This is a genomic window from Paraburkholderia agricolaris (assembly GCF_009455635.1).
In the GTDB taxonomy this organism is placed as follows: domain Bacteria; phylum Pseudomonadota; class Gammaproteobacteria; order Burkholderiales; family Burkholderiaceae; genus Paraburkholderia; species Paraburkholderia agricolaris.
Genome location: NZ_QPER01000001.1, coordinates 1,602,879 through 1,660,549 on the forward strand (window position 1 = coordinate 1,602,879; position 57,671 = coordinate 1,660,549).

At 60.0% G+C, this 57,671-nt stretch carries 49 protein-coding genes (1 of these 49 only partly in view); 33 read left to right on the forward strand and 16 right to left on the reverse strand.

Features of this window, described 5'->3' with window-relative positions; genetic code table 11:
• From rlmN to GH665_RS07395, 16 genes are all read left to right on the forward strand, one after another.
• Positions 1-969, forward strand: the 3' portion of a protein-coding gene (gene rlmN / locus GH665_RS07320) for a dual-specificity RNA methyltransferase RlmN (RefSeq protein ID WP_120343776.1). Its footprint begins 183 nt before the window's first position; 969 of the gene's 1,152 nt are visible here — the last part of the coding sequence; the start codon falls outside the window, past its left edge; its stop codon occupies positions 967-969.
• 218 nt (positions 970-1,187) lie between these two features.
• The gene (locus GH665_RS07325; RefSeq protein ID WP_153135298.1) at positions 1,188-2,330 is read left to right on the forward strand and encodes a helix-turn-helix domain-containing protein; all 1,143 of its coding nucleotides are present in this window, start codon (positions 1,188-1,190) and stop codon (positions 2,328-2,330) included.
• Positions 2,331-2,418: 88 nt separating this feature from the next.
• Positions 2,419-3,750 carry a flavodoxin-dependent (E)-4-hydroxy-3-methylbut-2-enyl-diphosphate synthase gene (gene ispG / locus GH665_RS07330; RefSeq protein ID WP_153135299.1) on the forward strand — a complete coding sequence of 444 codons (1,332 nt, stop codon included), beginning with the start codon at positions 2,419-2,421 and terminating at the stop codon, positions 3,748-3,750.
• 20 nt (positions 3,751-3,770) lie between these two features.
• Positions 3,771-5,111, forward strand: coding sequence for a histidine--tRNA ligase (hisS, locus tag GH665_RS07335; protein ID WP_153135300.1), 1,341 nt, complete (start codon positions 3,771-3,773; stop codon positions 5,109-5,111).
• Between the two features lie 65 nt (positions 5,112-5,176).
• Positions 5,177-5,806: a YfgM family protein gene (locus GH665_RS07340; protein ID WP_106313431.1), complete on the forward strand. Its 630-nt coding sequence runs from the start codon at positions 5,177-5,179 to the stop codon at positions 5,804-5,806.
• 75 nt (positions 5,807-5,881) lie between these two features.
• Positions 5,882-7,027, forward strand: a complete 1,146-nt coding sequence (gene bamB / locus GH665_RS07345; protein ID WP_153135301.1) for an outer membrane protein assembly factor BamB — start codon at positions 5,882-5,884, stop codon at positions 7,025-7,027.
• A gap of 414 nt (positions 7,028-7,441) precedes the next feature.
• A complete protein-coding gene (der, locus tag GH665_RS07350; protein WP_153135302.1) occupies positions 7,442-8,779 on the forward strand; it encodes a ribosome biogenesis GTPase Der in 1,338 nt (445 codons plus the stop codon).
• Positions 8,780-8,934: 155 nt separating this feature from the next.
• Positions 8,935-9,171: an RNA chaperone Hfq gene (gene hfq, locus GH665_RS07355; protein ID WP_006051315.1), complete on the forward strand. Its 237-nt coding sequence runs from the start codon at positions 8,935-8,937 to the stop codon at positions 9,169-9,171.
• Positions 9,172-9,228: 57 nt separating this feature from the next.
• The gene (gene hflX, locus GH665_RS07360) at positions 9,229-10,416 is read left to right on the forward strand and encodes a GTPase HflX (protein WP_028199535.1); all 1,188 of its coding nucleotides are present in this window, start codon (positions 9,229-9,231) and stop codon (positions 10,414-10,416) included.
• A gap of 49 nt (positions 10,417-10,465) precedes the next feature.
• A complete protein-coding gene (gene hflK / locus GH665_RS07365; protein ID WP_153135303.1) occupies positions 10,466-11,851 on the forward strand; it encodes an FtsH protease activity modulator HflK in 1,386 nt (461 codons plus the stop codon).
• Positions 11,852-11,863: 12 nt separating this feature from the next.
• Positions 11,864-12,766 carry a protease modulator HflC gene (gene hflC / locus GH665_RS07370; RefSeq protein WP_153135304.1) on the forward strand — a complete coding sequence of 301 codons (903 nt, stop codon included), beginning with the start codon at positions 11,864-11,866 and terminating at the stop codon, positions 12,764-12,766.
• A gap of 44 nt (positions 12,767-12,810) precedes the next feature.
• On the forward strand, positions 12,811-13,002 hold the full coding sequence (locus GH665_RS07375; RefSeq protein WP_028199538.1) for a DUF2065 domain-containing protein: 192 nt from the start codon (positions 12,811-12,813) through the stop codon (positions 13,000-13,002).
• 219 nt (positions 13,003-13,221) lie between these two features.
• Positions 13,222-14,373 (forward strand): ATP phosphoribosyltransferase regulatory subunit, encoded by a 1,152-nt coding sequence (locus GH665_RS07380; protein WP_028199539.1) that lies wholly within the window; start codon positions 13,222-13,224, stop codon positions 14,371-14,373.
• 213 nt (positions 14,374-14,586) lie between these two features.
• Positions 14,587-15,933 (forward strand): adenylosuccinate synthase, encoded by a 1,347-nt coding sequence (locus GH665_RS07385; RefSeq protein ID WP_028199540.1) that lies wholly within the window; start codon positions 14,587-14,589, stop codon positions 15,931-15,933.
• 3 nt (positions 15,934-15,936) lie between these two features.
• Positions 15,937-16,521 carry a phosphoribosyltransferase gene (locus GH665_RS07390; protein WP_028199541.1) on the forward strand — a complete coding sequence of 195 codons (585 nt, stop codon included), beginning with the start codon at positions 15,937-15,939 and terminating at the stop codon, positions 16,519-16,521.
• A 301-nt stretch (positions 16,522-16,822) separates the two neighbouring features.
• Positions 16,823-18,709 (forward strand): potassium transporter Kup, encoded by a 1,887-nt coding sequence (locus GH665_RS07395; protein ID WP_153135305.1) that lies wholly within the window; start codon positions 16,823-16,825, stop codon positions 18,707-18,709.
• Positions 18,710-18,862: 153 nt separating this feature from the next.
• Here GH665_RS07395 and GH665_RS07400 read toward each other — a convergent pair whose 3' ends face one another.
• Positions 18,863-21,205, reverse strand: a complete 2,343-nt coding sequence (locus GH665_RS07400) for a Tex family protein (protein ID WP_153135306.1) — start codon at positions 21,203-21,205, stop codon at positions 18,863-18,865.
• Positions 21,206-21,598: 393 nt separating this feature from the next.
• Between GH665_RS07400 and GH665_RS07405 the strand changes: the two genes are divergently transcribed.
• The 3 genes from GH665_RS07405 to yoaA all read left to right on the forward strand — a co-directional run bounded on the left by GH665_RS07405 (position 21,599) and on the right by yoaA (position 25,183).
• Positions 21,599-22,534, forward strand: coding sequence for a hypothetical protein (locus GH665_RS07405; RefSeq protein ID WP_153135307.1), 936 nt, complete (start codon positions 21,599-21,601; stop codon positions 22,532-22,534).
• Positions 22,535-22,645: 111 nt separating this feature from the next.
• Positions 22,646-22,864 carry a DUF465 domain-containing protein gene (locus tag GH665_RS07410; protein WP_028199545.1) on the forward strand — a complete coding sequence of 73 codons (219 nt, stop codon included), beginning with the start codon at positions 22,646-22,648 and terminating at the stop codon, positions 22,862-22,864.
• 63 nt (positions 22,865-22,927) lie between these two features.
• Positions 22,928-25,183, forward strand: a complete 2,256-nt coding sequence (gene yoaA, locus GH665_RS07415; RefSeq protein ID WP_153135308.1) for a DNA repair helicase YoaA — start codon at positions 22,928-22,930, stop codon at positions 25,181-25,183.
• Positions 25,184-25,330: 147 nt separating this feature from the next.
• Here the strand turns inward: yoaA and GH665_RS07420 are convergent, their stop codons facing one another.
• Positions 25,331-25,597, reverse strand: coding sequence for a hypothetical protein (locus GH665_RS07420; protein WP_153135309.1), 267 nt, complete (start codon positions 25,595-25,597; stop codon positions 25,331-25,333).
• Between the two features lie 231 nt (positions 25,598-25,828).
• Positions 25,829-27,079 (reverse strand): cupin domain-containing protein, encoded by a 1,251-nt coding sequence (locus tag GH665_RS07425; protein WP_153135310.1) that lies wholly within the window; start codon positions 27,077-27,079, stop codon positions 25,829-25,831.
• Between the two features lie 32 nt (positions 27,080-27,111).
• On the opposite strand from GH665_RS07425, the gene GH665_RS07430 reads away from it, so the two are divergent.
• Positions 27,112-27,654 (forward strand): FKBP-type peptidyl-prolyl cis-trans isomerase, encoded by a 543-nt coding sequence (locus tag GH665_RS07430; protein WP_153135311.1) that lies wholly within the window; start codon positions 27,112-27,114, stop codon positions 27,652-27,654.
• Here the strand turns inward: GH665_RS07430 and GH665_RS07435 are convergent.
• Together GH665_RS07435 and mutS are read right to left on the reverse strand one after the other, a co-directional pair.
• Positions 27,634-29,022 (reverse strand): hypothetical protein, encoded by a 1,389-nt coding sequence (locus GH665_RS07435; protein ID WP_153135312.1) that lies wholly within the window; start codon positions 29,020-29,022, stop codon positions 27,634-27,636. The genes GH665_RS07430 and GH665_RS07435 overlap by 21 nt on opposite strands.
• Positions 29,009-31,693 carry a DNA mismatch repair protein MutS gene (gene mutS / locus GH665_RS07440; protein WP_153135313.1) on the reverse strand — a complete coding sequence of 895 codons (2,685 nt, stop codon included), beginning with the start codon at positions 31,691-31,693 and terminating at the stop codon, positions 29,009-29,011. The genes GH665_RS07435 and mutS overlap by 14 nt, the downstream gene beginning before the upstream one ends.
• 149 nt (positions 31,694-31,842) lie before the next feature.
• Between mutS and GH665_RS07445 the strand changes: the two genes are divergently transcribed.
• Positions 31,843-33,237, forward strand: a complete 1,395-nt coding sequence (locus GH665_RS07445; protein ID WP_153135314.1) for a site-specific integrase — start codon at positions 31,843-31,845, stop codon at positions 33,235-33,237.
• Here GH665_RS07445 and GH665_RS07450 read toward each other — a convergent pair.
• The 6 genes from GH665_RS07450 to GH665_RS07475 form a co-directional block, all read right to left on the reverse strand.
• Positions 33,234-33,803, reverse strand: coding sequence for a hypothetical protein (locus tag GH665_RS07450; RefSeq protein WP_153135315.1), 570 nt, complete (start codon positions 33,801-33,803; stop codon positions 33,234-33,236). The genes GH665_RS07445 and GH665_RS07450 overlap by 4 nt on opposite strands.
• A 103-nt stretch (positions 33,804-33,906) precedes the next feature.
• Positions 33,907-34,050 carry a hypothetical protein gene (locus tag GH665_RS07455; RefSeq protein WP_153135316.1) on the reverse strand — a complete coding sequence of 48 codons (144 nt, stop codon included), beginning with the start codon at positions 34,048-34,050 and terminating at the stop codon, positions 33,907-33,909.
• Positions 34,051-34,073: 23 nt separating this feature from the next.
• Complete coding sequence (locus GH665_RS07460; RefSeq protein WP_153135317.1) at positions 34,074-34,412, reverse strand: hypothetical protein; 339 nt, start codon at positions 34,410-34,412, stop codon at positions 34,074-34,076.
• Positions 34,413-34,580: 168 nt separating this feature from the next.
• A complete protein-coding gene (locus GH665_RS07465) occupies positions 34,581-34,982 on the reverse strand; it encodes a DUF6088 family protein (RefSeq protein ID WP_153135318.1) in 402 nt (133 codons plus the stop codon).
• A 659-nt stretch (positions 34,983-35,641) separates the two neighbouring features.
• Positions 35,642-36,187 carry an HAD domain-containing protein gene (locus GH665_RS07470; RefSeq protein ID WP_153135319.1) on the reverse strand — a complete coding sequence of 182 codons (546 nt, stop codon included), beginning with the start codon at positions 36,185-36,187 and terminating at the stop codon, positions 35,642-35,644.
• 4 nt (positions 36,188-36,191) lie between these two features.
• Positions 36,192-36,494 (reverse strand): hypothetical protein, encoded by a 303-nt coding sequence (locus GH665_RS07475; protein WP_153135320.1) that lies wholly within the window; start codon positions 36,492-36,494, stop codon positions 36,192-36,194.
• Positions 36,495-36,939: 445 nt separating this feature from the next.
• Here GH665_RS07475 and GH665_RS07480 point away from each other — a divergent pair, with 445 nt between their 5' ends.
• The 7 genes from GH665_RS07480 (at position 36,940) to GH665_RS07505 (ending at position 44,165) form a co-directional block, all read left to right on the forward strand.
• Positions 36,940-37,299, forward strand: a complete 360-nt coding sequence (locus GH665_RS07480) for a hypothetical protein (protein ID WP_153135321.1) — start codon at positions 36,940-36,942, stop codon at positions 37,297-37,299.
• A 656-nt stretch (positions 37,300-37,955) separates the two neighbouring features.
• Positions 37,956-38,237 (forward strand): helix-turn-helix domain-containing protein, encoded by a 282-nt coding sequence (locus tag GH665_RS07485; RefSeq protein WP_343038680.1) that lies wholly within the window; start codon positions 37,956-37,958, stop codon positions 38,235-38,237.
• Positions 38,234-39,535: a type II toxin-antitoxin system HipA family toxin gene (locus tag GH665_RS07490; RefSeq protein WP_153135323.1), complete on the forward strand. Its 1,302-nt coding sequence runs from the start codon at positions 38,234-38,236 to the stop codon at positions 39,533-39,535. Before GH665_RS07485 ends, GH665_RS07490 begins: the two co-directional genes overlap by 4 nt.
• A 957-nt stretch (positions 39,536-40,492) precedes the next feature.
• Positions 40,493-41,059, forward strand: coding sequence for a hypothetical protein (locus GH665_RS38930; protein ID WP_217361869.1), 567 nt, complete (start codon positions 40,493-40,495; stop codon positions 41,057-41,059).
• The gene (locus GH665_RS07495) at positions 41,056-42,453 is read left to right on the forward strand and encodes an adenine nucleotide alpha hydrolase family protein (protein WP_153135324.1); all 1,398 of its coding nucleotides are present in this window, start codon (positions 41,056-41,058) and stop codon (positions 42,451-42,453) included. Before GH665_RS38930 ends, GH665_RS07495 begins: the two co-directional genes overlap by 4 nt.
• Before the next feature lies 1 nt (position 42,454).
• The gene (locus GH665_RS07500) at positions 42,455-43,618 is read left to right on the forward strand and encodes an ImmA/IrrE family metallo-endopeptidase (protein WP_153135325.1); all 1,164 of its coding nucleotides are present in this window, start codon (positions 42,455-42,457) and stop codon (positions 43,616-43,618) included.
• Complete coding sequence (locus GH665_RS07505; RefSeq protein ID WP_153135326.1) at positions 43,602-44,165, forward strand: PIN domain-containing protein; 564 nt, start codon at positions 43,602-43,604, stop codon at positions 44,163-44,165. Before GH665_RS07500 ends, GH665_RS07505 begins: the two co-directional genes overlap by 17 nt.
• A gap of 197 nt (positions 44,166-44,362) precedes the next feature.
• On the opposite strand, the gene GH665_RS07510 is transcribed toward GH665_RS07505, so the two are convergent.
• The 4 genes from GH665_RS07510 to GH665_RS07525 all read right to left on the reverse strand — a co-directional run bounded on the left by GH665_RS07510 (position 44,363) and on the right by GH665_RS07525 (position 48,697).
• Positions 44,363-45,205: a biotin/lipoyl-containing protein gene (locus GH665_RS07510; RefSeq protein ID WP_153135327.1), complete on the reverse strand. Its 843-nt coding sequence runs from the start codon at positions 45,203-45,205 to the stop codon at positions 44,363-44,365.
• 434 nt (positions 45,206-45,639) lie between these two features.
• Positions 45,640-46,683, reverse strand: coding sequence for a GIY-YIG nuclease family protein (locus tag GH665_RS07515; protein WP_153135328.1), 1,044 nt, complete (start codon positions 46,681-46,683; stop codon positions 45,640-45,642).
• 61 nt (positions 46,684-46,744) lie between these two features.
• Complete coding sequence (locus tag GH665_RS07520; RefSeq protein ID WP_153135329.1) at positions 46,745-47,572, reverse strand: SIR2 family NAD-dependent protein deacylase; 828 nt, start codon at positions 47,570-47,572, stop codon at positions 46,745-46,747.
• Positions 47,573-47,629: 57 nt separating this feature from the next.
• Positions 47,630-48,697: a helix-turn-helix transcriptional regulator gene (locus GH665_RS07525; RefSeq protein ID WP_153135330.1), complete on the reverse strand. Its 1,068-nt coding sequence runs from the start codon at positions 48,695-48,697 to the stop codon at positions 47,630-47,632.
• 120 nt (positions 48,698-48,817) lie between these two features.
• Between GH665_RS07525 and GH665_RS38880 the strand changes: the two genes are divergently transcribed.
• Positions 48,818-49,000, forward strand: coding sequence for a hypothetical protein (locus GH665_RS38880; protein WP_174771705.1), 183 nt, complete (start codon positions 48,818-48,820; stop codon positions 48,998-49,000).
• A 501-nt stretch (positions 49,001-49,501) separates the two neighbouring features.
• Positions 49,502-49,855 carry a hypothetical protein gene (locus GH665_RS39065; RefSeq protein WP_246216158.1) on the forward strand — a complete coding sequence of 118 codons (354 nt, stop codon included), beginning with the start codon at positions 49,502-49,504 and terminating at the stop codon, positions 49,853-49,855.
• A gap of 3 nt (positions 49,856-49,858) precedes the next feature.
• On the opposite strand, the gene GH665_RS38935 is transcribed toward GH665_RS39065, so the two are convergent.
• Positions 49,859-50,149 carry a hypothetical protein gene (locus tag GH665_RS38935; protein WP_217361870.1) on the reverse strand — a complete coding sequence of 97 codons (291 nt, stop codon included), beginning with the start codon at positions 50,147-50,149 and terminating at the stop codon, positions 49,859-49,861.
• A gap of 489 nt (positions 50,150-50,638) precedes the next feature.
• Here GH665_RS38935 and GH665_RS07545 point away from each other — a divergent pair, with 489 nt between their 5' ends.
• The 3 genes from GH665_RS07545 to GH665_RS07555 are packed head-to-tail and all read left to right on the forward strand — an operon-like array spanning position 50,639 to position 57,521.
• On the forward strand, positions 50,639-51,385 hold the full coding sequence (locus GH665_RS07545) for an SIR2 family NAD-dependent protein deacylase (protein WP_153135332.1): 747 nt from the start codon (positions 50,639-50,641) through the stop codon (positions 51,383-51,385).
• A gap of 38 nt (positions 51,386-51,423) precedes the next feature.
• A complete protein-coding gene (locus GH665_RS07550; RefSeq protein ID WP_153135333.1) occupies positions 51,424-54,042 on the forward strand; it encodes a PD-(D/E)XK nuclease family protein in 2,619 nt (872 codons plus the stop codon).
• Positions 54,039-57,521 (forward strand): UvrD-helicase domain-containing protein, encoded by a 3,483-nt coding sequence (locus GH665_RS07555; protein ID WP_153135334.1) that lies wholly within the window; start codon positions 54,039-54,041, stop codon positions 57,519-57,521. The genes GH665_RS07550 and GH665_RS07555 overlap by 4 nt, the downstream gene beginning before the upstream one ends.
• The last annotated feature ends 150 nt before the right edge of the window (positions 57,522-57,671 follow it).

The following is a 57,671-nucleotide window of genomic DNA, read 5'->3' on the forward strand; positions in this document are numbered from 1 at the left end:
GGACGCGCCACGATCACGATGCCCGGCATCGTCAGCGACAATATTTCGACCGACGGCACACGCAAGTGGCTGATCGACGTCGGCAACAGCAACGCGGTTGAAACCGTCTATATCCCCGAAGAAACGCGTGGCACGCTGTGCGTGTCGTCGCAGGCCGGGTGCGCGGTCAACTGCCGTTTTTGTTCGACCGGCAAACAGGGTTTCTCGCGCAACCTCACCACCGGCGAAATCATTGGCCAGCTGCGCATGGCCGAATTCGCGCTGCGTGCGACGCGCGGCACGGATGGTGGCCGAGCCACGGGTGGCGACGGCAAAGGTGAGCGCGTCGTCACGAACGTGGTGATGATGGGCATGGGCGAGCCACTCCTTAATTACGACGCGGTGGTGCCCGCGATGCGTCTGATGCTGGACGACAACGCGTACGGCCTGTCGCGCCGGCGCGTCACGTTATCCACTTCGGGCGTGGTGCCCATGATGGACCGGCTCGGCGCCGATTTGCCGGTGGCGCTCGCGGTATCGTTGCATGCGCCAAGCGACCCGCTGCGCGACATGTTGGTGCCGCTCAACAAAAAGTATCCGCTGCGCGAACTGATGGCCGCCTGTCAGCGCTATCTGAAGGTTGCGCCGCGCGATTTCATTACTTTCGAATATTGCATGCTCGACGGCGTGAACGACAGTGAAGCGCAAGCACGCGAATTGCTGGCCGTTACGCGAGACGTACCATGCAAGTTCAACCTGATTCCGTTCAATCCGTTTCCCGAGTCGGGTCTCATCCGCTCGAAGCCGGAGCAGATCAAGCGGTTTGCACAAGTGTTGATGGACGCGGGCGTTGTCACCACGGTGCGTAAGACACGCGGCGATGATATCGACGCTGCCTGCGGTCAGTTGGCCGGTGCGGTGAAAGACCGCACGCGCCTTGCTGAGCGTACCGGGAGGGCAGCGAAGGTGATCGAGGTTCGTGCCGTGTAATCGCGCGAGACGGCAGGGCGCGGTGTCCGGAAGAAAGTCATCCGGGCGTGCAAAAAACCCCTATATGTCTTCGGCGATTGAAAAGAAAGTTTGCAGAAGCGATCGGAAGCGGCACACAAGGCCGCGCATTTTGTTATAAACGGTCTGCGATTCGGGCGCGAGGCTTTGGCCCGTCCGGGTTGCACAAGTGAAAAAGAATCGACGCGAAAGGATTTGGGATGAGTGAGCCGCAGCACCCGCAGCCGCAGGACACAGACGGAAATGAAGGCCATCCGGCGCCGGTCGCTCGGGCGGTGGTGCAGCCTGTTACGCAGTCGGGTCCGGCGAGTTTCGATTCATTGGCAGCGGTGGGCGCGCGCTTGACCCAATTGCGTGAATCGAAGGGCTGGACGATCGAAGACGTGTCGGCACGCCTGAAGGTATCCGTCACCAAATTGCGTGCGCTCGAATCGGGTGACATCAGCCACTTGCCGGACACGACCTTTGCGCTTGGCGTGGTACGCAGCTACGCGAAGATGCTCGGCGCCGATCCCACGCCGTTCACGCAGGCCCTGCGTCGCGAGAAGGGCGTGCCTGCACCGGATCTGTCGATGCCGGCTTCGTCCGGTAAGGATTTGCCGCGCGGCCGCGTCTCGCTGTCGCTCGGCGGTAGTGGGCAAAAGAGCCGTTCATGGTTATGGGGCATCGCGGCGGTGATCGTTGCTGTGATCGCGCTCGGCATGTGGCATACCAACGGCGGCGATTCGTCGGCTTGGCTCGCCAGGTTGAAGGCGAGCGCCAATGGCGCAGCGGGTGGCGCGACCGGAGCATCGGGCGCGGTGGCACAGGGTCAGGCGGCAGGTTCCGAGACAACCGCAGATGAGGCTGCTTCCACGCCGGACTCGCAGGCAGCCGCAGCCGCAGCCGATAACGCAGCGTCGGGCACGCCGATGCCTGCACCGTTGGCGACGGGTACGGCCGATACGGCACCATCTTCCGCGCCGGCAGTTGCGGCCGCAGCGGTTGCGCCGAAGGCTGCTGGTTCGCAGGTCCAGGCGGTAGCGCCGAGCGCGAATGCGCCGGTGGTCGCCGCGATAGGCGCATCGAACGCGGCAACGGCAGCGCCGGCCGCGGGTGAGGCGATCGTCGCGTTGCGGGTGACGCAAGACAGTTGGTTCAGCGTGCGTGGCAAGGACGGCAAGGAAGTATTTTCCGGCCTCGTGCACGCAGGCGATACGAAGGAAGTGACGGGCGTGGCGCCGTTCAAGATTACGGTGGGCAACAAGGCGGGTCTCGAGTCGCTTACGCTCGACGGCCAGCCAGTCGATCCGTCGAAATATTCGGCAGCCAAGGGCAACGTGGCGCGCTTCGCGTTGCCTTGATATAGATACGGTATGCGTCGCGGCCAACCGGCTCGCGACGCTTTTTCAATTCAGGCGCTACGTTTTTTGTGTGGCGCATGCGGCGTAAATGGGTTTTTCGATGCAATCCGAAGCTCAATCCCAATCCAGTAGCAAGATCGTTTCAAACGAACCGGTGTTCGGCGGCCACGCTGCGCGGCGCAAGTCGCACGCGGTCGATGTCCGTTGGGGCGGTCAGCTCGTCACCATCGGCGGCGATGCGCCCGTGCGCGTCCAGTCGATGACGAACACCGACACCGCTGACGCTATCGGCACCGCAATCCAGATCAAGGAGCTTGCGCAAGCCGGTTCTGAGCTGGTGCGTATCACGGTCAATACGCCGGAAGCGGCGGCGGCCGTGCCGGCGGTTCGCGAGCAACTCGACCGCATGGGTGTGTCGGTGCCGCTGGTCGGCGATTTTCATTACAACGGCCATTTGCTGTTGCGCGATTACCCCGCGTGCGCGGAGTCGCTGTCGAAGTACCGGATCAACCCGGGCAACGTCGGCCACGGCGCGAAGCGCGACACGCAGTTCGCGCAAATGATCGAAGCGGCGGTGAAGTACGACAAACCAGTGCGGATCGGCGTCAACTGGGGCAGCCTCGACCAGGATCTGCTCGCGAAGATGATGGACGAAAACGCCGCGCGTTCCACGCCCTGGGAAGCGCAGAGCGTGATGTACGAAGCGCTGATCCAGTCGGCGATCGGCTCGGCTGAGCGCGCTGTGGAAATCGGCCTGCCGCGCAACAAGATCATTCTGTCGTGCAAGGTTAGTGGCGTGCAGGATCTGATCGCGGTGTATCGTGAACTCGCGCGCCGTTGCGAATTCGCGCTGCATCTTGGCTTGACCGAAGCCGGCATGGGCTCCAAGGGCATCGTGGCGTCGACTGCTGCGTTGTCTGTATTGCTGCAGCAGGGTATCGGCGACACGATCCGCATCTCGTTGACGCCGGAACCGGGCGGCCCGCGCACCGGCGAAGTGGTCGTCGGTCAGGAAATTCTGCAGACCATGGGTCTGCGCTCGTTCACGCCGATGGTGATCGCGTGCCCGGGTTGTGGCCGCACCACCAGCACGCTGTTCCAGGAACTTGCGTCGCAAATCCAGACCTATCTGCGTACGCAGATGCCGGTGTGGCGCGATCAGTATCCTGGCGTCGAGAAGATGCACGTGGCGGTGATGGGCTGTATCGTCAACGGCCCGGGCGAATCGAAGCAGGCGAATATCGGCATCAGCTTGCCGGGGTCGGGCGAAAATCCGGCCGCGCCGGTGTTCATCGACGGCGAGAAGGTCAAGACGCTGCGCGGCGATAACATCGCGCAAGAATTCCAGCAAATCGTGAGTGACTACGTCGAGCGCCGCTATGGCCGCGCCGAAGCCGGCCGCGCCGAAGCACTCAACTAAATACCGTCAATCGAAGACAGATGACTGAACAGAAGAAAAAGCTCGAAAAGTTGTCCGGCGTGAAGGGCATGAACGACATCCTTCCGCAGGAAGCCGGGCTGTGGGAATTTTTTGAAGCAACCGTCAAGTCGATGCTGCGTTCGTACGGATACCAGAATATTCGTACGCCGATCATCGAGCATACGCAATTGTTCAAGCGCGGGATCGGCGAGGTGACCGACATCGTCGAGAAAGAGATGTACAGCTTCACCGACGCGCTGAACGGCGAAAATCTGACGATGCGTCCGGAAAACACGGCGGCTGTCGTGCGCGCGACGATCGAGCACAACATGCTGTACGACGGTCCGAAACGTCTGTGGTACATCGGCCCGATGTTCCGTCACGAGCGCCCGCAGCGCGGCCGCTACCGCCAGTTTCATCAGGTCGGCGTGGAAGCATTAGGCTTCGCGGGCCCCGACACCGACGCTGAAATCATCATGATGTGCCAGCGGTTGTGGGACGACCTTGGGCTTATGGGCATCAAGCTCGAACTCAATTCGCTGGGTCTCGCAGAAGAGCGCGCGGCCCATCGCGTCGAGTTGATCGCGTACCTCGAAAAGCACATGGACGTGCTCGACGAGGAGGCAAAGCGCCGCCTGTACACGAACCCGCTGCGCGTGCTCGACACGAAGAATCCGGCGATGCAGGAAGTCGCGCAGAACGCGCCGAAGCTGATCGATTTTCTCGGCGAAGAATCGCGTGCGCACTTCGAAGGCTTGCAGCGCATTCTGAAGGCGAACAACATTCCGTTCACGATCAATCCGCGTCTCGTGCGCGGTCTCGATTATTACAATCTGACCGTGTTCGAATGGGTGACCGACAAGCTTGGCGCGCAAGGTACAGTGGCAGCCGGTGGCCGTTACGATCCGCTGATCGAACAGCTTGGCGGCAAGCCAACGGGCGCGTGCGGCTGGGCAATGGGGGTCGAGCGTATCCTCGAGCTGCTGAAAGAAGAGCAACTCGTGCCGGAAGACGAAGGTTGCGATGTCTACGTGGTCCATCAGGGCGACGCGGCACGTGAGCAGGCCTTTATCATTGCCGAGCGTTTGCGCGATACGGGCCTCGACGTGATCCTGCATTGCAGCGCAGACGGCCAGACGGCGAGCTTCAAGTCGCAGATGAAGCGCGCCGACGCAAGCGGTGCGGCCTTCGCGGTGGTGCTTGGCGAAGATGAGATCGCCAACGGCACGGTCGGCGTCAAACCGCTCCGTGATACAAGTTCTAACGGCGGTAAAAACGAGCAACATAACGTGCCCGCCGAAGACTTGACCGAATTTCTAATCAATGCGATGGTTGCAACCGCCGAAGACGGCGACGACTGATCGCGATGTCGTCGAGCCTGCTGGCTTGACACGCACACGTATCAAAAAGAGGAAATCGCCGGGCGATGAGTTACCACGACGAACAAGAATCGATTGAAAGCCTGAAGGCATGGTGGACGCAGTGGGGTAATGCAACCACGTGGATCGTGCTGGTGGCGCTGGTTGCCGCAGCCGGCTGGAACGGCTGGAATTTCTGGCAACGGCGTCAGGCGGCGGAAGCCGCAGTGCTGTATGACCAGGTGCAGCAAGCGGTTGCATCGGGCGACAAGGCGAAAATCACGCGCGTCGCCACCGACATGGAAGACAAGTTCAGTAGCACCGCGTATGCGCAAATGACCGCGCTCGGTGCTGCCAAAGCGCTGTACGCCGCGGGTGACGAAGCCGCCGCGAAGGCCCAGTTGCAATGGACCATCGATCACGCCAAAGACGACGAGTTCAAGCAGATCGCCAAGCTGCGTCTGGCTTCGCTGCTGCTCGACGACAAGGCCTACGACCAGGGCCTCGCACTGCTCGCCGAACCGCAGTCCGACGCGTTCAAGGGCATTGTGGCGAATGGCCGCGGTGACCTGCTCGCTGCGCAAGGTAAGCGTGACGACGCACGTGCGGCCTACAAGCTCGCGCTCGACTCGCTGTCGAAAAATGACAGCTCGGCTCGCCAGTTGATTCAGTTCAAGCTGGACGCGCTGGGCGGCTAATCGCCGCATGCAGTGCGCCGCATGACACGACCAACCGGTCTCCTTTAATTAACTTCCTGAATGCTTCGTCCACCGATGAATCTGCTGAAACGTTACGCTGTGCCCGTTGCCTGTGCGATGACCGTCCTCACCATGGCGGCTTGCTCATCCACGAAAGACGAGCGCCGCGTGCCGACGCCGCTCACCGAGTTCAAACCTGTGCTCGACGTGCAGCAGGCGTGGAAGGCCAGCGTGGGCAAGGCGGGTCGTTACCTGTTCTCGCCGGTCGCGGTCGGCAACGCGGTGTACGCGGCCGGCGCGAACGGCTCGGTCGCGAAGATCGACGCGCAGACTGGCCAGGACATCTGGCGCGTCAAACTGCATGACGACCTCTCGGCAGGTGTCGGCAGCGATGGCACGCTCACCGCGGTCGGCGGGCTGAAGGGCGATGTCTACGTGCTCGGCGCTGACGGCAAGCAATTGTGGACCGCCAAGGCGCCCGGCGAAATCATTTCGCCGCCACTGGTTGGCAACGGCCTCGTGGTGGTGCGCACGGTCGACGGTCAAATTGTCGCGTTCAATGCGCAAACCGGCGAACAGAAGTGGAACTACCGTAATCGCGCCGTGCCGCTCAATCTGCGCGTCTCGTCGGGCATGACGTTCGCGGGCGACGCGGCGGTGCTGGCAGGCTTCCCGGGCGGCGCGTTCGCCGCGATCAACCTGCAGACCGGCGACAACTACTGGCAGACGCCGGTGTCGTATCCGAAGGGCGTGACGGAAGTCGAGCGTATTAATGACGTGACGGGTCCGCCTACGCTGGTCGGTTCGGAAACCTGCGCGGTGACGTTCCAGGGTCAGATTGGCTGCTTCGATGCGAACTCGGGCCGCGCGCTGTGGGAAAAGGCGTTCTCGAGCACGAGCGGCCTCGCGCAGGACGATCGCGCAGTGGTGGCGGCCGACGACTGGTCGGTGGTGTCGGCGTTCGACGCTACCAACGGCACGCAGCTGTGGAAGAACGACAAGCTGAAGAACCGTGAGCTCAGCGTCCCGTTCATCCTGGGTCACGCCGCCGTGCTGGGCGACTATCAAGGCTTTGTGCACTTCCTGTCGCGCGACGACGGCACGCTCGTGGCCCGGATGAAGACCGACGGCAGCGCGATTACCGCGGCGCCGGTGCTGGCCGGCGAAACGCTGGTCGTGCAGACGCACGACGGCGACCTGTACGGCTATCGCCCGCGCTAATCGCGCAGGCAATGGGTAGTCAGGCGTGCAGGCCGGCTTCGCCGGCCGCACGCGTTTTTGTGTTGCAAGAGCTTAACTAGAAGAATTCCGCCGGACTGGCTGGTCCGGCAAGTCGGATCAGAAACGGCCCATGTGGGCCTCGGTGGCTGCTTGCGGCGCCACCTTCGACGGCATCGTAGGAAATCGTACCGAACTGGCGTGCGAGCCGTTGAGCAAGAAAGACTGAACCCGGCGGCCCCTTGGCGCCGCCCCATACAGCCAAACTCTCGTCCGCCCGGGTGTGCATATTGGCAGCACATCCGGGGCTGGCCGAATTCGTGATAATTTTCGTCAAACGCTGCCGTGTAGCGGCCGCATGGCGTCGCTACGCGGGCGGTCGATTTCGATCCCGCGTTTCACCGTGAACAACATCTGATGAAACCCGTTATTGCCCTGGTTGGGCGCCCCAATGTGGGGAAATCCACGCTATTCAACCGTCTCACGCGTACGCGTGATGCGCTGGTTGCCGACCTGCCCGGTCTCACCCGCGATCGCCATTATGGCGAGGGTCGCGCCGGCGACCGGCCGTATCTGGTCGTCGATACGGGCGGTTTCGAGCCTGTCGCGAAAGACGGCATCCTGCATGAGATGGCGCGTCAAACCCGTCAGGCGGTCGAAGAATCGGACATTGTCGTGTTCATCGTCGACGGCAGGAACGGTCTCGCACCGCAAGACAAGACGATCGCCGATTACCTGCGCAAGGTCGGCCGGCCAATTTTCCTCGTCGTCAACAAGGCGGAGGGGATGAAGTACAGCGCGGTGGCCGCCGACTTCTACGAACTCGGTCTCGGCGACCCGCGCGCGATTTCGGCCGCGCATGGCGACGGCGTCACCGAAATGATCAATGAGGCACTCGGTGTCGCGTACGCCGGGCAGCCAGAAGAGAGCGACGAGGAAAAGCAGGCGCACGGCGTGAAGATCGCGATCGTCGGCCGGCCGAACGTCGGCAAGTCGACCTTGATCAATGCACTGGTGGGCGAAGAGCGCGTGATCGCGTTCGACATGCCGGGCACCACGCGCGATTCGATCTACGTCGACTTCGAACGTCAAGGCAAGCCGTATACGCTGATCGACACGGCTGGTTTGCGCCGCCGTGGCAAGGTGTTCGAAGCGATCGAGAAGTTCTCGGTGGTGAAAACGCTGCAGGCGATTTCGGATGCGAACGTCGTGATCCTGCTGCTCGATGCACGTCAGGACATCTCGGAGCAGGATGCGCACATTGCCGGCTTCGTGGTGGAGCAGGGCCGCGCGCTGGTAGTGGGCGTGAACAAATGGGACGGCCTCGATCCGCATGTGCGCGACCGCACCAAGGCAGACCTCGAGCGCAAACTAAAATTTCTCGACTTCGCCAAATTCCACTTCATTTCCGCCGCGGAAAAAACCGGCATTGGCCCGCTGATGCGCTCGGTCGACGACGCCTACAAGGCCGCCATGACCAAGCTGCCGACGCCGAAACTGACGCGTGCGTTGATCGATGCGGTGGAATTCCAGCAGCCGCGCCGCCGCGGCCCGGTGCGCCCGAAACTGCGCTATGCGCACCAGGGCGGGCAGAATCCGCCGATCATCGTGATTCACGGAAATGCGCTCGATGCGATCACCGAAACGTACAAACGCTACCTCGAAAACCGCTTCAGGGAAACTTTCAAGCTGACAGGGACTCCATTGCGCATAGAGTTCAGATCGTCGACGAACCCTTACGCGGACAAAGGCTGAAATTCAGGCTGAAACCCGCGTGTGTGCTGGGTTTGGCCGCCAGGGCCGCCTGCTCGCGCAAAAATGAAAATCGGCTATAGTGTAGCGGTTGGCGGCGGATCCCTTTTTCCTTCGTCGCCAATTCAGTCAACCTGCAAAAAAATACGGAGTTTGCTATGAGCAACAAAGGGCAATTGTTACAAGACCCGTTTTTGAACGCACTGCGTAAAGAGCATGTGCCGGTGTCGATCTACCTGGTCAACGGCATCAAGCTTCAAGGGAACATCGAATCGTTCGACCAGTACGTCGTGTTGCTCCGGAATACGGTCACCCAGATGGTCTACAAGCACGCCATTTCGACTGTCGTGCCGGCCCGTCCGGTGAATTTCCACCCGGATTCCGAACAGTCCTAACCCCCGTCGCGGCCGGCGTAGCGTCGCCCGTTGGCGATTACTCCCGGCCGCCTCATTTTGATACCGTCCAATTTGATCAATGCAGCGCTTGTCGGCATCGACTTCGGTAAGATCGATTTCGAAGCCAGTCTCGAAGAACTCAGCCTGCTCGCGCAAAGCGCGGGCGCGAATCCCATAGTCACCCTCACGGGGCGCCGGTCCAGTCCCGACGCCAAGATGTTCGTCGGTAGCGGCAAGGCCGAAGAACTGCGTCTTGCCTGTGAGGCGAACGACATCGAACTCGTCATTTTCAATCACGCTCTGGCGCCTGCGCAGCAGCGCAATCTGGAGCAGGCGCTTAACCGCCGCGTGATCGATCGCACCAGTCTCATCCTCGATATTTTTGCGCAACGCGCCCGCAGCCACGAAGGCAAACTGCAGGTGGAGCTCGCGCAATTGCAGTACCTATCGACGCGGCTAATCCGCGCATGGACCCACCTCGAACGCCAGAAAGGCGGTATCGGTTTGCGCGGCCCAGGCGAAACGCAGCTCGAAACCGACCGGCGTTTGATCGGCGAGCGCATCAAGGCGCTCAAGACACGGTTGGAGAAGCTGCGCCGTCAGCATGGCACGCAGCGCCGCGCGCGCAGTCGTAACCAGACCATGTCGGTGTCGCTCGTCGGCTATACGAATGCGGGCAAATCCACACTTTTCAATGCGCTGACGAAGGCCCAGGCGTACGCGGCCGACCAGCTGTTCGCCACGCTGGATACCACGTCGCGCCGCGTCTATCTGGGCGACGAAGCCGGCCAGGTGGTGGTGTCCGACACGGTCGGTTTCATCCGCGAATTGCCTCACCAACTGGTGGCGGCTTTCCGCGCCACCCTCGAAGAAACCATCCACGCCGACCTGCTGCTGCATGTGGTCGACGCGTCGAGCGCCGTGCGCCTCGATCAGATCGACCAGGTGAACGAGGTGTTGCACGCAATCGGTGCAGACACGATCCGTCAGGTGCTGGTGTTCAACAAGATCGACGCCGTGCCGGAGTTGGCGGCTCGTGGGGACGCGGTCGAGCGGGATGAGTATGGTAATATTTCGCGCGTCTTTTTGAGCGCGCGCACGGGGCAAGGGCTGGATACATTGCGCGCTGCCATCGCTGAAATCGCTACTGCCGAACCTCTCTCCGATACGCTGGTCGATCTGTCGGAAGAAGACCGGTCGGCAGCACCACGCGAGGACCGTAAGGTCTCAGAACTCGGGCACTGACCCGCTCCAATTGCACTGACCCGCTGTCTACTCTGGTGAACGAACACAGGTGAACGATTACAACGAGCGGAGTATCTGGCTGCGCATGCGCGCCATGCTTTCACTGAACGATCCGCGCTGGGGCCGGGGCGACGGCAATGGCGATCGCCAACGACCCAACGAACCCAAGCGTCCGCCGACCAAGGACGGTGAAGGTCCGCCCGATCTCGACGAGATGTGGCGCGATTTCAACCGCCGTTTGAGCCGGGTGTTCGGCCGCAAAGGCGGCGGTGCGGGTGGTGGTGGCCGCCCGGACAACGGTCGCGGCGCGCGCATCGGCGTAGGCATCGTGATCGGCGTGCTGATCGCGATCTATCTCGGCAGCGGCGTGTTCGTCGTGCAGGATGGCCAGGCCGGCGTTGTGATGCAGTTCGGCAAATATCGCTACACGGCCGGGCAGGGCGTGCATTGGCGCCTGCCGTATCCGTTCGAAGCGCATGAGCTCGTCAATATCGGTCAGATCCGCCAGGTGGAGGTCGGCCGTAACAACGTGGTGCGTCTCGCTAACGTGAAGGACGCGTCGATGCTCACGCACGACGCCGATATCGTCGACGTGCGCTTTGCCGTGCAGTATCAGGTGAGCAAGCCGACCGACTATCTTTTCCGCAGCGTCGATCCCGACCAGAGCGTCATGCAGGCCGCGCAGGCGGCGGTGCGCAGCATCGTCGGCGCGCGTAGCACCAACGACATCCTCTATCAGGATCGCGAAGCAATTCGCCAGCAGCTGATGGCGTCGATTCAGCAATCCCTGGATGAATACCAGTCCGGCCTCGCCGTGACCGGCGTCACGATCCAGGGCGTGCAGGTGCCAGACCAGGTGCAAGCCGCTTTCGACGATGCCGCCAAGGTACGTCAGGACAACGAGCGCGCCAAAAACGAAGCGCAGGCCTATGCGGCCCAGTTGCTGCCGCGCGCGCAAGCCGACGTTGCGCGTCAGATCGACGAAGCGAAAACGTACAGCGACAAGACCGTGGCCCAGGCGCAAGGCGACGCCGAACGCTTCAAGCAGGTCTACGCGCAGTACTCGAAAGCGCCCGCTGTGATTCGCGAGCGTATGTACCTGGAAACCATGCAGCAGATCTATTCGAATACGACCAAGGTGTTTGTGGACAGCAAGAGCGGCAACAACGTGCTGTATCTGCCGCTCGACAAATTGGTCGAGCAGACACGCCAGCGTGTCGCCGATGCTGCGGCGGCCGCTTCGGGTGCAGCAACTGCGCCGGGTGCCGTCCCGCAAGGCACGAGCAGCGCCGCACCGTCTGTCGCCGCGCCTTCTGCCGCTGCTTCCACACCCGCCGCGGTCGCGACGCCAGCCAGCCAGGCCGCCGCCAGCAGCGACGCACTCCGTTCACGCGACTCCTTCCGCAGCCGTATGCGTGAAGACGACGTTCAATAAGGAGCGCACATCATGAACAAGATCATTGCGCTCGTCGTTGCCTTAGTCATCGTGCTGTTTGCCGCATCGTCGATGGTATTCGTGGTCGACCAGCGGCATATGGCCGTGCTGTCCTCGCATGGCGACACCGCGCCCGTATTGCTGGGGCCCGGCCTCCATGTGAAGCTGCCGCCGCCGTTGCAAACGCTCACGCTGGTCGACAACCGCATCCAGTCGCTCGACGCGCCGGATGAAGACCGCTACGTCACGTCGGACAAAACCGATCTGCTGGCTAACCCGGTCATCAAATACCGCGTGACCGATCCGCTGAAGCTGCTCGCCGAAACCAGGGGCGATGTGCAAAGTCTGTCGGACCGCCTGGCGCTACTGTCGCGCGGCGCGCTCGGCGACGCGTTCAGCAAGGTCACGCTGACCGATGCGCTGGCGAAGCAGCAAGCCGTTGCCGACGAAGCCCGCGGCGCGATGGACAAAGCCGCGGCATCGCTGGGCGTTTCGGTGCTCGACGTGCAGCTCACGCGTGTCGACTTCCCGGCGGCGATGGCCGACTCAGTCTACAAGCGGATGATCGCCGCACGCGAGCAGGTGGCGGCCGACGAACGTGCGAAGGGTACGGCCGAGGCTGACCAGATCAAGGCGGATGCGGTCGGCCAGCAACAGGCGATTCTCGCGGACGGCTATCGTCAGGCACAGACCATCAAGGGCGAGGGCGATGCCAAGGCAGCGGAAATCGCGGCTGCGGCATACGGTAGCGACCCGCAGTTCTACCAGTTTTATCAAAGCATGCAGGCATACAAGAACACCTTCAAGCCGGGCGACGTGATCGTGGTCGACCCGAGCAGCGAGTTCTTCCGCTTCATGCGTAGCCCGACCGGCGGCGCAGCCCCGGACGCTTCCGCGGCACCGCGCAAACACTGATAACCGGAACGCCGCGGCATCCGCATCGCGGCCCCTTGATTCGCATGGACATAGCCGGCTCGTTACTGCTCGCGATCGCATTGATGCTGATTATCGAAGGGATGTTTCCCTTCGTTTTTCCGAGCGCCTGGCGCGATACGTTCCGTAAAATTGCGGAACGGCCCCCCCAACAGATTCGCATCGGCGGGCTGATCGTGATGGTGCTCGGACTGATCCTGCTGTTCATCGTGACCTGAAGGGGCGTTTGCACGGCGCGCTTCGCAGCGTACTGTTGCACTAGCGAAATGCGCTGCTGGCAGCGGCGCGGCAATAGCGAGCGCTGCGGCTGGCCGAGGGGCTGCCAAGGAAGGGTGGCCCCACGCCCGCTACAGCCGCCAAAATAGAGCCGCCGCCCGCCATTCACACTTACTTACCGGCGCCCCAGTCGCCGTGTTCAACGTCGTAGGACTGTATCGATGTCGACCTGGTTACTTCCCGAGAATATCGCCGACGTGTTGCCGTCGGAAGCCCGCAAGATCGAAGAATTGCGGCGCCGTTTGCTGGATCGTTTCCGCTCGTACGGCTACGAGATGGTGATGCCGCCGCTGCTCGAATACATCGAGTCGCTGCTCACCGGCGGCGGGCACGATCTGAATCTGCGCACGTTCAAGCTCGTCGATCAGATGTCCGGGCGCACGCTCGGTCTGCGCGCGGACATTACGCCGCAGGTCGCGCGTATCGACGCACACTTGCTGAATCGTCAGGGCGTGACGCGCCTTTGCTATGCCGGCAACGTGGCGCATACGCGTCCGCGCGGCCTGCACGCCACGCGCGAGCAGATCCAGATCGGCGCGGAAATCTACGGTCACGCCGGCCTTGAGGCGGATCTGGAAATCCAGCAGTTGATGCTCGACGCGCTGCGTCTGGCCGGCCTCGCGAAAGTGCGGCTCGATTTGTGTCATGCGGGCGTGCTCGCCGCGCTGATCGAAGCGGAGCCTGCGGCGGCCGAGTTGGGTCAATCGCTCTACGACGCGTTGGCGGGCAAGGATGTGCCGCGCCTCGTCGAACTGACCGCGAATCTCACGCCGGTCACGCGCGACGCCTTGCGCTCGCTTCCCACGCTCTACGGCGACGCCTCGGTACTCGACGAAGCCCGAGCCCGCTTGCCGAACGCACCCGCCATCGCCCGCGCGCTCGACGACCTCGCGTTCCTCGCGAGCCAGGTGGAAGGCGCCGAAGTCATGATCGATCTGGCCGATTTGCGCGGCTACGCTTATCACAGCGGCGTGATGTTCTCGGCGTATGTCGATGGTGTGCCGAATGCGGTTGCGCGCGGCGGCCGTTACGATCACGTTGGACAGGCCTACGGTCGCGCTCGCGCGGCAACCGGTTTCTCGCTCGATCTGCGTGAAGTCGCCCGTATTTCACCTGTCGAGGCCCGTAGCAGTGCGATTCTCGCGCCGTGGCAACACGACGACGCGCTGCGCGTGAGCGTCGCGGCGTTGCGCGATGCTGGTGAAGTCGTGATTCAGGCACTGCCTGGCCACGAGCACGATCTGGACGAGTTCGCGTGCGACCGCGTGTTGGTCGAGCGCAACGGCGCGTGGGTGGTCGAACCGCGTCCCTGAGTCCAAACTGAGTCCAGATAGTCAAACCGCTCGCGGGGCGACCCAAGGGCATTTCTGAAGGCGTCCAAAGCGTCGCCGGACCCGGCGCGGCCCCTCGCCGCGCTATTTTCGATATACCCACCATAACGTGCATGCCATTGAGCGGAAACGGAAAAATTCGGAAGGTTCCGCGAACATAGGTAGAATACGTTTTTAACCAGCTTACGAAACAACATGTCTGCCAGCGCAGTGAATGTGAACCCCGGGCGTAACGTCGTCGTCGTGGGAACCCAATGGGGTGATGAAGGCAAGGGCAAGATCGTCGACTGGCTGACGGACCACGCTCAAGGCGTCGTTCGCTTCCAGGGCGGTCACAATGCCGGTCACACGCTTATCATCGGCGGCAAGAAAACCATCTTGCGTCTGATTCCGTCGGGCATCATGCATCCCGGCGTCGCGTGCTACATCGGCAATGGCGTCGTGTTGTCGCCGGAAGCGCTGTTCAAGGAAATTGGCGAGCTCGAAGCCGCCGGGGTCGATGTTCAGAATCGCCTCTTCATTTCCGAAGCCACCACTCTGATCCTGCCGTATCACATTGCGATCGACCAGGGCCGCGAAGCGCGCCGTGGCGCGGGCAAGATCGGCACCACCGGCCGCGGCATCGGGCCGGCCTACGAAGACAAGGTGGCGCGCCGCGGTTTGCGCGTGCAAGACCTGTTCGAGCCGGAAAGCTTCGCCGAACGTCTGCGTGAAAATCTCGATTACCACAACTTCGTGCTGACCAAGTACCTGGGAGTCGCAGCGGTCGACTTCCAGCAAACGCTCGACACGATGCTGAGCTATGCCGACCGTCTGAAGCCGATGGTGACCGACGTGTCGCGTCGTCTGTACGACGAAAACGCAGCCGGCAACAATCTGCTGTTCGAAGGCGCGCAAGGCACGCTGCTCGATATCGACCACGGCACCTATCCGTTCGTCACGTCGAGCAACTGCGTGGCCGGTGCGGCCACCGCGGGTGCGGGCGTCGGTCCGCAAAAGCTGAACTACATTCTCGGCATTACCAAGGCGTATTGCACGCGTGTCGGTTCGGGCCCGTTCCCGAGCGAACTGTACGACGCGGATAACGCCGCGCGTCAGGAAGCGATCGGCCTCGAACTGGCCACCGTCGGCAAGGAATTCGGTTCGGTCACCGGCCGTCCGCGCCGCACGGGCTGGCTCGACGCCGCCGCGCTGCGCCGCTCGATCCAGATCAACGGCGTGTCGGGTCTGTGCATGACCAAGCTCGACGTGCTCGACGGCCTCGACGAAGTGAAGCTGTGCGTTGGCTACACGGTCGACGGCAAGCCGGTCGATCTGCTGCCGCGTGGCGCATCGGAAGTCGCGCGTTGCGTGCCGGTGTACGAAACCTTCCCGGGTTGGAAGGAAAGCACCGTCGGCATCACGCAGTGGGACAAGCTGCCGGCCAGCGCGCGTGCGTATCTGACCCGTGTGCAGGAAGTCGCGGGTATTCCGATCGACATGGTGTCGACCGGTCCGGATCGCGACGAAACGATTCTGCTTCGTCATCCGTTCAAGGTTTAAGCCATGGTTCAAGGTGTACCCATGATTGCGATGAAAGATCCGCGCAACGACGACAAGAACCTGTGGGTCGGCTGGGACGAGTATCACCGGCTGATCGAACTGCTGGCGTTGCAGGTGCACGAGTCGGGCTGGAAGTTCGACAAGATCCTGTGTCTCGCGCGCGGCGGTTTGCGCGTCGGCGATCAGCTTTCGCGTATTTACGATCTGCCGTTGGCGATTCTCGCCACCAGTTCGTATCGCGAAGCAGCCGGCACGGAGCAGGGCGAACTCGACATCGCGCAATACATCACGATGACGCGCGGCGAGTTGCACGGCAACGTGCTGCTGGTCGACGACCTGGTCGATTCCGGCGTGACGCTGGCACGTGTGCAGCAACATCTGAAGGAACGCTATCCGGCGATCACCGCGGTACGCTCGGCGGTGCTCTGGTACAAGGGTTGTTCGAAAGTGAAGCCCGATTACCACGTGCAGTATCTGCCGACCAATCCGTGGATTCACCAGCCGTTCGAGGAATGGGACACGGTTCGTCCGCATAACCTCGGCGCGTGGATCAAGCGCGGTATGCAGCAGGAGTCGTCAGGCACGTGATGCGAGTTACGACGCCATACCTGTTGCGTCGTCTCCCGTGCAGTAACTGCAAAACGGAGCCCGATCGGGCTCCGTTTTTTTTGTGCGCTGCGTGTCCGTCGCATATGTTTTGCAATGGCGCTTCGCAGAACGCGCGCACCTGCCCTGGTGAAACGTCTGACGTAGCAGACGTGCCCAAATCGCAGTGCTACACTTCGCGGACTATCCACGTGGTGTATCCACAACAAGCCGGGCGGCGCCAGGCGGGCAGTTTAAAATAGCGGTCGTTTTTTCCGCTCAGGGAACGGATTTTCTCGCGTTTATGACAGATAACAATCACGTGCACAAACAGCCCCTGCCTTCCCTCGCGATTGCCGCGATTGGAGTGGTGTTCGGCGATATCGGCACGAGCCCGTTGTACTCGCTGAAAGAGGCGTTCAGCCCTTCACATGGCATTCCGCTGACCGATCAATCGATCCTGGGTGTGATCTCGCTGCTGTTCTGGGCGATCATGATCGTGGTCGGCGTCAAGTATGTGTTGTTCGTGATGCGCGCCGACAACAACGGCGAAGGCGGTGTCCTCGCGTTGATGGCGCTGGCGCTGCGCTCCATCGATCAAAAATCGAAGATGGCCGGCTTGCTGATGATGCTGGGTATCTTCGGCGCCTGCATGTTCTATGGCGACGCGGTGATTACGCCCGCCATTTCGGTGATCTCGGCGGTCGAAGGCCTGGAGATCGCTGCGCCCAATCTGTCACATCTGGTGTTGCCGCTCACGATGGTCATCCTCGTGCTGCTGTTCTGGATTCAGCGGCACGGAACGGCCACTGTCGGCCGCCTGTTCGGTCCGATCATGGTGCTGTGGTTCCTGGTGCTCGCCGCGCTGGGCCTATGGCATATCCTGCAGTCGCCGAACGTGATCCGCGCGCTGAACCCGTACTACGCCTATACCTTCATGGCCGCGCACGTGTTGCAGGCTTATGTGGTGCTCGGCTCGGTCGTGCTGGTGCTGACCGGCGCCGAAGCGCTGTACGCCGACATGGGCCATTTTGGCGCCAAGCCAATTCGCATGGCCTGGTATTTCCTCGTGATGCCCTCGCTGGTGCTGAACTATTTCGGGCAGGGCGCGTTGCTGATGCACGACCCGAAGGCGATCGAAAACCCGTTCTTCCTGCTCGCGCCGGATTGGGCGCTGCTGCCGCTCGTGGTGCTGTCGACTGTGGCGACTGTGATCGCGTCGCAGGCGGTGATCTCCGGCGCCTATTCGCTGACGAGTCAGGCGATCCAGCTCGGCTACGTGCCGCGCATGAAGATCCTGCACACGTCGGAACTGGCGATCGGCCAGATCTACGTGCCGGTGGTGAACTGGATGTTGCTGTTCATCATTCTGTGCATCGTGATTGCGTTCAAGAGCTCGGATAACCTCGCCGCCGCTTACGGTATCGCAGTGACGGCCACCATGGTGATCACCACGATCCTCGCCTGCGTCGTGATGGTGAACGTGTGGAAATGGAACAAGTTCCTCGTGGCGATGATCATTGGCGTATTCATGGCGGTCGACTTGGGCTTTTTCGGCGCCAATCTGCTCAAGGTGGCGGAGGGGGGCTGGCTGCCGCTTGGCATCGGCGCGCTTCTGTTCTTCCTGTTGATGACCTGGTTCAAGGGCCGGATGATCGTCAAGGAACGCACGGCGGCCGACGGTATTCCGCTTATGCCGTTCCTGCAAGGCCTGCTCGCGCATCCGCCGCATCGCGTGTCGGGTACGGCGATCTATCTGACGGGCAGCGATTCCCTCGTGCCGGTGAGCTTGCTGCACAACCTGAAGCACAACAAGGTGCTGCATGAGCGCACGATTTTCCTGACCTTTGTGACGCTCGATATCCCGTATGTGAATGACGCGGAACGCGTGACGGTGAAGGACCTCGATGGCGGCTTGTTCCTCGTCAAGGCGGCATACGGTTTCAACGAAACGCCTGACGTGAAGGCTGTGTTGCTCGAAGTCGGCCGCACGCACGACATGACGTTTGAGTTGATGGACACGTCGTTCTTCCTGGCTCGCGAAACGGTCGTGCCGACGCAGTTGCCGGGCATGTCGGTGTGGCGCGAACGTGTGTTCGCATGGATGCATCAGAACGCCGCCAAACCGACAGATTTCTTCAGTATTCCGGCCAATCGGGTGGTGGAGTTGGGAACGAAGATCGAGATCTGATCGGGCCCAGGTTCGCAAGCGCCTCGCATGCCGAGGCGCGCCAGGCGGCAAGCAATAAAAAAAGCCCACGCAATTGCGTGGGCTTTTTCATTACAGCTCAACTGGAGCTCGTGAGCGTCAGCGCGTGATTCCATCACGCACTGACGAACCTGCTTACTTCTGCTTGAGCTTGGCGAACGCGGCCGCCATTGCACCGCCTGCTTCCGGTTCACGCGAGCGCTGTTGTTGCGCACTGCGTCCACCGCCGCCGGAGCGGCCACGATCCTGCTGGGCGCCGCCACCGCTGCGCGGCGCGGCTGCCGCGCCGAACTCGTCGTCCAGACGCATGGTCAGCGCGATACGCTGGCGCTTCACATCGACTTCCAGCACCTTCACCTTGACGATCTGGCCGGCCTTGACTATTTCGTGCGGGTCTTTGATGAACTTCGTCGACATTGCCGACACGTGCACCAGACCGTCCTGATGCACGCCGATGTCGATGAACGCGCCGAAGGCCGCCACGTTCGTCACGACACCTTCAAGCACCATGCCTGGGGTCAGGTCGCTGACCTTCTCGACGCCTTCGCGGAAGGTCGCGGTCTTGAACTCGGGGCGCGGGTCGCGGCCCGGCTTTTCGAGTTCCAGCAGAATGTCGCGCACAGTCGGCAGACCGAAACGTTCGTCGACGAATTCCGCTGGCGACAGACCACGCAGCGCGTCGCGATTGCCGAGCACTTCGCCGACGTGCTTGCTGATTTTCGCGAGCATGCGTTCCACGACCGGATAGGCTTCCGGGTGAACCGACGAGCGATCGAGCGGATTTTCGCCATTGTTGATGCGCAGGAATCCGGCGGCCTGCTCGAAGGTCTTGTCGCCCAGACGCGGCACCTTGCGCAGATGTTCGCGCGACGGGAACGGACCGTTTGCATCGCGATAATCGACGATGTTGCGAGCCAGCGTTGCGTTCAGACCCGACACGCGCGCCAGCAAGGCGACCGATGCCGTGTTGGCATCCACGCCGACCGCGTTCACGCAATCCTCGACCACCGCGTCGAGCGAGCGGGCGAGTTCGCGTTGATTCACGTCGTGCTGATACTGGCCGACGCCGATTGCCTTCGGCTCGATCTTCACCAGTTCCGCGAGCGGGTCCTGCAGACGGCGCGCAATCGACACGGCGCCACGCAGCGACACGTCCATGTCCGGGAATTCCTTCGCCGCGAGTTCGGAGGCCGAGTACACCGACGCGCCGGCTTCCGACACAACGATCTTCTGCAGCTTGAACTCCGGATGACGCGCGATCAGTTCGCTCGCGAGCTTGTCCGTTTCGCGCGATGCCGTGCCGTTGCCGATACTGATCAACTCAGCCTGAGTCTGTGCGCAGATACGCGCCAGTTTCGCGATCGAGCCGTCCCAGTCGCGGCGCGGCTCGTGCGGATAGATCACGTCGGTGGCGAGCACCTTGCCGGTCCGATCGACTACCGCGACTTTCACGCCGGTGCGCATGCCCGGATCGAGGCCGATCACGGCTTTCGGCCCGGCGGGCGCGGCGAGCAGCAAATCCTTCAGATTGCGCGCAAACACACGAATTGCTTCGTGTTCGGCTTCATCGCGCAGATTGGTCAGCAGCTCGTTTTCGATGTGCGGCTGCACCTTCACGCGCCAGCACCAGCGGCACACGTCGGCGAGCCACTTGTCGGCCGGGCGGTTCTGATTGGCGATGCCGAAGTGGCGGGCGATCAACGCTTCGCCCGGATGCGGCACCTGCGCGTCGAGCTCCTCGCCGAGCCCCAGCTTGACCATCAGCACGCCTGCATTGCGGCCGCGGAACAGGGCCAGCGCGCGATGCGACGGCACGGTCCTGATGGTTTCCGCGTAGTCGTAGTAGTCGCGGAATTTCTCTTCTTCCGCGTTTTCCTTGCCTTCGACCACTTTCGACGACACCACGCCCTGGTTGAACAGGTAGTCGCGCAGCTTGCCGAGCAGTTCGGCGGTTTCGCCGAACTGTTCCGAGAGAATGTCGCGCGCGCCGTCGAGCGCGGCCTTGAGGTCGGCAACGCCTTTTTCGGCGTCCACGTAGGCGGCGGCTTCGGTTTGCGGGTCGAGCAGCGGATTGGCCAGCAAGGCGTCGGCCAGCGGCTGCAGGCCGGCTTCGCGGGCGATCTGTGCGCGCGTGCGGCGCTTCGGCTTATACGGGAGATACAGGTCTTCCAGCACCTGCTTGCTGTCGGCGCCTTCGATCGCGGCGCGCAGCTCGTCGGTGAGCTTGCCCTGTTCGTCGATGCTGGCAATGATCGTGGCGCGCCGGTCTTCCAGTTCGCGCAGATACAGCAGGCGTTCCTCGAGATTGCGCAATTGCGTGTCGTCGAGATTGTCGGTCACTTCCTTCCGGTAGCGGGCGATGAACGGAACAGTCGCTCCTTCGTCGAGAAGTTGCACCGCGGCCGCGACCTGGCGCGGCTGGACGGACAGTTCGGCGGCGATGCGCTGTACGATCTTGAGTGCTACGGTTTCCGTCATAAGGTCTTGGTGTTCCTGCTACTCAATCAAAGGTCGCGCGCTAATGCCACACGCGTCATACGCGTCACACGCCGGGCCCACGTCGGGCACGCCGGTGCACGCTGGGCGTGCGCGCTGCGACCAGGTTGCTGGAGCGGGGCATTTTGCCATAAATGCCAAAGGGCTCAACCGCAGGGTGATAGAATTTCGGGCATGTTCCGTTGACCATTTACGACGTTGCCTACCTCCTTGTCCCTCAACCGCCTGGGCTCCCGCTTGGTCTCTCGCTTGTCACAATTGCCGTTTTCTTCGTCGCCGCATTTGGCGCGCTCGCCGCTTACGTCGTTGATGTCGCGCCTGTCGACTGTGTGGACGTCGCGGTTCGTGCCTGGATCAGCGCTCCCGTCCAATGGGATGTTTTTTGCTTCGTGCGCCTCGTGCCTCCTCGCCGCAACGCTAGCCGTGTCCGCGCCGGCCGCGGCACAATCGGCCACCCCGGGAGCCGCTTCGGGCGCGCGGGCAGCCAGCGCGACGCAGGCAATGGGCACCACGAGCGGCGCGGGCGCGAGCAGTGCGGACAATGCGGACAACGTGGGTAGTGCCGGCAACGCTGATAGCGCGGCATCGCTTGACAACGAATTCGACGCGCGGCAGAAAGTGCTGGATCAGCGCACCGAGGAAAACAACTACCGTTACGCGGTTGCCGAACACGATTGCTACAGTAAGTTCTTCGTGAACCACTGTCTGGGCAAGGCGCGCGACAGTATGCGCTCGGTGCAGGCCGACATTCGCAAGGAACAGCTCGCGCTCGACGGCGAACAACGTGTCCAGCGCGCCCGTGAGCGTGACGAGCAGGCAGCGCTCAAACGCGCACAGGACGAAGCTGGCGCGCCGCAGCGCGCCGCCGACGAAGCGCGCAACGCGCAGGCCTACGAAGACAAGCAGCGCCAGCATCAGCTCGATCAGGCGCAGCGCGCGGCCGAGGCGCCGCAACGCGCCGCCAATGCTCAAGCGTATCAGCAGAAACAGCAACAGCATGCGCTGGATCAGGCGCAGCGCGGCATCAGTCCGTCGCAAGCCGCTGCCAACACCCAGGCGTACGATCAGAAGCAGGACGATTTCCAGCGTAAGCTCGAGCAGGCGCGTCAGCAGGGCGCGCAAAAGGCGCAGGAGCGGGTGGAGAAGCAGCAAAGCTTCGAGAAGAAGCAGGCCGATGCGGCGCAGCACAAGGCCGACGTGGAAGCCCGTCAGAAGCAGGCGGCCGAGAAAGCCGAGCAGAAGCGTCAGGACCAGTTGAAACAGCAGCAACTTGAAGAACAGCAGAAGCAGCAACAGCAACAACAACAGTAGATGGGCTGTAGCGGGTTCTGGTAGGGTAGTCGTACGCGTTTTAAGCCGGACAGCAACCTCAGGCATCGGGCGGCGCCACGCAGCCCGTGCCGCTTACGAGAGGAGGCGAGCATGCGCGATCAACATCACGTCATCACCGCGGACACACTTCGCGACCGTATTCTGCAACTGGAATCGGAGCATAGTGGGCTCGATCGCTTGATCGACCGAATGTCGGATGAGCCCGGCATCGACGACTTCGAGTTGCAGCGCCTGAAAAAGCGCAAACTCAAAGTCAAGGACACCATCATCTTGCTGCAATTGCAGCTCGAACCGGACGCACGCGCCTGAGTTCGTGGCCTGGCAGGCGCCGGGTCGCGCCGCGCGCGCCGGACTTTGCAGGAAACGCTTGCCTTGAATTCACCGCTTGAAACTTCACCACACGGCACGGCGGCCGACGACGCCCCCGCGGCCGGCACGCCGGTGCCGCGTCCTCCCGCGTCCGCGCTCTCCGCGTCGTTGAATCCACGCCGCGCCGCCGAACTGGACGATATCTTCGCCGACAACGGCCTGCTCGCCCGTCAGATCGACGGCTATCGCTCGCGAGCGTCGCAGATCGAGATGTCGCGCGCCGTCGCGGCCGCCATGGAAGCATCGGGCCGTGCCATGCCCGAACCGGCGATGTTCGAAGCGCAAAAACGTCCGGCGCGGCGTCTGCAAGCGCCGGGCACGGATGCGGCGGCGCAAGCCTCCGAACCGGATGAATCGAACGCTCTCGACGGCAGCGAAAACACGCTGATCGTGGAGGCGGGTACGGGCACGGGCAAGACCTATGCGTATCTCGTGCCGGCCATGTTGTGGGGCGGCAAGGTGATCGTCTCCACCGGCACCAAGCATTTGCAGGATCAGCTCTTTCAGCGCGACATTCCGACTGTGCGCGATGCACTCGCCGTGCCGGTCTCGGTGGCGATGCTCAAGGGGCGGGCGAACTATCTGTGCCATTACTACCTGCAGCGCACGGCGGATAACGGCCGTTTGCCGTCGCGCCAGGAAACCTCGTATCTGCAGGACATCATTCGTTTCGCCAAGATCACGCGCACCGGCGACAAGGCCGAACTCGCGAGCGTGCCGGAAACGGCGGCGGTGTGGCCGATGGTCACGTCCACGCGTGAAAACTGTCTCGGCCAGGAGTGCCCGCACTACAAGGAGTGCTTTGTGATGCAGGCGCGCCGCGAGGCGCAACAGGCCGACATCGTGGTGGTCAATCACCATCTGTTTTTCGCCGACATCATGTTGCGCGATACCGGCATGGCCGAATTGCTGCCGACGGCGAACACCGTTATCTTCGACGAAGCGCATCAACTGCCGGAAACCGCGACGCTGTTTTTCGGCGAGACGCTTTCGACCACGCAATTTCTCGAGCTCGCACGCGATTCCGTAGCGGAGGGTCTGGGCCATGCGCGCGAGTCGGTTGACTGGGTCAAGCTTGGCTCGACGCTCGAACGCGCGGCGCGTGACGTGCGGCTCGCGTTCAAGGAAGACTCGATACGCTTGTCGATCGGTCAGCTACCCGACGATCATCCGTTATTTCCCGCGCTCGAAACGCTTGAGACCGAGCTCGACGCATTGACATCCGCGTTGTCGAGCCAGGCCGAGCGTGCCGAATCGATCGGCGCCTGTTTGCGTCGCGCGCGCGAGTTGCAAGGCGTGCTGGCAGGTTGGACGACTCCGCCCACCGAGACCGAACGAGCAGCCGCTGACGCCGCTGCGGCCGATGCCAAGGCCGAGCGTGCCGATCCGAATGAAAAGGTGCGCTGGATCGAAGTCTTCGCGCATACGGTGCAGTTGCACGAAACACCGTTGTCGGTCGCGCCGATCTTCGCCAAGCAGCGTGCCGGTGTGCCGCGCGCGTGGATCTTCACGTCGGCGACATTGTCGGTGCGGGGCGATTTCACGCACTATGCGGCGCAGATGGGCCTGAACGCAAAACGTTCGATGACGCTGCCAAGCCCCTTCGACTATCCGACGCAAGGGCTGCTGTACGTGCCGCGCAACTTGCCGCAGCCTTCCTCGCCGATGTTTACGGACGCCGTGTTCGACGCTGCATTGCCGGCGATCGAAGCATCCGGCGGTGGCGTATTCATGCTGTGCACGACGTTGCGCGCGGTGGATCGCATTTCGAACAAGTTGCGCGACGTCATCGAAACGCGCGGCTGGGACTATCCGCTGCTTGTGCAGGGCGACGCGAGCCGCACCGAGTTGCTCGACCGCTTCCGTACCTATGGCAATGCGATCCTGGTGGGCAGTCAGAGCTTCTGGGAAGGCGTGGATGTGCGTGGCGATGCGCTCTCGCTGGTCGTGATCGACAAGCTGCCGTTTGCGCCACCTGATGATCCGGTGTTGTCGGCGCGTCTGGATGCGCTGACGAAGAAAGGCTTGAGCCCGTTTGCGGTCCATCAATTGCCGCAGGCCGTCATTACGCTGAAACAGGGCGCGGGCCGTCTGATTCGCGCTGAGACCGATCGCGGTGTGCTGATGATCTGCGACACGCGTCTTGTCGACAAACCGTATGGGCGCCGTATTTGGCAGAGTCTGCCGCCATTTAAGCGCACGCGTGAGATCGAAGTCGTGCGCGAGTTTTTCGAAGAAAATGCGACGCCGACTCAATAGGTGATTAAGTGAATGCCGTTGTAAAAAGCGGCGCTTAAATGGCAAAACGCCACGGATGTGAATCCGTGGCGTTTTGCTTTACTGCCCGGGAAATCGAGGTGATTTCCCGAAACAGTTTTCGCCCAGAGGCGAACCCTATGCGACAGCTTACTGGCTTGCGCCCGAAGCCGGAGCAGCAGCCGAAGCTGCAGCGCCTGCGTCCGAAGCAGCGGTCGTAGCCGAAGCAGCAGCGTCGCTCGCAGCAGCAGCCGCACCCGAAGCAGCAGCTGCTGCGTCCGAAGCTGCAGCAGCCGGTGCCGAGGCAGCAGCCGATGCGTCGCTAGCTGCAGTCGTAGCTGCCTGATCGCTGCTCTTGTTGCATGCAGCCAGTGCCACAGCTGCCAACAGGGATGCTACGAGGAGGGATTTCTTCATGATCACGTCCTTTTATGGTTAAAGGTAAGCAACAGCGCAAAATAATACCGGTAATGTGCTCCAACACCGACCTGGGCCGCTGGTGGAGACGCTCTTTTGACGAGCTAGAATCTTCCCTACGGCTTGGGCGGAAATTATATGCACTTTCGTACTGACAATCCATAAATCCGGGGTCAATACGTTGTCTTTCTCATACAAAATTTCACAGTACGGTATAACACGCGGGCAGAGTTACGCAAGCTCGCCCACTTGTATCCAGCCCGCACAATACCACTCGTGCAGTAGTGCTGTCACCGACGAATCGTGCGAGAGTGTTACAAAGCGTTTCGCACTCATACACCGATGGTCGGCGAGGTCAAACAACCACTTTTTCGCACCATCAAATGGTGTTTCCTCTCCATTTACGAAGAAAAAACGGCGGTTGTACAACAAATTAGTCTTGCGATCGAGCCGGATGCCGGACTTCGATGCCTGAGTAATGAAACGGGCTGCATTAAGCGGCCTTTGCGGCGGATCAAACACGACACTCGGCTTCGGTTCGCTGAGGTACGTGCCAAGGAACGACGCAATGTCCTGCTCATTCCATTTAACGCCAGCAAGGATCGCGCCAACACGTTCGATCAATGCGGCGGGCAGTTCTGCCGGACGGTCGACGGCGGGTTGCTGGGGGTCGCGATAGAGCGCAGCGGGGCGCGCCGCCGACTCGCCGCGCTCGGCCAGATGGTAGAGGAATTGCGCGGTCAGCTCGCCCGCCGACGGAGCGCGAAAACCGATCGAGCAGGTCATGCATTCGCCTTCGGCAACACCGTCATGAGCGATATGCGGCGGCAGATACAACATGTCGCCCGGTTCGAGCAGCCATTCCTGTTCCGGCTCGAAATGCTGTAAAACTTTCAAAGGCAAACCTGCCTCTAGCGTCAGATCTTTCTGCGCGCTGATGCGCCACCGGCGCTTACCTTTTACTTGCAAAAGAAACACATCGTAGGAATCGAAATGGGGGCCTACGCCGCCGCCATCGCTCGCATACGAAATCATCAGGTCGTCCAGACGCGCGTCCGGCACGAAGCGGAAGCGGTCGAGCAAGGCCCGCGCGCGATCGTCGTACAGGTCCACGCCTTGCACGAGCAAGGTCCAGGCGCGCTGCTTTACCGACGGCAGTTCATCAGGCGCGAACGGGCCGTGCTCCATTTGCCACTTGTTGCGAAAGTGCGTGATCAGCCGGGCTTCGACCTCGTCCCGATCGGCCAGCTCGAAAAACTCGTCGCGTGACAGCGGCGCTTCCACGTTCGGAATCGCCTGGCGGATCAGCAAGGGCTTTTTCTGCCAATATCGGCGCATGAATTGCGACGGTGTCAGATTGCCGAGCAGGGGCGTGGGCGTGTCGGGCGACGGCGGCAGGCTGGGGAGCACCGGCTTCGACGCCGGCGAAGATTTCCGTGCCGAAGCTGCGTCGGCCGGGTGGTCAGTGGGCCGCTTGGGCATCGTATAATGTGAGTTGTATTCTGGAGAATCGAATGAAAATCGCAAAGAACACCGTCGTGTCGGTCGCTTACAAGCTGTCGGATGCGCAGGGCAATCTGATTGAAGAAAGCGACGAGCCGATGGTCTATCTGCACGGCGGCTATGATGGCACGTTCCCCAAGATCGAGGAAGAGCTCGACGGCCACGAGGCCGGCTTCGAGACCCAGATCCAGCTCGAGCCGCAAGACGCGTTCGGTGAGTATGACCCCGATCTCGTGAAGATCGAGCCGCGCGATCGCTTCCCGGAACCGCTTGAAGTCGGCATGCAATTCGAAGGTACGCCGGAAGAAGGCGATGAGGATCTCGATTCGCTCGTCTACGTGGTGACCGACGTGGCAGAAGACAAAGTCGTGCTCGACGGCAACCATCCGCTCGCCGGCATGGCGCTGCGTTTCGCCCTGACCGTCAAGGACGTGCGTCCGGCTACTGAAGACGAAATCACGCACGAACACGCGCACGGCGCCGACGGCCTCGAAGTCCTCGATGAAGATGACGACGAAGCCGATGACGAAAAGTCAGGGCCCACGCTGCACTGAGCTTGCGGGTAGGCCGGGAGCGCCTGAGGGCGCAACCGGCGCGTGCGGCAACACGGCTGAAGCGGGCGGCCCGGACATGGCGGGTCCGTATGGGCCGTATTGTCCATACTCGCCGCTGCCGTCGTCCGCCGGTTTGTATTGCGGCTGGTCGGGTTGCTGCTGGAGCGGTTGGGGTTGCCCGGGTATCGGCAACAAGGGCGGCAACTCGGAAGCAGGGCCTAACGCAGGCACAGCCGGCATTGAAGCGGACGGCTCGTCGCGCTGCGGCAGTGACGGCGTGGTGGGCATTGGCATTTGCCTCGGCACATCGCGCACACTCACGCGGAACGGCGGTTTTTTGCCGAGATCCGCATCAATCTGAATCCACTGGTTAAGACGATCATGCGGCGCGATCGCGACACGCGTGAGATTCGTCACCAGCATCCCCTTGTCATTGCGTAGCGGCTGATCGATCACGAAGCCGCCGCTCGCGCGTTCATCGTCGCAATGAATCAGCAGCACGGGGCCGCGAAAAATCTGCGCAAGTTTGACGAGGCTGCGTTTGAATTCCAGAAAACCGTCGCGGCGCGTGTTGCGCGCAAAGCGCAGCCACGCAAAACGGTCAGGCCGTTCGTAGCGCTCGGGATCGGGGTCACCCTGAATAAAGACAACAATCGCGCGGGCATCGCGACGTTTGGCATATTCACCGGCGTGCTCGAGCCAGAATGCATTGGCAATCACGCGGTCTTCGAACTCGCCGTTGCGGCCGCCCGCAGTCAGGTAGTGATTGTTCGGACCCGGCGCGTTGAGGCCGACAAAGACAGTGTCGCCAACTTGCCAACGCACGTTTTCCCGAAACGGACGAAAGCGCGATACCTCGCTTTCGCGCGTCAATGCGATCGGGTTTTGACCCATCGACGTGGGGTCGGTGAACAGGGTCTGGCGCAACTGATCGAGCCGCTCGACCGGGTCAAAGCCGCCGGCCTCGGCCGTGCCGCAGTCGGTCCAGTCATGCTGGCCCGGAATGAAGAAGAGGGCGGGCCGCGATGTTTCAAGCAGCGCATGGCGGCGTTCATATAGCGCATCCCGGCAGGCTTCTTTCGTACCCCTCAGATTGCCGTCGTAGACAATGAACGAAATGTTGCGTTCGCGGCTGATCGCGTCGATCAGGCGTTGCGTGGGCGCTTCGTCCGCGGGACTTTGCATCGTGTTGGCGATGACCGCGAACGCATAGCGCGACGTTTCGGCGTGGGCGAGCGGGGTGAGCGCCAGTAGCGAACCCAGACACGCGAGCGACGCAAGGCTGCCCGTGCGCGTGAGGACGACGCTCAGCGCCGCGCAAAGTTTGCGCGGGCGCTGCGAGGGCCTGTGTGCGTCAATGATCTGCATCCGGCGCGGTGGCCAGCTCGTGCAGTTCGTACAGCAGGTCGAGCGCTTCGCGCGGCCGCAGGTCGTTCGGATCAATGGCGCGCAGGCGCTCGGCGAGTGCCTGCATCGCCGGCGATGCCGCTGCTTCCGGCTTCGCGCCGCGTTCGTCTTCGGCGTCTTCGAGGAGCATGGGCACAGGCGCCGCGAACAGATCGAGTTGCGGCGCGGGTTGCGCGGCGGACTGCTGTTCGAGATGCGCGAGATGCTTGCGGGCCGCGCGGATCACTGCGTTTGGCACCCCGGCCAGCTGCGCGACCTGCAAACCGTAGCTCTGATTCGCCGGACCTTCATTGACCGCATGCAGGAACACGATACCGTGCCCATGTTCGACCGCCGACAGATGCACATTGGCCGCGTGTGGAAACTCGGCGGGTAACTGCGTCAACTCGAAGTAGTGCGTGGCGAACAGCGTATGACAGCCGTTGTGCGAAAGCAGGTGCCGCGCGATGGCCCAGGCTAGCGCAAGGCCGTCGAATGTCGATGTGCCGCGCCCGATTTCGTCCATCAGCACGAGACTTTGCGGTGTCGCGTCGTTCAGGATCGCCGCCGCTTCGGTCATTTCCACCATGAAGGTGGAACGGCCGCCGGCCAGATCGTCCGCTGCGCCGATTCGCGTGAAAATGCGATCGATCGGGCCGAATGACGCGCGCCGTGCCGGCACATAGCTGCCGACGTACGCCAGCAAGGCGATCAGCGCGGTCTGCCGCATGAAGGTCGACTTACCGCCCATGTTCGGGCCGGTGATCAGCAGCAGTTTGCGCTCGGGGGTGAGCGTGCAGTCGTTGGCGATGAACTGCTCGACCTGGGCCTCGACAACCGGATGCCGGCCCTGCTCGATTTCGATGCCAGTGTCCGGCGAAAACGTCGGTGCGACCCAATCGAGTGCGCGGGCGCGTTCGGCGAACGCGGCCAGCAGATCGAGTTCGGCGAGTGCTGCGGCAACCCGCTGGCAGTCCGGGATAAAAGGCAGCAGCGCTTGCAGCAACGCGTCGTAAAGCGAGCGTTCGCGGGCCAGCGCGCGTTCCTGTGCGGAGAGCGCCTTGTCTTCGAACGTTTTCAGTTCCGGCGTGATGTAACGCTCGGCGTTTTTCAGCGTCTGACGGCGGCGGTAGTCGTCCGGCACCTTGTCGGTCTGGCCGCGTGTGACTTCAATATAGAAGCCGTGCACCTTGTTGTACTCGACGCGCAAATTGCCGATGCCGGTACGCGCCCGTTCGCGTGTTTCGAGGTCGATCAGGAACTGCCCGCAGTTCTCCGAAATATCCCGGAGTTCATCGAGTTCCGCATCGTAGCCGCGCGCGATCACGCCGCCGTCGCGCACCATGGCGGATGGCTCCTGCGCAACCGCGCGCTTGAGGAGCTCGACGCACGCTTGCGGCGGTTCCAGCGACGCGTCGATACGCGCCAGCGAATCTGCATTGGACGAAACGGCCGCGATTTGCGTGCGCAGTTCGGGCAACGCGATAAACGTATCGCGCAGGCTCGACAGATCGCGAGGCCGCGCGGACAGCAGTGCCAGACGCCCGGTAATCCGCTCGATGTCGGAAATCTGCCGCAACGCGCCGCGCAGCGTGTCGACGCTTGCCGCCAGCGGCGCGTCGAGCAATGCGCCGATGGCCTGCTGACGGGCTTGCGCCACGGCGGCTTCACGCGGCGGATGGTGCAGCCAGTGACGCAGCAGACGGCTGCCCATCGTCGTGCAACAAGTGTCGAGCAGCGAGCACAGCGTGGGCGATTCGGTGCCGCGCAGCGTTTCCGTGAGCTCAAGATTGCGGCGCGTAGCGGGGTCGAGGCCGATATATTCGGACTCGTACTCAACCTTCAGGCTGCGCACGTGGCGCAGTTGCTGGCCTTGCGTGGCCGCTGCATACAGCAGCAGCGCGCCTGCCGCTCCGCATGCGGCTGTCAGCGAATGCGCGCCGAAGCCGTCGAGGCCGGCCACTTCCAGTTGATCGCACAGACGCTGCGTGCCCGAGGCGATATCGAAGTGCCAGACCGGTACGCGGGTGAGGGCGCCGGCGTTGACGGGCGGCGTCCAGCTCGCGGACTCGGCGGCTGTATCCGCCACCAGAATTTCCGCGGGACGAATCCGTTCGAGCGCGGCGGCCACCTGGTCGGGCGCAACTTCAGCGAGGCGCAAGCCGCCGCTCGCCAGATTCAGCCACGCGAGCCCGACGCTCGTGACGACGCCGCGGCGGTTATGCGCGACGCACAGCGCCATCAGATAGACATCGCTCTTGTCGGACAGAAGGGCTGCGTCCGTCAGCGTGCCCGGCGTGACTACACGTACGACTTTGCGCTCGACAGGCCCTTTCGACGTAGCCGGATCGCCGATCTGCTCGCAAATCGCGACGGATTCGCCGAGCTTCACCAACTTGGCCAGATACTGTTCGACCGCATGATGCGGCACGCCCGCCATCTTGATCGGGTTGCCTGCCGACGCACCACGCTGCGTAAGTGTTAAATCGAGCAGGCGCGCGGCTTTTTCCGCATCTTCGAAAAAGAGTTCATAGAAGTCGCCCATCCGGTAGAACACCAGCGTGCCCGGATGATCCGCCTTGATGCGTAGATATTGCTGCATCATGGGAGTGTGCGCTGACTCGGAAGATTTAACGTCCATATTCAGAGTCATTATCCTTTTAAATCAATCACTTGCACTGCATTTCCTTTATTTCGTCCCGTGCTAGCTATCGGTTTTATCTGGAAAAAATTCCGGAAAATTTCGCTTTTCCGGTAACATAGCTGGAAAATCTCTGGAAATTTTCCGGCAAAGGTCTTCCCATGTCAAAAGCTACGTTCCGAACCGAGAGCGATGTTGCGCGCCTGCCTGTACCCACTGACCGCCCCTTTGTTGAGTACTGGCATGACACTCAAAAGGGATTCGGCGTGCGCATCGCAAGAGCGCATTCTCGCACGGGCGCTGTAAAAAGAACCTACATCGTGCGGCTACCGGAAGGCTCGCCGAGGGACAAAGACAACTTGGGCTTGGTGGGCGAACTAAAGTTCGACGATGCGTGGGACCTTGTGCGCGAGAAGCGTGCGGAGGCGAAACGGGATGGCCCCGGCACCAAGCGTAAGCCGACGGTGCAGGAGGCGTTCGATGCCTACATGACTGCACGTGCGTTCAGACACAAGAGTGCCACCGTTCGCGACTACCGAAACAAGATGAAGCGGCTTGCGTCACTAACGCACGGCGCGGACGACATTTCCATTGCAGACCTTCGCGTCGACACGCTCGATTCTGCATTCTGGGAACAGGTGCACATCCGTATCCGTGAGGGGTATGGCAAAGTAATGGCGGATGCGGTGTGCCGGCTCGTGAAATTCGTCTACCAGCGTCTCGTCGAGCTGGGTGAACTTGAGCGCAACCCGGTCATCGCCTTGAACAAGCTGGGCATCTCTAAGCGTGCGAAGCCTAAGAATACCGCCATCCTTCCGGTCGACCTGCCGGAGGTGTGGACTTGGATGCACAGCTATGCACATCCGGCTATCCGAGATTTTATGTGCGTAGAGCTGTTTATGGGGTTCCGCGACGGTGTAGTCCAGCGACTTCGCTGGGAAAATGTCGACATGGTCAACGGGACGTATTTCTTGCCTAAGGATGAGCCTGGTAACAAGGCAAACACTGACCTTGTGGTGCCCATTCCCGATTACCTGATGGAGCACGTCTTCAAACCCCGGTATGCCGCGCGAATGGATGACAGCCCTTGGGTCATTCCCAGCAACAAAAAGATTGGAAGCCCGCTCGTGAGCATCAAGGCGAGCCTCACGACCATGTGTGCTTACACCGGCATATCCACGTCTCCGCACGATTATCGGCGGACCTTTGGCACGGCCTCCGAGTTGGCTGTAGGAAGCTTGCTGCGTGTCGCTCGCCTGATGGCACATAGCACGGCGGCAAGCCCAGACAAGTTCAGTGTCACGGCCGGATACATCAATATGACGGACGAACAACTGCGGGAAGATATGAACAAGACAGCCGAAGTCATCTTGCGGCATGCAACCCAAGTGGTGGCAAAACCCGAGACAAACGGGCATATCTCGTTGCACGAGCGCAATAAGCAGAAGCAAAAGGCTGAAGCAATCGCCTACCGCAAGAAACGCGTCGCCCGCAATACCGAGTTGCTCAAAATCCGTAAAGCCAAGGGGGCTGCCGGAATTAAAGAAACCGCTTAACGGCGACCGGTCGCAGCGCGTCGCAGCTTGCGCCACCAACCCATCGCCGGCGTGTCCACAAACTTCACGCCGGAGTACGCATACAGCGCTTGTATCAGGGCGGACAGGCGCTGCTCGTTGGTCTCAATTACTTGCAGCAAATAGAGCAGCCTGTTCGCAATCTGGTCGGCATCCATCTTTTCCCGGTGCTCGGCAACAATTTGCATGCCAATTCTAAACGCGCGTAGCTGCTCGTACGCGTAGGCACACTCACCGGCCAGTTCTGGCCCAAGCACACCTACCTTCGCAGGATTGCTGTCAAAAATTGGGTCCGTTGGCATCGGCATGCTGTACAGGGGAAGGGGCTCTTTCTTTCTTGCCGTGAACACTAACCCGTGCAGCCCAGCCTTGAGCAGTTTAAAAGCGGAAGCGTGCGAGTCCAGCTCGCCGGCGAGTGCGGCCGCCCAGCTCGTGCTATCAAGGTGCCGACGATACTGCTCAGCTAGGAAATTGCTCGCGTAGGCGACAGCGAGCGCACCGCTGGCAGCAATGACTGCAGCACCGATTGTGATTACCCCGTCCGGCATCAAATCCCCCGCAAGTTGTCGTGCCGGTAGTTTATCGGCGTCGAAAACAAAAAGGGGCCATCTACGTCGATGACCCCTCACAGATGCCTTCTGTGCTTCAGAATCAGCTTCGCTGCGCCACCGCGCGTTGTGTTAGCTCTGCGGCTTCAGCCAACAGTCGTGCGTAGCCGCGCAGGTCACCCTTTGCTACCAAGTCCTGCGCCGAGCTGAGCGTCAGCTGTGCTACTTCTTTTTCCGCGTCGCTCATCGCAATGAACTGCTCCTCCGTGTTCACGCGGCACCCAGGTCATCAGCGGTGATTTCTGCCAGCACGCCGTCAGAGGACAGGCCCAGCTCTTCAAATCGTTTTGCGCCGACTTCCATATAGGCGTCATCGAACGCCTGCAGCTTGTCGGTTGATTCCAGTGCCGCAGTCATTGCAGCTTGCAACGCAGCTTCGGCGCGGAAGTCGCTCTTTGCGTCCTCGCACTCCTTTACTTCATCCAGCAGTTTGATGGCAGCAGCGAGAAAGCCCATGCTGCGTACATCTTGTCCGGCCTTGTAGTTGCCAAATGCGTCACGGCACATGGCCGTGGCCAGCGACGTTGCCTTACGTGTTAGTGCGCTCATTTTCTTCCTTCTGTCGTTTCCGATTGCACGGGCATCGATGCCCGGTCGGCACATGCCGGCAGGCTGGATAACGTCACGACTTACGGAAACTTTAGTGCAAAATACAGGGCCAAAACGTACTGCAGGTGCTCGCAGGTTGACACATAGCGGGTTGACAGCCGCACGCGCTCACGGCTTTTCGTACTTTACGATTCGTGCGCCGACCTGAATCTTCCGGCTGATGCGTCGCTTGCCCGTGCACACAGCACCGTCCATGGGAATCTGTGTCGTCAATCCCGCGTTGTACTCGCGTGCGAGTTGTCCCGGCTGCACGTCGATGCCCAGTTTGCGAAACGTCTCAGCGGCGATGTTTTCAAATGTGCCCGCTGGCGCTAGTTTCCCGGTGAACTTATTCACCCGCGTTTTTGCGTACACCCCCTTGCTGACACGCACCAGCCTCCCATCGTTCACAAGCTTTGCGAGCACACGGCCAACCTGCGCGACGCTGCCCAGCGACGCAACCTCTGACCGCAGGACCACGACACCTTTTCGCTGTCGTATCGAGCGAACGATTCTGTTTTCAATGCTCATTGGGCTGCAATGGACTACAAGTGTGGTCAACGGCTTTGGGCCCACGCTAGCACGGCCTCTGGCACCAGTGAATGGACTACAAACGCGGGGCGTGCTTGCGGAGCCTTGCAAGCAAAGGGATGGGGCGGAAGCGAATGGACTACAAATCTGTGTGCCAGCCTCCGAGTCGGCCCGACGGGGTGTTGGTTGCCATCAATAGACTACAAATGTGCGAGCCACTGACCTCAGCCTGGCGGTGACGAGCGCCTCTTCTTCCTCCACAGCCACTGCTCTCCCTGCGTACCACCGAGCGCGCCGGTACCCGGCGCCGCGGCGAAGCACCTGCACCACACTCTTGCCCCCAAGGGTCTCCCTGCATGTCGACAGAGCGTCGTACCTCAGCCATGTGGGTAGCGGAGCCAGTTGTCGGCAGATGCGATTGAGCCGCGACAGCCGGACGCCGCGCACGCTTGCAAGCATTGCAGGGTAGTAGCGCTTGCCCGCAATTGCGACGTCAAAGACGTCGCCCTGATGCATCAGACGGCGTAGTCCTTCGCGTGAAACACCTCTTTGTCGGCGAAACGCGGCTGCTGACAGGAACTCCCCACGCGCGACGGCACGCTGACGTTGCCAGCGCACGGAGCGGGAGAGGTCAGGGTCGTTGCCGAACTCAAACATCGTCATTCTCCGTGCATTGCGGCCAGCTTTGCTCTCAGCTCCGCCAGCACCGCCGGCTCACTGATGCCGAGAATCTCGTCTGTGCGCACAAGCCTTTCACGACACCAGGTCGGCCAATGCAGGTAATCGTCGTCCAACGCTAGCCAGTCATCGGGCATGCGGCGCAGCACGTCTGACCATATTTGTAGTCCTCGTGGTGCTTCTTTGAATAGCTGCGAATCCATCGAGCCGTGATACGTCGCACCGACAACCCTTTCCCTCAGTTCCTGCGGCAGCTTGCGCGCGATACGGCGGACACTTTTATATACGCGCACCCAGCTTGTGCTCAATACGATGCGCACGTCCGGGTATGGCGACAGCACGTCTGCTAGCAGCGGAGCGTGCTCAAATAGAGCGTGCCCTTCCGGCGATGCGATAAACGGACCACGGCCGGTTCGCATGTGAACGTCTTCCGGGTGGAGCACACCGTCAAAGTCGAGATACAGCACAAAGCCGCCCGTTTTCACGGGCGGCGGTATTGCTGGTGGCGGCGTCGGGATAGTGCTCATGCTGTCACTTCCACGGAAAAACAGGACGTTCGGGTAGCTCTTCTTTGCCCGCAAGAGCGGTCGCAATCCCGCGCGCGACCAGGTCCCACACGGTGCCCGAAAAACGGGGATATGCTGTCAGCGCTGCGGTGCCCACCTGATGCTCGTCTTTGCCCTCATAGACGGTGACCGAATAATCGCCGTACTTCGTGATGGAGACCCCGTCATTCGCGCTCGCATCGTCACTAGAGATGTTCTCAATCTCGGCGTATCCAAGTATGCGGCTCGGGCCGTGCGGCGGGCATAGTTCCACGGTCACTTTAAGCATCGCCAATTAGCTCGTCGTAGGTCACTGGGCACTCGGCGTTAATTGCAATCAGCTCATGCTAGCATAGTCTTGCAACATGATTCGGACTCCAGACTTAGTTGCACGGTGCATCTAACCGTCCGTTACGTCTTATTTATAAGGGGAATCTACTTGTTTGCCGATTACACCGCCTACGTTGACACGGACGTTGGAGCCTTGCAGCCAGTACGCCTTGCAGAAGCTATTAGATTTAGTAGTGGTCGCGCGGAGTGGCTGGCTGCCCCGCTGCTTCGACTTAGAGCGTTGGACGGCTATCAGTGCATGCAGTGCGCGCGCGAATTGTTCGACTTAGCTTGCGAGTCTGACATCGACGACGGGTCGTTAAAGTATTTTCTTCGTAACGCACTGATGCTATGCCTCGATTTTCCCAAAGCGACCTTTCACGTCACGTTGTACGCTCAAAGAAATGACGTTGCCGGCAAAGACTAATCGTTACAACCCAATGGTTCAGACGTTGCTACAGGAAGCACAACCTTGCTTTCACTCTCTCATGCACGCTCCCGCACGCGAACTCGCAACAAGTCTTATAGGCGCTGTACTCGGCGAACTCTTTGGTCCACTCAGCTTGCCGCCAGACGAAGACTTCGCTGACCGCCAGAGGGTGGATGCTGCAAGCGTTGCCAATGGCAACGAACGTGCGGCAGCTTTGCTAACAGCAGCAGGTCTCGACGGTGCGGACTTCACGGAGGATGATGCTGTGGGTTTGCAGTCGGTCCTGGCAGCAGCGGTTGCGGTCGTTGAGCGGTACGAACTGGCAGCAGGGTGACTATCACCAACGAAATCGTGGTCTTTTGGGACCTGTTTCATCGCAGAAACGCAATGTACCTATTTTGGCGCACTCATTTTGACGTCAAAATGATTTTTGTTAAAAATGATGGCAATAGTGGGCTGTTTGTACAATTATTTGCGTATTGTTTCGATGTTTAGTGTTAATAAAGAGACTTGTTGCCGGCAAAGGCAACACGTGTTGCTCTTGAAAGCACTTCCAGCATCGATTTTTGACGCCAATTCGCTCAGTTTTGACGCTCCGTTTCATTGAACTGCAGGCTTAAAGCATTGTGCTACACAAGGCTCTGTTCCCAGTTCATCGAACCCATGCCGCCACGCAAACGCACCACCCCGACACCCGTTCCTGACGACACGCCGCAGGCGCTCCCTGTTCCCAAATCATCTGCATCAGTGGTCGTCATCGACTTGCCGCCAGCTGCGCATGGCGCGCCCGTCATGGCATCAGTCGCTGCGCATTCAGCCGACGGTAGCCGTTACACCGCGGCCTTGATGCATAACGAGTGCATCGCGCGACTGGTCGCAGACATTGACGCGCTCGGTGAAGCGCTTATTGCCGCTAATCCCCGCGACCTCTGGGCATCAAATGTGTATGATTTATCATATTAAGATGGCTAAAATTATGACATGTCATTCATGGCTCAAATCAAAGCATTACTGGCAACGCGCGCAGTATCGGCGAAAGAGCTCGCTGAATTACTGGGCATCGCGCGCTCGAATCTGTCCGCAACGCTGGCCGGTAGGCACGATGCCCGAGGTTCAACGCTCGACGCACTGGCCGCAGGGCTGGACGCGGAGTGGGTGCTTGTCCCGAAGGAGCATATGCTGTTGGTCCGACAGGTGCTGGCAGGAAAGGGCACCGGTCCCGACCTTGAGGCCAAGAGCGCTGCAGAGTTGTTCTTGAAAGGCCGGCAGTGAGTGTCGCTGCTCGTCCTCGCTACCTAGAAGTCCAGCTGTACGACCAAATCTGCGGCTATCTGTGCGAGCTCGGCGGAAACTGCCGGTTCGTGCCCTCGGAATCATTTAAGGCAGCTGGCGGTGGGCCGACTCTCACGCTCTCGATGGCCATTCCCGGTGTTCCGGCCATTGCGGCCGAGATTTTCTCAAACGCATTCCACCCAGCCCTCTACAACACCGGCGGAAAGTTGCCTCCGTTCTTTGCCGGTCTTCTTCCGGAAAGCGAACTTCGGAAGCGTCTCGAGGCGACCCGGCACAACCCTGAGGACCGGGACGACTTTGGCGTGCTGGCCGCGGCTGGTAAAGATTTGCAGGGCGCGGTGGTCATTCAACCGCCGGAGGACCCGCATAGCATTCCGGAGTACGCGCGCACCTTTGGCGCGACGGATGGCGCCGACAATGTCGAAGTGAGCATGACCGAAGGTGCTACGGAGGGGGTGGCCTCGATTTCCGGTGTGGAGAACAAGCTCGCGCTGTCGACCGTACACAAGGGCAAGCGGTACACCATGCCGGGACATAGGAAGCTTTCTGACCTGATTGCTAAGCTTCCTGCGCGCAACGACGACTCGCAGGTGTTCAACGAATTCGTTGCCATGCAACTCGCCAAGGCGGCGGGTGTCAACGTCGCCACTTGCGAGCCCATGCCTTTGTCAGCCATCGATATCGAGGGGCTTCAGGCGACGGTGGGCACCGCTACCTCATTTCTTGCGGTCGAACGCTATGACCGGCGCGACAACCAACGCATTCACGTCGAAGACGGGTGTCAGGTGCTTGGACTCATGCCCATCGCCAAACACGGGAAGGCGGAGCAATACCGAGTCTTCTTGATGTTGCTCACAGAGTTGAGCCCGCGTGGTGTAAAGGACGTTCGAGAGCTTTTCGTGCGTCACGCGGTGAACACACTAATTGGCAACAGCGATGCCCATCTAAAAAACCACTCGGTGCTCTACGCCGAGAAAATGTTCCCTGAACTCGCGCCGGCCTACGATATTGTTTGCGTAGCGGCGCTACCAGGTTTCTCAACATACGGCACCAACGTGACGATTGACCGGGCTCAACGGACCCAAACACTCGGAGACTACAGATTGATGGCGCGCGCAGCGGGTGTGGCCGAGCGCATAGCGACCGCTGCAGTCAAGTCGGCAGTTTCTGCGGCAAAAGACACTTGGCCCAAGATGCTTGACGAACTGCCTACGCCGCGGGGCATGAAAGACATCATCCTTGAAAGGCTCCAGAACCTGCCATTGGCAAGCGATTGAAAAGGGGGCTTAGGGATAGCCGGAACGGCGGCTCGAGTCCGAGGTTCGCTCCGCTACAGCCGCACATCGATGGCGGGATGCCTTGTTGCATAACGCGTTAAGTTAAAGGCCTGCGGCTCGCTTTGTCATCAGCATTCTGGGCGTGAAACATTCGCGGTTTTTGTCTTGAAAAACGGCCGATTCCGTTTTGCTATCAATGGGTTGGCGGCAGAGGGAAATTAGCGAAAAATTCGTAAAACAACTGGCGGCAGCATAGCGTCATTATCTTAACGTTATGCTAAGAGGGATAAATCGGGCGAAATACACGTTGCATCAACCGCATCCGATGCCTTTCCTTGTCTACAAACCAACCCTCTCTCGTCGCAGCGATTCGCGCAGCGGCTGCTTCCACTTCCACGGAACCCGTCTTTCTCGCGGCAGTGCTGGTGCTGGACATTGACCGTAAGCGCGTTGCTCACATGGCTGAAGACAGGAGTCTTTTTAACGAAGAGTCAGAGGAGACCCTTGGGGTCACCGAGAAGACCGCCACCGCGGCGATGAAGCCACACAGGCTGCGACATGGGCGAACGCTGTCTCGGCGAGGCCGTCATCGGTCGAGCACTGCGAGCAGAAGGGGACCGCATCGTCAAACTGGCGCCACCGCTTGAGTGGGTGAAATCAAATGAGCCCGACCTTGTTTTCAGTCGCACGTCGACACTGCCGGCACTCAGCCTTGATATCAAGTGGGCTTCGTATCGCCGAAACGGACGCAGTTCGTGGACTGTCAACAATGGCGCGCACCGGCTTCACGGGAATGTACGGTCAGCCTCAAGTGGTTGCTGTAGATGGGCGAAGAAACGAAGACGCTTCAGAACCAAAAAAGATGTCAAAACTGACATTGTCAGGAAAGATGGTTATATTTTGTTGACATTGTCGGCAGATGGACTATGCTTACGGTGACATTGTCGGAGAGTGCTCATGCGCGATGACCTGCACAAGACGGTTCCACTGGCTCGCCCCTGGGGGCGAGTGCTTCGGCGTCTGTCGCACGACAGGTGGTCATCTGAAGAACTCGCCCCTCTAATCGTGTCGACCGTGCAGAACGACCTCGCGGCCGATGACAAACATAGTGGGCAGGCGCTTGACGACACGCTACGTGAAGGTTGCAGCGACCTCTTCGATGATGGCGAGGAAAAGATGCGTTTTGCTCTACATCGGATTCTGGATTGCTCTCTTTCCGTCGCCACCCGTACCACGTGCGAGATTGCGCTAGGCGTGTTGGCTACGTACGGGATGTCACCCAGTTTTCGACAGCAGGTAACTCAGGCTGTAGGAGAGCAGCATGCTCGCGACCAATTCGAACATATGGCTTCCCGAATCGCATGTACTTGGGGTTATGAGGAAGCGAGTCAAGTGCGAGGTGTGTTAGCGCGTGCCCTCGAGTTGTGCGATTTCACGGCGCAGGTCAGGCGTCCCGCCCGCCGCACAGAAAAGTCTAAGTCTGTTGGCGAGTTCCTATCCACGGAACTCCAGTTGGGGCAATGAATATGTTTCGCGCTTTCGCGCCGCCAACCCAAGGCTCCGTGACGGTTGTTGAGTCCGGTGCGTTTATCGTCAAGGGCAATCACTCGCAGGTGCCTATTTGTGATGGTCTGGACATACAGACGGGACTGCTCCACGAATTCTGCTTTACCGAGATAAGCCCTCTCTCTCGCGACCTGTCTGTGCTACTAGGCGCTGTCAAGTATGTCGACAGGTCGGTTCGTCGGAAGCATGGTCGTGGCTGGGAGCGCCACCTCAGTCTGACGGTGCCCGTTTATGAGATTGCAACTTGGCGGCGCGACGACGTCGCATCGACGTTGATGGATACCCTGCAGTACTTAACCGGCGACGTTTGGCAGGTCCGCTTCGTAAAGAGACGGAGGATTTCAGCCCCCTCCGGGCAGATGTCGTTGCCGGCTTCACCTGACAGGCGACGAGTTTTCGTTCCTTTCAGCCATGGACTGGATAGCTTCGCTCAGAGCGAGCTGCTGAGGGCAAGCGAGATTGGGTTTGATGTCATACCTGTTCATTTGCGGTCGAGTGCTGTAGAGCAGACGATGAAATCACTTGGGCGCAGCGCTAAACGAAAGCCAACGCCAATTCCGGTGTCATCGAACGTGAACGAGCCCAAACACGCAGAGCCGAGCTTTCGTACGCGTCCATTTCTATTTGACGGATTGGCAGCTTATGCGGCGGTTCTATCCGAGGGGGGCGAAGTCGTTATTCCCGAGAACGGGCAAGGTAGTCTGGGAGGGTCTTTGGTCAGATTGGGTGCAGAAGCTCCGCACCGGAGTTGCCACCCCGGTTTTACTACACGCCTTGCACACTTCTTCGATTGCCTGACCGGAAAGAAAGTAACGTTCGTGCATCCTGCTCTGTTCCACACTAAGGGGCAGGTGCTCCGGAGTCTGTTGCAGGTCCAACCGGATAGCGTGGCTTGGTTAGCTGAGCATCCCTCGTGTTCCTACGATGCACGTCATGCGAACCGAGGTGGCAAGAAGGTGCATTGTGGTGTTTGTGGCAATTGCTTGCTACGACGGACGTCAATTCTTGCAGCGGGTATTGTTGATTCGACAGACTATAAAGTGAGCGATTTGCACGCGAAGTCGCTGGAAGAGGCTATCGTGGCAGACGATAAGCTGCTGACTCTCGGTTCCTACAAGGACATCGCACGCAACGCGGCTAGAAGCATGCAGCGGCTGGCTGACCTCTCCAGTTCCGACAAACAATACCGCGTGGCTGCTGAAGCTGAAGGTCTGGCTAGCTATCAGCGGCGTTCGCGAAGCGAAGTGCGGGATGCGCTCGACGGAATGCTTGAACAACACAGCCACGAATGGATGGACTTCCTGGGACACTGCGGGAAGTCGTCCTGGGTGGCACTACTCGCACGAGAATGAAATGGAGTTTGAACCGAAAGTTCGGCCGGAAGTGCTTGGCGCACGCCTGAAGGCCGCTCGAACGATGCGTCGGCTGACGCAGGAGGTCGCTGCCAATGCGCTAGGCATCGCAAGGACCACTGTTGTTGCAATTGAGGCAGGCAAGCGTCCAGTCAGTGTGGATGAACTGCGTGCTATGGCAGGGTTGTACGACGCCTCCGAAGTTGACCTGCTCGATGACGGGGCGGCGCCAGCGGAAATGCAGGTGCAATTCCGAAGTAGCGCTCCGCAACGCGGGGCCGACGACGAGGCTCTTGTCGCCTCGACGCTGAACAGGCTGGCTACCTCGGTTGTCCAGCTGGAAGCCTTGGTGGGAATGCCTGCGCCAAGAGTCGATGTCCCGTTTGTCTCGCTGTCGCGGGAGGAGCCGATAGAGCAGCAGGCAGAGGATGCTGCTCTTGCGGTGCGGGCGAGGCTCGGTCTTGGGACGGGGCCCATCCAGGACCTGAACGCATTGCTTGAATCCGAGCTCGGCCTTCGCGTATTTGAGAGGCCTCTGCCTTCGCGCATTAGCGGAGCCATGGCGTTCTCGGAGTCGACCGGTGGTTTTGTGCTCATCAATCTTAAACACCCGATTTACCGGCGGCGCGTTACTGCCGCTCACGAACTAGCCCATGCCGTACTGAGGAGTACGGGGCTTCTGGTGCATTTCGAGGATGCCTCGTACGAAGACCGGGAAGAGCGCTTCTGTGATGTCTTTGGTAGCTGCTTGCTCATGCCGGGGGCTTCAGTGCGCAAGAAGGCTGCCGAACTAAAGAAGCTCGTGGGCCGATTCACGGTGCGAGAGTTGCTGACGATGACCCTGTATTTCAATGTGTCAATGGAAGCGCTGGTTCGCCGTATGGTGGCGCTTAAGCTGCTTCCACAAGGTACCTACGAACGACTGAAGACGGACGGACTCAGCCTGAAGCATCAAGCGGCAGTGCGCGATGAACTCGGCCTTACGCCGGAGCCGCCTAGCTTCACTGCACGCACGATGTTGCTGGCTGCTGCTGCCCATGAGCGCGAACTGCTAACCGAGCAGCAAATTGCATCCATGCTGGAACTGGACATATTGACCGTGCGCAAAGCACTAGATGAAGACTACAACGGCGGACAGGGGGAGGCGCTTGAGCTGGTTTCGTGACCACCTGCCAGCAGGGCAGCTCGTTCTGGACGCAAGCGTTCTCATCAACCTGCTTGGTTGCTGCGCGGCCGATGAAGTCTTTAGTGCGCTTAATCTGCCTTGCCTCGTCGAGGAGAAGGTTTTTGGTGAGATTCTTCGGCATCCGGTTCCTGGACTGTGTCACATGAAAGAACTCCAGGCGCTACAGGATGCTGGATTTATTGAACGGGCAAGGATGGAGGACCAAGAGTATGCGAAATTCTTGACCCTTATTCAGGCGCCGTTGGGTCAACGGTTGGGCGCAGGGGAAAGTGCGACATTAGTAGTCGCCCAACAGAGGTCCCTGTCGGTGGTCATCGATGAGAACAAGGCTCGGTCTTATGTCAGGATGCAAATGCACCAGGTCGCTATGGTAAGCACCTTGAGGCTGCTAATCTCCGCTACGGTCCGTCTCGGGCGAGATGTGTCATATCTCCAAGGTCTAGTCGCGACCGCCAGACAGAATGCCAAGATGGGCATCGCAAAAGACGAAAGGCAGCTGTTCGCCGACGTTCTTGCCTGCAGATAAGCGGACAGCCTGTGTTCAATCTGCGGGCTGGGCAAAGCTCTTGTTCGTTTAACTTTCCGTCGCCGTCGTTGACATCTGGAGTGCTGTCATCTTACTAAAACAAAAGAAGGCTCTCTGGTTGCCCAAGTCGCCGCAGTCTCGGCGCTGGCCTGGAAGGACTGTCTGTTATTCACAAGGCAGCAGCGTTGCTCTCGGCGCTAGTCTTGCTGAAAGGTCAGCAGTACAGCGCCTCTTTTGAGCTGTTCACCTTGTTTGACCATGATTTCACTGACAACTCCGGGTTCGTTCGCCAGGTGCTCCGTAATAGACTTGTCGACTTCATACTCGAGCAGTACATCTCCAATCTTTACGGTGCTGCCTTTTGAAATGCGAACGCAGGTAAAAGTAGCCACCGTTTCATCACCGAGGTCATCAAGAATAACGGCCTTAGGCTGAGTTGCGATGGCATCGCTAGACATATTCTCGACCAGCCTGAGAACGTCCTCGTTCCTTCCTTCGACAAACTCAGCGATTTTCAACCAGGGGGACCTGCCTGTTTTCAATAGTAAGTCGCGAGTGTAGTCGAGTATGTTCAGCCGGAAGGACATTGCCCCCCTGTTCAGGACGGTCATTGCCCTCTCGCCACCAGACACTGCCCGAAGCGCGGCAATCCGCACAGCCTCGGCCATTAACCATGGACCGAGCCATTCGCGCTTGTCTTCGGCAAGACGATTCTTTGCATACTCAATTTGTTCTGTGATGTGAACCAGCGACGTCGTCAATATGCCTTCATTGTCGAGCTCCAAGCCAAGCTTGACCGTCCTCACCTGTGCTGCAAGTTTCTCAAGCTGGTCCTGCTCTAGCTTCTGGGTGACCTTGCCGACAATGTCACGCGCGACAATGTCGAGCTTTTGTGACACGTCGTTGATTGCAGACAACACCTTCGCGTTGACTTCTTCACGGGCATTGGTGGTTGCGACAGGTGTACTGTCTGTTCGCTCCTCACCTTCACGCAAATAAGATAGAACTTGTGAAGCAATTTTGTAGCTCTTTCGCAGCATGTCCAGCGTCCCAACATACAAACCCTCTTCCTCGATAGTATCGTAGTCGCAGCGAGACAGGACGATTCGCTGCTCGGATTGCCTAGTGGTGGGGCGGAGCTTAAGTGACCTTTGATTATCGGCACCACATCGAAAAACTTTAAAGAATTTGTTCTCTATGCAGGAGCGAGGGTGCGTAGAGCACGTCGTACTGTCAGGTGATGAGCTTCTCGAGCGCGCATCACCCGCGGCCGCTCATAAGTTTGTGTTTCACTAGGTCGAACTAGCCAACCCGCTTGCCCCGCAGGTTGATGAGCTCGAAAAGGCGCGTAGCGCCGGCAAGTGAGGGCGAAACATAAACGCTGACCTGCGCCTCAAGCAGCGTTTCATCCGCAAAATGCAGCTTTGGTCCAATCGAAGCACCGGTCCTTAACCAAGCTACTCGTTGCGTCTCGCTATTTCGAACCGCGTCGACCAAATATCGGTCGGCTGTGGTCCCATAGATAATCCTCGACAGTTTGAAGCACAATGGGACGTGCCTGTTCACTGTCAAGGATAGTCCAGTACTCAAGCACCAATGGCGTGCGAGACAGTTTTTCAGGAACCCAGCGTTTTAGATGAAGCGCATACGTCCCTTCGAATCCATAGCCAAAATGTTGCTGAAGCCTGCTTGCAAAGTTCCTTGAACTTCCGACATAGAGGGCGACTCCGTCCTCCGTCAGTTCATTCTTCCGGCTAAGCTTGTATGTGCGAGCCGAGCTCTCGGGGAATGCAGCGTGGAATTCTCCTGGTGCCTCGGTCTGGAATCGGTACACAACGAATTCGCCTTCGTCAGGGAGGCTCCATTCACCCAACCGGCGACGCAGTGCCTCGGCATTCGCAAAATCGGACAGCGAGCATTCAATTCGCTGGACTGGAGACAGGGCAAGCTTTGTCACTTCTTCGGCAACACGCGACATCATTTTCCCAGCCTCTGTCGCCAGCGACCCACCGTCGAAACTCTCCGACAACATCGAAGGCGCTTGGGGGGACGATGTATCCGCCCGGCCTTCGTCATTGACCTTAACGAACGAAAACCGACGACGGCTGGCGTCATATGTTCCCAAGCACAGATGCTCTAGCGCGGGAACGAGATAGCACGCAACATTCTGGTTACCCTGTGCTTTCAGCCAGTCACCGATACTGCCAAGCGGCGGGTCCGAGAAATGGGTTCCAACAACGGCAGGGGCTGGTCTGGAGGCGAATTCTGTCAGGAGCGCATTGATAGTCTCGGGGCTAACGCGAACACGAAATGTCTGCTGCCCATTACCGAAGTGCAGTTCGATGCCCGCGTCTCTGCTTCCCGTGTATTCGAACTGTGCTTTGCCGGTTGCCGTACTAAGTTGCATCATCTCTTCCTCTTGGTCCTGACTCAAGCCTGTTAATGTCATTCGTGAAACCATGATTTTTCTCAATACTTGGACGGTCGTTTTTTGCCCCTTGTCCTGCTTTCGACGCATTCCATCACATCCTCCACGGCCGTTTTAACGACCAATTCGTCTGTTTCCTTAAACGTCTGTGCTACGCGCTGCGGTCAAGCACCTTATCGAGTAGTTGAAGCGTTTCAAACGCCGCTCCCGAGATACCTAACCCTTTGGTTAGCGGTATCGAGTATTCGCGCGGGTTGATACGAATGACACGAGGTCCGTGGCGTTCGCTGAAACGCCTGACGGTCGGTAACGCCCGGCCAGCCCCTATTTCGACAACGACGAGTCGCTTGACAGACTCGAGCCACGTTGCAAGCCGCCTCTCTTGCCTGTCTGTGTATTTGCCGACCCATTTCCAGTCTCCGAACATCAGGATGTTCGGTCGTGCGAGCGCACCGCAGTGCGGGCAACTGGGCATCATGTTTTCGAGCAAGCAACTCGCCTCGTTGACGACAGGAGTAAAGTCGTCAGCCGGCCACGCGTCATCGGTGCAAGCCTCGACGCACTGAAGCCGATGGATGCTGCCATGGCATTCCACGATACGTTCAATATCAAAGTCAGCTTTCTGGCACTGACCGTCGACGTTACTTGTAAACACGAATGCACCGCGCTTCATCGTTGACGCCCACTTGAGAAGAATGCCAAAACCTGCATGGGGTACGGTTGCGCGGTAGAGCGCAAGTCGGTGCCCATAAAATCCCCAGCTCAAGCGTGGATTGCTGGCAAAGCCAGCAGGGTTGGCGATGTCCTCGAACGAAAACCCCTGATGGCGCAGCGCGGGGTAGGCCTGCCAGAACCCCTCTGTTCCCCGAAAGTCGGGCAGCCCGGAATCCACACCCATGCCGGCTCCCGCAGTGATGAGCAACCCGCCCGCGTCGCGAATCCAGTCGGCTGCGTGTCTGATTGCATCGTCGTTATCCACCTGCTACCTCGATTACGCTGATTGACCTATGCCGTGCGGAAATATCGTTTCCGCGATTTAAGCTGCCGTGCCGTAGCGCTTCGCTAACTCGGCCGCGTCGCGCGCGAATTCGTCCCGAAGCGCGGGTGGTGCCAGAATTTCCACTGCAGCGCCGAGCGAGCGAAGCCACCATCGCAGCTTCACGCTAGGAACCACCGTCCCGGTCACCTTTATGCGACCATCAGGAAGCGGCTCAGGTTTTTGGTCTTTCGACATGCGTCGCTCCTCCAGTCGCTTTGCCTCACCCGGTTCCAGCGCAAGCTCCAGTACGACAGGCTCTTCTGGCAGAAAGTCGAAAACCTGTTCATTCTCAATCGTGTCCTGCAGCCGGAAATCGCGCGGGTAAGCGAACTTGTCTCCCGAATCGACTGCCGAAACGATTCTGTCCAGCCGATACAAAAGCCGAAGCCAGTCAGGCTTGCCTTCATTGGGTCTTGGTGGGTGGTCCGGACTCTGGGCAACCACATACATGAGCCCGGCTGACTCGACAAGCGCGAGCGGCCAGAGCCGCTTCGGCTTGATGTCGTCGGCCCTGGCCTCCCTGTAAGCCTGGCGATACCGGACGAGCAGTTCGCGCTCAAAGAATGTCGCGGTCACGACCGTCTGAAAGACCTCGGGATTGACGGCGGGGCGACTCAACACGTAGGTGGGCTCGACCGAGTCAATCTTGTTGACCCATGCCCGATACAGTCGACTGTCCTCGCGGGCTTGAGAAAGTCGCGTGTCAGCGGCCTTGAAGAGTGGCTCGATGTCCCTGGTCACTGCCGCGGGTAGCTTGTCTCCCACAAAACGTCTGAGCGCGTGAAACGCGACAGCCTCGGAAGCGCTCATCAGACTCGCCACCTGGCCGGCGCCGTGCAGCCAGGATTTGCGTTGCCAGAGCCGATGCCGGCCAGACACGGTCGATAGGACAAGCAGGTCCCGCTCCAGTATGGAAAGCCGTCGTCGAAGTTGCTTCGGATAGTCGACGCGGTGCCCCCGGTCTTCGAGCAACCGAAGAACCTCAGACGTGGACATCCACGATTCCAGGTCCCTGTCTGTCGGCAGGATGCGAAGAATCGCTTCATCAAGGCTTGAGGTTGTCATTCTAGGCTCTGGTCGAAGGTGAGTTGTTCGGTATCCCGTTAGCGATGATTCTACGGGATGATGGGGACACTTATTGTCCCAGTCGTCTTGCATCATGGTGCTCGACCACAGGAGAGACCTATGACTTCGAGCACGAAAATCACCATCGCTGTCTCCGCACGAACGCTTTTTGATTTCGAGGAAGAGAACCCGTTGTTTCTGGAAAGCGACCACGTACGAAACTGCGAGTCTGCCTCGCGACTCGTGGCGACCGGACGCGTGCCGTATGGCATCAACAACGAATCCCGGCTTGTCCTTCATTGAGCAGTCAACCATCGATGAATCAAGAGCTCGAAAACACCTTGGTCGCGAGCTATCCGACCATCTATCGGTCATTGCAGCCACGCTTCTCTGGCGCAAGCCGGTTCGAATGTGACGATGGCTGGTACCGAATCATCCACGAGCTTTCGCGCAAGCTCGAGGCCGTGGCGTGCACGTCGGAGCTACTCGCAATTGAAGTGCGAGAGAAGCTGGGCAGTCTGCGATTCCTTCTTTGGGCTGACGCGACGGGCGCGGCGGAAAGTTGGCTCGCCGAGGCCGCGCGTCTGAGTCAGCAAACATGCGAGCGGTGCAGCCAGCAGGCGAAGTTGCGCGGACATAAGGATGACGGGTACGCACGCTGTGCCAAACGTGTGCCGCGGCGATGGACTACGTCGTCGAATGATGCCGGCACGACGGAGCCTTCTCCCTGCAATTAAACTGTGAAATCTCATGCCACAAATTCTTGAACACATTGACGCAATCGCTCGGAGACTGAGGCGGGACGTGCTTTATCTCGATTTTCTGAAAGCGAAGCGGCCGCACCGCGCCGACTATCGGCGTCTCGAGAGCCGCTCCCATATTGTTCAGTGGCTTGAACGCGAGGGTGTCGAATGGAGCGAGTGCGGAGCACTTGCATCCGAGACAGCAATGCGTTCGTACGCTGGGGAGATATTCATCAACGTGCCGTTCGACGAGACCGACGCCCAGTACCGCAAGGTTCAGGCGTTTCTCGAGCATCCGGACGGCACGATGCGCTTTGACGATGTCAGGTTCTATATCGTCACGCTACAGCTTGCCATGAAGAACGCGCATCACGATGAGCCCGGCTTCTGGGACCGCTGGGCCGACAACTTCTAATTATCAAGACAATAAACTGGAGGCGTTGTGAACAAAACCTATATTCGTGACGGTTCGTCGAAAATCGTTGGCCGTATCCAGGCCGACAGCCAGGGGAAGCAATTCGCCTACGTGGGCGGGAGAATGGTTGGAATCTACAATCCTCAACTCGACAAGACATTGGATTCCCGTCTTCGGGTATTCGGAAACGGCAATCAACTGATGGCTTTGGTCCGTTGCGCCGATGACGATTAACGTTGTTGAGCCTTGACCATTTTGCGCGCTAACTTCTGAATCAAAAAACTGACCTGCCATGCGACTACCCGCCCGAGAAAGGTGGGAGCGAAACCCTCCCGGCGCGCTATGGTTCTGTCTGGGGTACCTGCCCAGAACACCGCGGAAGTTCTACAAATACACGTGGCAGATATGGACGCCAGACTTCGAACTTGAGGGCCATGAGTTCCTTCGTTATGCGATGCGCATGTCCACCGCTGCGTTCATGGCTCGCTACGAAGAGATGTTCCGCTCCAACCTGCCAGGTTGGATATATCGCCATGACCGCCCGCGAGAAGGTCCGGGGACGCCATTCGACAGAAACCACCTGAAATGGAAAGACGTGGAATTTGCTCCCTCATGGGACGATGACCCGGACCCGGTTTGGAATGGACACAAATGACGATGGTCGCATGCCCGTCCGAACGCGGCGCTAGATGCGCTGCGGACAAGCTGAAACCGTTCGTACCTGAATCGACTTACACCCGGCGTATCCAACGCCCGACCGCTTTTACCATCGGAGGATGAACGGTGTCATCTGCACAGCATGTCCTGAGCCCACGCCTGTATGTATTTTCGGGGGCCGGCCTGTCCGCCAAGAGCGGGATTTCGACGTTCCGTACCGGAAGTGGTATGTGGACCAGCGAGAGCATCGACAAAGTCTGCAACTTCCTGACCTGGCGCCAGAACCGGGAGGCAGTATTTCGCTTCTATAACGAGCGAATCCTCGAGAAACGGGACGCACGTCCGAACGAAGCGCACCGGATTCTCTCCGCGTGGCAAAACACTTGGGGAAACGAGCGCGTCCGGCTCGTCACCCAGAACATCGACGATTTGCTTGAGCGGGCTGGCGCGCAGCATGTCACACACCTTCACGGTGACATGCATTCGATGCTTTGTACGTCGTGTGACCTCCGCTTCCCTAAAGACGGACACGAATATCACCTTGACACAGCCTGCCCGCGTTGTGGCGAGGTTGAAGCGGTCAAGCCTGGCGTCGTGTTCTTCCAGGAAGATGCGCCCGAATATATCAAGTTGCATCGAATGCGACTCGAAATGACCGACAACGACCTCTTCGTCGCGATTGGGAGCACCTTTCACATCGTTTCGCCCGAGAGTATGCTACCTCGCGAAAGATGGCATCAGCATGAGAGGAATTTTCTGATTGACCCGGAACCGCGTCGCACGGAGTTTTTTGGATGCGTCGAACCAGAACTTCCGACTGTCGGCCTGCGCAATCTCGAAAGTCGCGTCCATGCTTTGATGACGATGCAGTAAAGCGTGGCATTCAAGGATTGCCTTACTCGAGACCCCTTATGCATATCATTCTTGGACTGAGCCTGGACAGTCGACTAGGCCCGTCCCGCAAGGACGCCCTTGACCAGCCTGTTGTCGGACCCATGGGCCTGCTCGGATTTCTCGAAACCTGGCTGGGACTGAGCCGTCCTGAGGTGAGCGCGGCGCAGCGCGTAGCGAGCTATCTCGGGCACCTGCACAGGCAAACCGGGCAGCCGCGGTTCTATGGTCGTTCGCTAGAGGCCGATGGTGTCGGTACGAGCGCCAAACTTCTTTCGTGGCGTGACGAATGGCGTATGGGCGGCTGGGATGGAACTGCACCCGCGGACAGTCCCAAACGGCTGCGGGAGATGGCAGAGGTGGAGCACAGTGCGATGGGCAACATCCCACCCGGAGAGGCAGAACGGCTCGCGGCTGTACTCGCAGCGCTCGAAACTGAGCGGACGCCAATCGAATCGGTACTGCTCGTCGACCCGCTGGACAGCTTCCCGCGGTTGTGGCGCGAGGTCCTCTCGCGCCTGCCAGATGTCAGGGAGTGGCAGCCCGAGCCTCAGGGCGATGGACTGCTTCGCGCACTTCAGCAGCACGCGTTCGAGGCGGTTACGCAAGGGGAGCTTCGTCCACTCGTGAACCCGATTGCTGACGGCAGTGTTGTACTTGTTCAGGCGTCGACCCGAGAAGCCGCTGAGCACTGGCTCAGCGCACATTGCCGTCAAGCGGCCGCCGACCGGCTTCTGGTCTGCGAGTCGGACGGCGATGCTGTTGACGCCACGATGATGGCGACTGGCGGAGCCAGCTGCGGCTTTCGCAATAGCAGCAGCTTGCGCCCTGCCTTGCAAGCCTTGGGGCTGGGACTGGAAATGTGCTGGGACCCGGTCGACATCGGGCACCTCGTCGAGTTTCTGTCACATCCCATCGGACCCTTCCGCCGGAAGGCGCGAGTCCGTCTCGCAAAAGCTGTCGCAGAGCAGCCGGGTATCGGAGGTGGCGCCTGGGAGTCAGCGAAACAGGAAATTCGTATCGAAGAGAACGGCGATGCCGTACTTGGGGACATCGCTTTCTGGCTCGAGGGCGAGCGCTGGAATCGTGATGCCGGCGCACCGGTGGATGCGCTGCTCGCACGGGTCGAGAAGCTGACTGGCGCATTACGCAAACGGCTGGCGGACGATGGTCTGCTGAACGCGACGCTCGGCGCTGCGATAGAGCAATGCGCGGCTGTTCGGGACGGGCTGCTCGAATTGAAGAATCAGGGTGCTCCCAACATTACGCCGCGCGTGGTCGAACAGCTACTGGAACATGCTACGCCAACAGGCGCAGGGAATCCGTTCGCGCCAGCGCAGGTGAGCTGCCTTCGGGCAGAGTCGGATACCGCTGCGAGCATTGAGCCAGCCGACGAGGTCATCTGGTGGATGCCTTCGACCCCGCAGTTGCCGCCACCACTTCACTGGACAAAGTCGGAACTTGAGGCACTCAGTAACTTTGATGTCGAGATACGAAACCCGCAGCGTGAACTGGAGCTATTTGCGCGGCAGTGGCTGCGTCCGCTGCTGGCTGCTAGGCGGAGGTTCATCATGGTCCTCCCGCCTCCGGGGGCTGAGGAGCATCCCGTACGGCAACTGCTACTGAAACTGTGGCCAGAATTGATGAAGCACCGTGTCGACCTTGACGCACAAGTTGAAAGTGAGTTTGTCGGGACGCTCGCAGAAAACCTCAAGCACGGGGCTTTGCGTCAAACGTCTCATCCGCTCGACCTCGGTGAGTCGATTCCGCTGCCGACGAAAGAGCAGTCGTACACATCCATGTCCGAGCTGTTCAATGCGCCGGCACTCTTCGCGTTCAAGCGTATTGCGAGTCTGAGGCCGGCCACAATACTTGAGGCAACGGAGGGCAGCAGGTTCCTTGGAACGCTCGCACACCGAGTCTTTGAAAAACTGTTCCAGGAAACAGGCAGTTTGAGCTGGACCGACGAACAGGCATTGACTTGGTTCCGGGGTAACGTGGACGCTCTCCTTGCGACAGAGGGCGCGCTGCTGCTGATGCAGGGCGCAGGCGTCAACAAGCAAAGATTTGTCCGCGTATGCGAAAACGCCATTCGCTCCCTGATGCGTTTCCTGCGCGCAGCGGACGCGATGAGGGTTCAAACCGAACTGCCTGTTGCGGGCAAACTCGGTGACGTGTCGCTTATCGGCAAAATTGATTTGCTCGTAGAACTGCGTGACGGCAGGGCTGTCGCGCTCGATATGAAATGGCGCGGGGACAGCCGCTACGCCGGCGAGTTGCTCAATGGTCAGCATCTCCAGCTGGCACTCTACTCGTTGCTTTACCAGCAGCAAACGGGCGTGACTCCGGCAGCGCTCGGATATTTCATTCTGGAGTCTGGCGCGATGTACGTGAGTGCGCCAGACGTTATCCCGACCGCCCAGGTTCGCATGCCTCCGTCCGGCACGACCATCAATCTGCTTCAGCAGGCAACGGCCAGTTGGGGTTGGCGTGCGGACCAGTTTGCCAGGGGCCAGGTCGATGTTGTTCCGGTCGACGGAGGGGACGATTTCCAGGGTCCCGATGGAACGCTGCCTGTCGCCGGGCCAAAGGCATGGGATAGGGACTACACGGTACTGCTGGGGGGCTGGGACCAATGAATAACATCGAATTTGTCAGCGCCGGTGCGGGTAGCGGCAAAACGTACAAGCTAACCAAGACGCTTGCGGAGGCGCTTGAGTCAGGTGCTGCACGGCCGCACGCCATTCTGGCGACCACGTTCACGGTCAAGGCAGCGACTGAGTTGCGCGAGCGCGCCCGCTCCTGGCTGTTGAGCAAAGGCCAAATCGAGCTGGCGACGGCCATTGGTCAAGCGAGGCTCGGAACGGTCAATAGCGTTTGCGGGAAGTTGCTTAAGCGCTTCTGTTTTGAAATAGGACTGTCTCCAGACCAGACTGTCTTGAGCGAAGGTCAGGCGAAACGCTTGCTTGCAACCTCACTTGCCGAGACGCTCGATGGCGCCGGCCAGGAATGGCTAGTTATGCTCACAGAAAAGTTCGGCATTGAGCAGGAAGAATGGTCTACGCAGATTCAGGAGGTGGTCAACGCTGCGAGAAACAATGATATTTCCGCTGAGCAGGTGCGAGCCATGGGGTCCCGAAACGCCGACCTGATGTTGGCGAACTGGCCAGCCCCCGCGACCGGTGATGACCCGACGAAAGCACTCTCTGAGGCGCTGGCGAAAGCGCTGGCGAACGTATCGTCTCACATAGAAAACATTGTGGCAGCCGGAGGAAATGTTGCACAAAACCTCAAAGACGGGCGCCACGACCTGGAACGTCTTGACCGGTGTTTTCGTGAGGGGTACTGGAACTGGCCAGACTGGATTGCTGCTTGCAGGCTGGATGCGGGGGCAAGAGTTCGGGATGCAATCAAACCTGTTACAGCAGCCGCGCAGACTCACGAGTCTCATCCCGACTTCCATAAGGACGTACGCGCCTATCTCGAGTTGGCGTTCGACCTGGCGGCGAGGACGCTCGACACCTATGCCGAGGCCAAGCGCATGATGGGCGCTGTTGACTTTTGCGACCAGGAAGTCCTGCTGCTTGATGTCGTTCGCAAGAACGTGGACGTCCGCAACACATTGGCTGATGAACTCGACCTTGTGATGGTCGACGAATTTCAGGACACGAGCCCACTGCAGTTGGCGCTCTTTGTGGAACTCGCCAAGCTGGCCAGGCGCTCTGTCTGGGTTGGGGACCCGAAGCAGGCCATCTACGGATTCCGTGGCACGGATGCCCGGCTCATCGCCGGCATAATCGCGGCCGTTGAGGGTTGGGGCGGCAAACTCGGGGAGCCGCTGACTATTTCCCGGCGCTCAACACCGTCACTTGTGTCCCTGACGAACGCTGTCTTTGGCTCTGCGTTCCTGCCAGAGCTGCAACCGCCACAAGTGCATCTGCAACCGTCACGAAATGACATAAGCGGGCAGCCTGCGCTATTCCATTGGAATTTCGAGAGTAGGAACAACGAGGCTGACTACCTGGCTCTCGGCCAGGCAGTCAGCGAGCTGCTTCAATCGAAGCTGCAGGTGGTGGACCGGGAAACCAATGAGGAACGTCCCGTGCAACCGGGAGACATCGCGGTCCTGTGTCGCAAGAACGACCAGGTCGAGCTTGCAGTGACGTCCCTGACGAAATGGGGTGTGCCGTCCGCGAGCCCGAGAGCCGGACTTCTGGGCACGCCCGAAGCTATCTTCGTCCTTGCATGTCTTCGACGCCTGCTCGATGCAGGCGACACTGTCGCGTCTGCGCTGATTCTGACCCTTGCGGATGGCGTTCAGGCTCAGGAGTGGCTCGGCGACCGGCTCCGGTATCTAGCCCGAGAAGACGTCGCTTCTGGCCGGTGGAAGGCCGATGGTGAATCCGCACACCCGCTTCTCGCGAGGCTTGAGGCATTGCGGCCCAATCTATCAGCCTTGACACCACGTGAGGCTCTGCGACTCGCGAAGGCGGAATCACACGTCGCCCGCGTGGCCAGCCAATGGTCGACGTCGCCCCATGACGCAAGGACCCGAATCGCTAACGTTGAAGCGCTGATGGAGCTGGGTGTGGCCTACGAAGATGAGTGCGTCGCGGCCAGACGTCCAGCCACCGTAAGCGGCCTTCTGCGCTGGCTTGACGCACTGTTCACGGCCGGCGATGACGACCGGGCGGCTAACTCTGACAATGCCGTCAGTGTAATGACGCATCATGGAGCTAAAGGACTCGAGTGGCCCGTTGTCATACTGACGTCCCTTGGAACAGAAGCGAAAAGCGCGTTGTGGAGCGTCCGTGGCCGTACAGACGGCGATTTCAATCCTGAGTACCCACTGGAAAATCGCTTCGTGCATTTCTGGCTCAAGACGTGGGGAAAGCGGAAGCAGCCGCAGGCAGCCATCAATGCCGAAGCAAGCGTTATCGGCCAGGCAATGGCTGCGGATGCGCTCGCTGAGAACAAACGCCTCCTGTATGTCAGCATGACCCGTGCACGCGACGCGAACGTACTCGTCACATGCCAGCGGAGTCGAAACGTCAACCGTGCTTGGGTCGACGAGGTAGGCGCGGGCGACCTGCTTTTCGGGAATACCGGTCCAGTTGTACTTCCGGATGAACGAACCATTCTCCGAGAGGCCCGAACCTGGACGGCCGCAGATAGTGGTCTTGCGCCGCCCGCACAGGAAGAGTCCACATGTAGCTGGTACTCGGCCGCACCAGCGAAAGATGCCCAGCCCCTCTGGTATCGACCGAGTGACGCGGAAGGTGGTATGTACACTGTCGCCGAGTCCGAATCCATTGGCGTGCGCGTCGCAATTACCGCCGGTATCGAAATGGACGTGCTCGGAACCGCATTGCATCTGTGTATCGCCCGCGCCGGAGTAACGGGAAGCGTCGACGATGCTGATGTCGAACGCATCCTGAGCGCGTGGGAAGTGGCACACGCGGTTGACAAGGCCGCCGTCGTTGCCCAGCTGCAAGCCTTCTTTTGCTGGCTGCAACGTCGCTGGCCGGGCGGCACGGTTCGCGTTGAGGTGCCTCTCGAGGCAGACCGGGCAGACGGAACGCGACTGCGAGGCCGCATCGATTTGCTAGTGGATACGCCTGACGGTTGGGTTCTCATTGACCATAAAGCCAATCCGGGCGCAATCAGTCGGGACGATGCGATTGCGCAAGAACATGGTTCGCAGTTGTCTGCGTACGCGGAAGCTGTTGAAAAGTGTACGGGCAAGTTGGTCAAGGAGCAGTGGTTGTATTTGACCGTCGCCGGTCGGGCGGTAAAGATTGTTTTTGGCCGAGCTTACCGCGAGCGTGTGAGTGCAATCTGCAACATGCACGATACCGGCTGGCTGGCGGACGACAACGACCTGTCGCAAGAGGCTGAGCATGCCGTGGCGCTGCTCGCTAAAGAGAGCGGCAAGCCCGTTTCATCGGTCATAGTTGACGTGTATGAAGCGGCGCCAGGCGTAGATGCTGAGAACAGGGCCGACGACGAGGCCCGCTACGGCCACTACGACGAATACGGCGAACCCCTGCCGCCGCTTGGCGACCTGAACAAGGGGCTCTGTGACGATGACGACTGGGATGACAGCCGCGTAGCGTAAGTGGCAAAGAGACTACCCGGGCCGAGCTAGGCCCGGGTAGTCTCTTTGCAATCTCCCACCGTTGTGACACGCCGCCGGCGTATTTCCAAGGCTTTCTCAATCAAACGTGTAATGCCATTGGCGCGTAGGCCTCACACGCTGAACAGCACT

Excerpts from the sequence above, each read along its gene's own strand:
- GH665_RS07325 (WP_153135298.1), top strand. The coding sequence starts at position 1,188 with ATGAGTGAGCCGCAGCACCCGCAGCCGCAGGACACAGACGGAAATGAA.
- ispG (WP_153135299.1), top strand. The coding sequence starts at position 2,419 with ATGGGTTTTTCGATGCAATCCGAAGCTCAATCCCAATCCAGTAGCAAG.
- hisS (WP_153135300.1), top strand. The coding sequence starts at position 3,771 with ATGACTGAACAGAAGAAAAAGCTCGAAAAGTTGTCCGGCGTGAAGGGC.
- GH665_RS07340 (WP_106313431.1), top strand. The coding sequence starts at position 5,177 with ATGAGTTACCACGACGAACAAGAATCGATTGAAAGCCTGAAGGCATGG.
- bamB (WP_153135301.1), top strand. The coding sequence starts at position 5,882 with ATGAATCTGCTGAAACGTTACGCTGTGCCCGTTGCCTGTGCGATGACC.
- der (WP_153135302.1), top strand. The coding sequence starts at position 7,442 with ATGAAACCCGTTATTGCCCTGGTTGGGCGCCCCAATGTGGGGAAATCC.
- hfq (WP_006051315.1), top strand. The coding sequence starts at position 8,935 with ATGAGCAACAAAGGGCAATTGTTACAAGACCCGTTTTTGAACGCACTG.
- hflC (WP_153135304.1), top strand. The coding sequence starts at position 11,864 with ATGAACAAGATCATTGCGCTCGTCGTTGCCTTAGTCATCGTGCTGTTT.
- GH665_RS07375 (WP_028199538.1), top strand. The coding sequence starts at position 12,811 with ATGGACATAGCCGGCTCGTTACTGCTCGCGATCGCATTGATGCTGATT.
- GH665_RS07380 (WP_028199539.1), top strand. The coding sequence starts at position 13,222 with ATGTCGACCTGGTTACTTCCCGAGAATATCGCCGACGTGTTGCCGTCG.
- GH665_RS07385 (WP_028199540.1), top strand. The coding sequence starts at position 14,587 with ATGTCTGCCAGCGCAGTGAATGTGAACCCCGGGCGTAACGTCGTCGTC.
- GH665_RS07390 (WP_028199541.1), top strand. The coding sequence starts at position 15,937 with ATGGTTCAAGGTGTACCCATGATTGCGATGAAAGATCCGCGCAACGAC.
- GH665_RS07395 (WP_153135305.1), top strand. The coding sequence starts at position 16,823 with ATGACAGATAACAATCACGTGCACAAACAGCCCCTGCCTTCCCTCGCG.
- GH665_RS07400 (WP_153135306.1), bottom strand. The coding sequence starts at position 21,205 with ATGACGGAAACCGTAGCACTCAAGATCGTACAGCGCATCGCCGCCGAA.
- GH665_RS07405 (WP_153135307.1), top strand. The coding sequence starts at position 21,599 with ATGTTTTTTGCTTCGTGCGCCTCGTGCCTCCTCGCCGCAACGCTAGCC.
- GH665_RS07410 (WP_028199545.1), top strand. The coding sequence starts at position 22,646 with ATGCGCGATCAACATCACGTCATCACCGCGGACACACTTCGCGACCGT.
- GH665_RS07420 (WP_153135309.1), bottom strand. The coding sequence starts at position 25,597 with ATGAAGAAATCCCTCCTCGTAGCATCCCTGTTGGCAGCTGTGGCACTG.
- GH665_RS07425 (WP_153135310.1), bottom strand. The coding sequence starts at position 27,079 with ATGCCCAAGCGGCCCACTGACCACCCGGCCGACGCAGCTTCGGCACGG.
- GH665_RS07430 (WP_153135311.1), top strand. The coding sequence starts at position 27,112 with ATGAAAATCGCAAAGAACACCGTCGTGTCGGTCGCTTACAAGCTGTCG.
- GH665_RS07435 (WP_153135312.1), bottom strand. The coding sequence starts at position 29,022 with ATGCAGATCATTGACGCACACAGGCCCTCGCAGCGCCCGCGCAAACTT.
- mutS (WP_153135313.1), bottom strand. The coding sequence starts at position 31,693 with ATGACTCTGAATATGGACGTTAAATCTTCCGAGTCAGCGCACACTCCC.
- GH665_RS07445 (WP_153135314.1), top strand. The coding sequence starts at position 31,843 with ATGTCAAAAGCTACGTTCCGAACCGAGAGCGATGTTGCGCGCCTGCCT.
- GH665_RS07450 (WP_153135315.1), bottom strand. The coding sequence starts at position 33,803 with ATGCCGGACGGGGTAATCACAATCGGTGCTGCAGTCATTGCTGCCAGC.
- GH665_RS07455 (WP_153135316.1), bottom strand. The coding sequence starts at position 34,050 with ATGAGCGACGCGGAAAAAGAAGTAGCACAGCTGACGCTCAGCTCGGCG.
- GH665_RS07460 (WP_153135317.1), bottom strand. The coding sequence starts at position 34,412 with ATGAGCGCACTAACACGTAAGGCAACGTCGCTGGCCACGGCCATGTGC.
- GH665_RS07465 (WP_153135318.1), bottom strand. The coding sequence starts at position 34,982 with ATGAGCATTGAAAACAGAATCGTTCGCTCGATACGACAGCGAAAAGGT.
- GH665_RS07470 (WP_153135319.1), bottom strand. The coding sequence starts at position 36,187 with ATGAGCACTATCCCGACGCCGCCACCAGCAATACCGCCGCCCGTGAAA.
- GH665_RS07475 (WP_153135320.1), bottom strand. The coding sequence starts at position 36,494 with ATGCTTAAAGTGACCGTGGAACTATGCCCGCCGCACGGCCCGAGCCGC.
- GH665_RS07480 (WP_153135321.1), top strand. The coding sequence starts at position 36,940 with ATGACGTTGCCGGCAAAGACTAATCGTTACAACCCAATGGTTCAGACG.
- GH665_RS07485 (WP_343038680.1), top strand. The coding sequence starts at position 37,956 with ATGGCTCAAATCAAAGCATTACTGGCAACGCGCGCAGTATCGGCGAAA.
- GH665_RS38930 (WP_217361869.1), top strand. The coding sequence starts at position 40,493 with ATGCGCGATGACCTGCACAAGACGGTTCCACTGGCTCGCCCCTGGGGG.
- GH665_RS07495 (WP_153135324.1), top strand. The coding sequence starts at position 41,056 with ATGAATATGTTTCGCGCTTTCGCGCCGCCAACCCAAGGCTCCGTGACG.
- GH665_RS07500 (WP_153135325.1), top strand. The coding sequence starts at position 42,455 with ATGGAGTTTGAACCGAAAGTTCGGCCGGAAGTGCTTGGCGCACGCCTG.
- GH665_RS07510 (WP_153135327.1), bottom strand. The coding sequence starts at position 45,205 with ATGCTGCGAAAGAGCTACAAAATTGCTTCACAAGTTCTATCTTATTTG.
- GH665_RS07515 (WP_153135328.1), bottom strand. The coding sequence starts at position 46,683 with ATGCGTCGAAAGCAGGACAAGGGGCAAAAAACGACCGTCCAAGTATTG.
- GH665_RS07525 (WP_153135330.1), bottom strand. The coding sequence starts at position 48,697 with ATGACAACCTCAAGCCTTGATGAAGCGATTCTTCGCATCCTGCCGACA.
- GH665_RS38880 (WP_174771705.1), top strand. The coding sequence starts at position 48,818 with ATGACTTCGAGCACGAAAATCACCATCGCTGTCTCCGCACGAACGCTT.
- GH665_RS38935 (WP_217361870.1), bottom strand. The coding sequence starts at position 50,149 with ATGGCAGGTCAGTTTTTTGATTCAGAAGTTAGCGCGCAAAATGGTCAA.
- GH665_RS07550 (WP_153135333.1), top strand. The coding sequence starts at position 51,424 with ATGCATATCATTCTTGGACTGAGCCTGGACAGTCGACTAGGCCCGTCC.
- GH665_RS07555 (WP_153135334.1), top strand. The coding sequence starts at position 54,039 with ATGAATAACATCGAATTTGTCAGCGCCGGTGCGGGTAGCGGCAAAACG.